This is a genomic window from Wolbachia endosymbiont (group B) of Scrobipalpa ocellatella (genome assembly GCF_964188425.1).
In the GTDB taxonomy this organism is placed as follows: Bacteria; Pseudomonadota; Alphaproteobacteria; order Rickettsiales; family Anaplasmataceae; genus Wolbachia.
Genome location: NZ_OZ077190.1, coordinates 403,700 through 461,370, shown reverse-complemented (window position 1 = coordinate 461,370; position 57,671 = coordinate 403,700). Strand labels below are relative to the sequence as shown.

At 33.8% G+C, this 57,671-nt stretch carries 53 protein-coding genes, 1 tRNA gene and 1 pseudogene (1 of these 55 cut by a window edge); 34 read left to right on the top strand and 21 right to left on the bottom strand.

Features of this window, described 5'->3' with window-relative positions:
* Positions 1 to 672: the 5' portion of a pyruvate, water dikinase regulatory protein gene (locus AB3210_RS02095; protein WP_052265033.1), read on the bottom strand. 147 nt of this gene lie to the left of the window's left edge; 672 of the gene's 819 nt are visible here — the first part of the coding sequence; the start codon lies at positions 670 to 672; its stop codon lies off the left edge, out of view.
* A gap of 142 nt (positions 673 to 814) precedes the next feature.
* Between AB3210_RS02095 and ccmC the strand changes: the two genes are divergently transcribed.
* From ccmC to guaA, 4 genes are all read left to right on the top strand, one after another.
* On the top strand, positions 815 to 1,525 hold the full coding sequence (ccmC, locus tag AB3210_RS02090) for a heme ABC transporter permease CcmC (RefSeq protein ID WP_007301928.1): 711 nt from the start codon (positions 815 to 817) through the stop codon (positions 1,523 to 1,525).
* A gap of 384 nt (positions 1,526 to 1,909) precedes the next feature.
* Positions 1,910 to 2,950 carry a hypothetical protein gene (locus tag AB3210_RS02085; RefSeq protein ID WP_052265034.1) on the top strand — a complete coding sequence of 347 codons (1,041 nt, stop codon included), beginning with the start codon at positions 1,910 to 1,912 and terminating at the stop codon, positions 2,948 to 2,950.
* A gap of 547 nt (positions 2,951 to 3,497) precedes the next feature.
* The gene (locus tag AB3210_RS02080; RefSeq protein ID WP_026097225.1) at positions 3,498 to 4,964 is read left to right on the top strand and encodes a type II secretion system protein GspD; all 1,467 of its coding nucleotides are present in this window, start codon (positions 3,498 to 3,500) and stop codon (positions 4,962 to 4,964) included.
* Positions 4,965 to 5,191: 227 nt separating this feature from the next.
* Complete coding sequence (guaA, locus tag AB3210_RS02075) at positions 5,192 to 6,754, top strand: glutamine-hydrolyzing GMP synthase (RefSeq protein WP_052265035.1); 1,563 nt, start codon at positions 5,192 to 5,194, stop codon at positions 6,752 to 6,754.
* A gap of 220 nt (positions 6,755 to 6,974) precedes the next feature.
* Here guaA and AB3210_RS02070 read toward each other — a convergent pair whose 3' ends face one another.
* A complete protein-coding gene (locus AB3210_RS02070) occupies positions 6,975 to 7,667 on the bottom strand; it encodes a TerC family protein (protein ID WP_026097226.1) in 693 nt (230 codons plus the stop codon).
* A gap of 282 nt (positions 7,668 to 7,949) precedes the next feature.
* Here AB3210_RS02070 and AB3210_RS02065 point away from each other — a divergent pair, with 282 nt between their 5' ends.
* The 3 genes from AB3210_RS02065 to lepA all read left to right on the top strand — a co-directional run bounded on the left by AB3210_RS02065 (position 7,950) and on the right by lepA (position 12,312).
* Positions 7,950 to 9,326 carry a malonyl-CoA decarboxylase gene (locus tag AB3210_RS02065; protein ID WP_052264917.1) on the top strand — a complete coding sequence of 459 codons (1,377 nt, stop codon included), beginning with the start codon at positions 7,950 to 7,952 and terminating at the stop codon, positions 9,324 to 9,326.
* Positions 9,327 to 9,411: 85 nt separating this feature from the next.
* Entirely contained in the window at positions 9,412 to 10,434 is a 1,023-nt protein-coding gene (locus tag AB3210_RS02060) for a hypothetical protein (RefSeq protein WP_264336165.1), read from the top strand.
* An 81-nt stretch (positions 10,435 to 10,515) separates the two neighbouring features.
* The gene (gene lepA / locus AB3210_RS02055) at positions 10,516 to 12,312 is read left to right on the top strand and encodes a translation elongation factor 4 (RefSeq protein WP_007301936.1); all 1,797 of its coding nucleotides are present in this window, start codon (positions 10,516 to 10,518) and stop codon (positions 12,310 to 12,312) included.
* Positions 12,313 to 12,551: 239 nt separating this feature from the next.
* On the opposite strand, the gene AB3210_RS02050 is transcribed toward lepA, so the two are convergent.
* Both AB3210_RS02050 and AB3210_RS02045 read right to left on the bottom strand, forming a co-directional pair.
* Entirely contained in the window at positions 12,552 to 13,424 is an 873-nt protein-coding gene (locus tag AB3210_RS02050) for a hypothetical protein (protein ID WP_007301937.1), read from the bottom strand.
* A gap of 95 nt (positions 13,425 to 13,519) precedes the next feature.
* A complete protein-coding gene (locus AB3210_RS02045) occupies positions 13,520 to 13,891 on the bottom strand; it encodes a glutaredoxin (RefSeq protein WP_006015443.1) in 372 nt (123 codons plus the stop codon).
* 68 nt (positions 13,892 to 13,959) lie between these two features.
* On the opposite strand from AB3210_RS02045, the gene ribF reads away from it, so the two are divergent.
* From ribF to AB3210_RS02025, 4 genes are read left to right on the top strand one after another with little or no spacing between them, the layout of a single operon-like run.
* The gene (gene ribF, locus AB3210_RS02040; protein WP_019236620.1) at positions 13,960 to 14,892 is read left to right on the top strand and encodes a riboflavin biosynthesis protein RibF; all 933 of its coding nucleotides are present in this window, start codon (positions 13,960 to 13,962) and stop codon (positions 14,890 to 14,892) included.
* Positions 14,889 to 15,365: a signal peptidase II gene (lspA, locus tag AB3210_RS02035; protein WP_007301940.1), complete on the top strand. Its 477-nt coding sequence runs from the start codon at positions 14,889 to 14,891 to the stop codon at positions 15,363 to 15,365. Before ribF ends, lspA begins: the two co-directional genes overlap by 4 nt.
* A 4-nt stretch (positions 15,366 to 15,369) precedes the next feature.
* Positions 15,370 to 16,698, top strand: coding sequence for a M16 family metallopeptidase (locus AB3210_RS02030; RefSeq protein WP_026097227.1), 1,329 nt, complete (start codon positions 15,370 to 15,372; stop codon positions 16,696 to 16,698).
* Positions 16,685 to 18,007, top strand: a complete 1,323-nt coding sequence (locus tag AB3210_RS02025) for a M16 family metallopeptidase (protein WP_052264654.1) — start codon at positions 16,685 to 16,687, stop codon at positions 18,005 to 18,007. Before AB3210_RS02030 ends, AB3210_RS02025 begins: the two co-directional genes overlap by 14 nt.
* Here the strand turns inward: AB3210_RS02025 and purN are convergent.
* Positions 18,001 to 18,567 (bottom strand): phosphoribosylglycinamide formyltransferase, encoded by a 567-nt coding sequence (gene purN / locus AB3210_RS02020; protein ID WP_007301943.1) that lies wholly within the window; start codon positions 18,565 to 18,567, stop codon positions 18,001 to 18,003. The genes AB3210_RS02025 and purN overlap by 7 nt on opposite strands.
* 266 nt (positions 18,568 to 18,833) lie before the next feature.
* Here purN and AB3210_RS02015 point away from each other — a divergent pair, with 266 nt between their 5' ends.
* The gene (locus AB3210_RS02015; protein WP_007301944.1) at positions 18,834 to 19,250 is read left to right on the top strand and encodes a hypothetical protein; all 417 of its coding nucleotides are present in this window, start codon (positions 18,834 to 18,836) and stop codon (positions 19,248 to 19,250) included.
* Here the strand turns inward: AB3210_RS02015 and AB3210_RS02010 are convergent.
* The gene (locus AB3210_RS02010; RefSeq protein ID WP_052264653.1) at positions 19,243 to 19,764 is read right to left on the bottom strand and encodes a Na+/H+ antiporter subunit E; all 522 of its coding nucleotides are present in this window, start codon (positions 19,762 to 19,764) and stop codon (positions 19,243 to 19,245) included. The two genes, AB3210_RS02015 and AB3210_RS02010, sit on opposite strands and share 8 nt — an antisense overlap.
* 103 nt (positions 19,765 to 19,867) lie before the next feature.
* On the opposite strand from AB3210_RS02010, the gene AB3210_RS02005 reads away from it, so the two are divergent.
* The 3 genes from AB3210_RS02005 (at position 19,868) to lgt (ending at position 22,115) form a co-directional block, all read left to right on the top strand.
* Positions 19,868 to 20,779 (top strand): ankyrin repeat domain-containing protein, encoded by a 912-nt coding sequence (locus tag AB3210_RS02005; RefSeq protein WP_007301945.1) that lies wholly within the window; start codon positions 19,868 to 19,870, stop codon positions 20,777 to 20,779.
* Between the two features lie 88 nt (positions 20,780 to 20,867).
* Positions 20,868 to 21,317: an SsrA-binding protein SmpB gene (smpB, locus tag AB3210_RS02000; protein WP_007301946.1), complete on the top strand. Its 450-nt coding sequence runs from the start codon at positions 20,868 to 20,870 to the stop codon at positions 21,315 to 21,317.
* A gap of 6 nt (positions 21,318 to 21,323) precedes the next feature.
* Complete coding sequence (gene lgt / locus AB3210_RS01995; protein WP_007301947.1) at positions 21,324 to 22,115, top strand: prolipoprotein diacylglyceryl transferase; 792 nt, start codon at positions 21,324 to 21,326, stop codon at positions 22,113 to 22,115.
* Positions 22,116 to 22,329: 214 nt separating this feature from the next.
* On the opposite strand, the gene AB3210_RS01990 is transcribed toward lgt, so the two are convergent.
* From AB3210_RS01990 to AB3210_RS01975, 4 genes are all read right to left on the bottom strand, one after another.
* Positions 22,330 to 22,872, bottom strand: a complete 543-nt coding sequence (locus AB3210_RS01990; protein ID WP_007301948.1) for a hypothetical protein — start codon at positions 22,870 to 22,872, stop codon at positions 22,330 to 22,332.
* An 84-nt stretch (positions 22,873 to 22,956) separates the two neighbouring features.
* Positions 22,957 to 23,484: a phospholipase D family protein gene (locus AB3210_RS01985; RefSeq protein WP_007301949.1), complete on the bottom strand. Its 528-nt coding sequence runs from the start codon at positions 23,482 to 23,484 to the stop codon at positions 22,957 to 22,959.
* Between the two features lie 40 nt (positions 23,485 to 23,524).
* Complete coding sequence (locus tag AB3210_RS01980; RefSeq protein ID WP_052264652.1) at positions 23,525 to 25,012, bottom strand: UbiD family decarboxylase; 1,488 nt, start codon at positions 25,010 to 25,012, stop codon at positions 23,525 to 23,527.
* 47 nt (positions 25,013 to 25,059) lie between these two features.
* Positions 25,060 to 26,943 (bottom strand): DUF3857 domain-containing protein, encoded by a 1,884-nt coding sequence (locus AB3210_RS01975; RefSeq protein WP_052264651.1) that lies wholly within the window; start codon positions 26,941 to 26,943, stop codon positions 25,060 to 25,062.
* Between the two features lie 339 nt (positions 26,944 to 27,282).
* Between AB3210_RS01975 and AB3210_RS01970 the strand changes: the two genes are divergently transcribed.
* The 3 genes from AB3210_RS01970 (at position 27,283) to AB3210_RS01960 (ending at position 30,463) form a co-directional block, all read left to right on the top strand.
* Positions 27,283 to 28,023: a DsbA family protein gene (locus tag AB3210_RS01970; protein WP_052264650.1), complete on the top strand. Its 741-nt coding sequence runs from the start codon at positions 27,283 to 27,285 to the stop codon at positions 28,021 to 28,023.
* Between the two features lie 191 nt (positions 28,024 to 28,214).
* Positions 28,215 to 29,816, top strand: a complete 1,602-nt coding sequence (locus tag AB3210_RS01965) for a hypothetical protein (RefSeq protein WP_230609265.1) — start codon at positions 28,215 to 28,217, stop codon at positions 29,814 to 29,816.
* A gap of 53 nt (positions 29,817 to 29,869) precedes the next feature.
* On the top strand, positions 29,870 to 30,463 hold the full coding sequence (locus AB3210_RS01960) for a TIGR02217 family protein (RefSeq protein WP_010405410.1): 594 nt from the start codon (positions 29,870 to 29,872) through the stop codon (positions 30,461 to 30,463).
* Positions 30,464 to 30,536: 73 nt separating this feature from the next.
* Here AB3210_RS01960 and AB3210_RS01955 read toward each other — a convergent pair whose 3' ends face one another.
* Positions 30,537 to 31,310 carry a hypothetical protein gene (locus tag AB3210_RS01955; RefSeq protein WP_052264649.1) on the bottom strand — a complete coding sequence of 258 codons (774 nt, stop codon included), beginning with the start codon at positions 31,308 to 31,310 and terminating at the stop codon, positions 30,537 to 30,539.
* A 194-nt stretch (positions 31,311 to 31,504) separates the two neighbouring features.
* Positions 31,505 to 34,174, bottom strand: a complete 2,670-nt coding sequence (locus AB3210_RS01950; RefSeq protein WP_007301957.1) for a 2-oxoglutarate dehydrogenase E1 component — start codon at positions 34,172 to 34,174, stop codon at positions 31,505 to 31,507.
* A 392-nt stretch (positions 34,175 to 34,566) separates the two neighbouring features.
* Here AB3210_RS01950 and AB3210_RS01945 point away from each other — a divergent pair, with 392 nt between their 5' ends.
* Positions 34,567 to 35,934: a hypothetical protein gene (locus tag AB3210_RS01945; RefSeq protein ID WP_007301958.1), complete on the top strand. Its 1,368-nt coding sequence runs from the start codon at positions 34,567 to 34,569 to the stop codon at positions 35,932 to 35,934.
* 7 nt (positions 35,935 to 35,941) lie between these two features.
* Here AB3210_RS01945 and trpS read toward each other — a convergent pair whose 3' ends face one another.
* The 5 genes from trpS to AB3210_RS01920 form a co-directional block, all read right to left on the bottom strand.
* Positions 35,942 to 36,940, bottom strand: coding sequence for a tryptophan--tRNA ligase (gene trpS, locus AB3210_RS01940; RefSeq protein WP_019236630.1), 999 nt, complete (start codon positions 36,938 to 36,940; stop codon positions 35,942 to 35,944).
* A gap of 15 nt (positions 36,941 to 36,955) precedes the next feature.
* The gene (locus AB3210_RS01935; protein WP_007301960.1) at positions 36,956 to 37,516 is read right to left on the bottom strand and encodes a nucleotide exchange factor GrpE; all 561 of its coding nucleotides are present in this window, start codon (positions 37,514 to 37,516) and stop codon (positions 36,956 to 36,958) included.
* Positions 37,517 to 37,578: 62 nt separating this feature from the next.
* A complete protein-coding gene (locus tag AB3210_RS01930) occupies positions 37,579 to 38,565 on the bottom strand; it encodes a polyprenyl synthetase family protein (RefSeq protein ID WP_052264648.1) in 987 nt (328 codons plus the stop codon).
* Positions 38,566 to 38,575: 10 nt separating this feature from the next.
* The gene (gene rpsP / locus AB3210_RS01925; protein ID WP_006015540.1) at positions 38,576 to 38,890 is read right to left on the bottom strand and encodes a 30S ribosomal protein S16; all 315 of its coding nucleotides are present in this window, start codon (positions 38,888 to 38,890) and stop codon (positions 38,576 to 38,578) included.
* 134 nt (positions 38,891 to 39,024) lie between these two features.
* A complete protein-coding gene (locus tag AB3210_RS01920; RefSeq protein ID WP_052264647.1) occupies positions 39,025 to 40,824 on the bottom strand; it encodes a peptidylprolyl isomerase in 1,800 nt (599 codons plus the stop codon).
* Positions 40,825 to 41,013: 189 nt separating this feature from the next.
* Here AB3210_RS01920 and AB3210_RS01915 point away from each other — a divergent pair.
* The 3 genes and pseudogenes from AB3210_RS01915 (at position 41,014) to rho (ending at position 44,096) form a co-directional block, all read left to right on the top strand.
* Positions 41,014 to 41,786, top strand: a pseudogene (locus tag AB3210_RS01915) (IS5 family transposase).
* Positions 41,787 to 41,889: 103 nt separating this feature from the next.
* Positions 41,890 to 42,495 carry a cell cycle transcriptional regulator TrcR gene (locus AB3210_RS01910; protein WP_007301964.1) on the top strand — a complete coding sequence of 202 codons (606 nt, stop codon included), beginning with the start codon at positions 41,890 to 41,892 and terminating at the stop codon, positions 42,493 to 42,495.
* A gap of 194 nt (positions 42,496 to 42,689) precedes the next feature.
* Positions 42,690 to 44,096, top strand: coding sequence for a transcription termination factor Rho (rho, locus tag AB3210_RS01905; RefSeq protein WP_052264646.1), 1,407 nt, complete (start codon positions 42,690 to 42,692; stop codon positions 44,094 to 44,096).
* A gap of 265 nt (positions 44,097 to 44,361) precedes the next feature.
* Here rho and guaB read toward each other — a convergent pair whose 3' ends face one another.
* Together guaB and rsmA are read right to left on the bottom strand one after the other, a co-directional pair.
* The gene (gene guaB, locus AB3210_RS01900; RefSeq protein WP_012481851.1) at positions 44,362 to 45,849 is read right to left on the bottom strand and encodes an IMP dehydrogenase; all 1,488 of its coding nucleotides are present in this window, start codon (positions 45,847 to 45,849) and stop codon (positions 44,362 to 44,364) included.
* Between the two features lie 123 nt (positions 45,850 to 45,972).
* Entirely contained in the window at positions 45,973 to 46,767 is a 795-nt protein-coding gene (rsmA, locus tag AB3210_RS01895; protein WP_019236635.1) for a 16S rRNA (adenine(1518)-N(6)/adenine(1519)-N(6))-dimethyltransferase RsmA, read from the bottom strand.
* Between the two features lie 77 nt (positions 46,768 to 46,844).
* Here rsmA and AB3210_RS01890 point away from each other — a divergent pair.
* The 4 genes from AB3210_RS01890 (at position 46,845) to AB3210_RS01875 (ending at position 49,944) form a co-directional block, all read left to right on the top strand.
* Positions 46,845 to 46,917 (top strand) — tRNA-Thr (locus AB3210_RS01890).
* Between the two features lie 24 nt (positions 46,918 to 46,941).
* Positions 46,942 to 47,652, top strand: a complete 711-nt coding sequence (locus AB3210_RS01885) for a triosephosphate isomerase (protein WP_052264645.1) — start codon at positions 46,942 to 46,944, stop codon at positions 47,650 to 47,652.
* Between the two features lie 150 nt (positions 47,653 to 47,802).
* Positions 47,803 to 49,335 carry a Mur ligase family protein gene (locus AB3210_RS01880; RefSeq protein WP_052264644.1) on the top strand — a complete coding sequence of 511 codons (1,533 nt, stop codon included), beginning with the start codon at positions 47,803 to 47,805 and terminating at the stop codon, positions 49,333 to 49,335.
* A gap of 18 nt (positions 49,336 to 49,353) precedes the next feature.
* Entirely contained in the window at positions 49,354 to 49,944 is a 591-nt protein-coding gene (locus AB3210_RS01875) for a COQ9 family protein (RefSeq protein ID WP_052264643.1), read from the top strand.
* Between the two features lie 349 nt (positions 49,945 to 50,293).
* On the opposite strand, the gene AB3210_RS01870 is transcribed toward AB3210_RS01875, so the two are convergent.
* On the bottom strand, positions 50,294 to 50,494 hold the full coding sequence (locus AB3210_RS01870) for an ankyrin repeat domain-containing protein (RefSeq protein WP_230609266.1): 201 nt from the start codon (positions 50,492 to 50,494) through the stop codon (positions 50,294 to 50,296).
* 204 nt (positions 50,495 to 50,698) lie between these two features.
* On the opposite strand from AB3210_RS01870, the gene AB3210_RS01865 reads away from it, so the two are divergent.
* Genes AB3210_RS01865 through AB3210_RS01855 form a run of 3 tightly spaced genes read left to right on the top strand, consistent with a single transcriptional unit; the run spans position 50,699 to position 51,639 of the window.
* Entirely contained in the window at positions 50,699 to 51,175 is a 477-nt protein-coding gene (locus AB3210_RS01865) for a transposase (protein ID WP_019236989.1), read from the top strand.
* Complete coding sequence (locus AB3210_RS01860) at positions 51,141 to 51,323, top strand: hypothetical protein (protein WP_038227351.1); 183 nt, start codon at positions 51,141 to 51,143, stop codon at positions 51,321 to 51,323. Before AB3210_RS01865 ends, AB3210_RS01860 begins: the two co-directional genes overlap by 35 nt.
* On the top strand, positions 51,283 to 51,639 hold the full coding sequence (locus AB3210_RS01855) for a transposase (protein ID WP_007301972.1): 357 nt from the start codon (positions 51,283 to 51,285) through the stop codon (positions 51,637 to 51,639). The genes AB3210_RS01860 and AB3210_RS01855 overlap by 41 nt, the downstream gene beginning before the upstream one ends.
* A gap of 374 nt (positions 51,640 to 52,013) precedes the next feature.
* Here AB3210_RS01855 and fabD read toward each other — a convergent pair whose 3' ends face one another.
* Complete coding sequence (fabD, locus tag AB3210_RS01850; protein WP_180708354.1) at positions 52,014 to 52,979, bottom strand: ACP S-malonyltransferase; 966 nt, start codon at positions 52,977 to 52,979, stop codon at positions 52,014 to 52,016.
* Positions 52,980 to 53,104: 125 nt separating this feature from the next.
* Here fabD and rpmE point away from each other — a divergent pair, with 125 nt between their 5' ends.
* The 5 genes from rpmE to AB3210_RS01825 all read left to right on the top strand — a co-directional run bounded on the left by rpmE (position 53,105) and on the right by AB3210_RS01825 (position 57,508).
* Positions 53,105 to 53,317 carry a 50S ribosomal protein L31 gene (gene rpmE, locus AB3210_RS01845; protein WP_052264949.1) on the top strand — a complete coding sequence of 71 codons (213 nt, stop codon included), beginning with the start codon at positions 53,105 to 53,107 and terminating at the stop codon, positions 53,315 to 53,317.
* A 21-nt stretch (positions 53,318 to 53,338) separates the two neighbouring features.
* Positions 53,339 to 54,124 (top strand): NAD kinase, encoded by a 786-nt coding sequence (locus AB3210_RS01840; protein WP_096097181.1) that lies wholly within the window; start codon positions 53,339 to 53,341, stop codon positions 54,122 to 54,124.
* A gap of 91 nt (positions 54,125 to 54,215) precedes the next feature.
* Positions 54,216 to 55,400: a hypothetical protein gene (locus tag AB3210_RS01835; RefSeq protein ID WP_096097182.1), complete on the top strand. Its 1,185-nt coding sequence runs from the start codon at positions 54,216 to 54,218 to the stop codon at positions 55,398 to 55,400.
* Between the two features lie 123 nt (positions 55,401 to 55,523).
* Positions 55,524 to 56,540 carry a Fe(3+) ABC transporter substrate-binding protein gene (locus AB3210_RS01830; protein WP_007302093.1) on the top strand — a complete coding sequence of 339 codons (1,017 nt, stop codon included), beginning with the start codon at positions 55,524 to 55,526 and terminating at the stop codon, positions 56,538 to 56,540.
* A gap of 80 nt (positions 56,541 to 56,620) precedes the next feature.
* Positions 56,621 to 57,508 carry an aspartate carbamoyltransferase catalytic subunit gene (locus tag AB3210_RS01825; protein ID WP_052264950.1) on the top strand — a complete coding sequence of 296 codons (888 nt, stop codon included), beginning with the start codon at positions 56,621 to 56,623 and terminating at the stop codon, positions 57,506 to 57,508.
* Positions 57,509 to 57,671: the final 163 nt, after the last annotated feature.

Sequence of the window (57,671 nt, the reverse complement as noted above, 5' to 3'; positions counted from 1 at the left end):
ATTATTACCTTCATTATTAATTGAAGTCAGTCTATTTTTGCGTATTTCTATTAGCCTTCTTACGTCTATTGTTACTCCTATAGTCAGTTTATTTTTTAATTTTGCTAAGTCGACGTAAAAGGGTATCTCGCTAACAAAAGGAACATTTGCAACTTTATAGCCTCGGTAAGCTAAATACATACTGGTGGGAGATTTTGATGTGCGTGAAACTCCAACCAAAATTATATCGGCTTTATCAATATCTTGAATATTTTGTCCATCATCGTGATTGATGGTATAGTTTATTGCCTCAATACGCTGAAAATACTCGTTATTTATTTCAGTATACAGGTCAAGTTTTTCATCCTTTTCAATTTCAAGATAGGATGAGATTTCTCTAATAATATGTGATAATATTGCTCGATATGGAATTTTTAACTTGATACAATTATCTTTTAGATATTTTCTGAGCCCATCATCAGTAATAGTGCATATAACAAAGTTATGCTCATCACTTTTTCTCTCAATTTCCTCCAGAATTTTATCGATCTGCTCTTCTCCTTTTACAAAAGACCAAACATATTCGATAGTTTCTACAGAACGAAAATGTTTCAGGGCTGATTTTGCAACTGATATAACAGTTTCACCACTTGAATCTGACACTAAGTGTAGGTTAAGCTTTTTAAGGGTCATCAACGTTATACTAAAAATAATAGCAAGCAATCTGCTACTGAAATTGTGCTAATTTATTATACTACGTAAATATAGAAAAACTATCTTGTTGATAAAACTCAAACTAATTGATAAATTCTTAACACAATTATTCTCAAAACAAATGTTTTTATTAAAGCCTACAAATTTCACTTCTTTTACTAAAAAAGCTCTACCTTGGCTTGGGGTTATTTGTTTCGCATGTTTTTTAATTGGAATGTTCTTAGCATTATTCTTCTCCCCAGGAGATTATAAACAAGGAGAAATCGTACGAATTATGTATCTTCATGTGCCTTCTGCATGGCTTGCTCTTGGAATATACGGACTCATTGCATCACTCAGTTTCATTTCATTGGTGTGGAACAATAGCGTTGCTAGTGTTTTGGCACATGCTGCTGCTCCTGCAGGGACAGTCTTTTCGGCAATATGCTTAATCACAGGTAGCGTCTGGGGAAAAGGAACATGGGGTACTTGGTGGGTATGGGATGCAAGGCTTACTTCAATGCTGATTTTGTTCTTTCTGTATGTTGGTTATCTTTCATTGTGGAGCGCTTTTGATAATCAAGCAAGAGCAGAGAAATCATCAGCAGTATTTGCCATTTTTAGTGCTATAAATATTCCCATAGTAAAATTTTCTGTGAATTTATGGTCTACTCTTCATCAGCCAGCAAGTATTTTTAGAAAAGGTGGAGTAGCAATAGAAGGTTCTTTACTGCTGCCACTCATTGCAATGTTTATATTTTGTACCACACTTTTTTTAGTAGTGTGGATACTTAATGCCCTTCATTTAATTAATTTGCAGAAGATAAAGAGAGAAATCAGTATGCGGTATTAGGTATGCAGTTCCAGAGTGTAATGTTGTGAACAGCGACAGAGATTAAAATGTAGAGCAATCATCCATTAGCAAGTTCCAGAACTAATTACGTACAAACCACACTTCAAGATTATAGTGATTAATCACATGAAAGTAGAAGAATCATGACTCTCTAAGGTGAACTGTATGCAAAATTAGCAAAGATACGTTAGAAATTGAAAGAAAATTTCTATTGATAGATATGCTATATTTATAATTCAAGTTATTAAATTTTTAATTACTTTAGCTTATAATAGCTCCTAAGTTACCATGAAGTTTCTTGAAATGTGGTTTCTTTTACTCACATTAAATTTGTAGTTTTTTTATTTTAATACAATTTCAATTTTGACTGTAGAGGAGGTTCCGATGTCAAAAAACACCTATAGTGACCAAATTAATAATAGTTATTTATATAACAACAAACTTTTTTATGGTGAAGAGGATATAGATGAGATCACTGAAGGTGAAACTACGACTGAGAAGGAATTTACAAATAGTTCCGTAGTAAAAGAGGATTTTGAACTAGTAGAAAAGAAGCTTACGAAATGTGAAGAGGAAGTTAAGCGAGCAAAAGCAGAGACTGAGTGGTATAAAAAAATAGCTGAAGAATGTAAAAAAGGAAGTGGTACGGGCGAACCTGTTACCGATGAAGGAGAGAATGAAAATGGAGAAATTACATCTCGAAAAGTAACCTCAGATTGTTCCAAGTATGAAAATTGTGGGCCGTATTCTCATTTTTATAAAGTTGATAATAAGATAGGTTGTCAAGGTTTTAGTTCATCTGATTTACTAAAGGAATTATATCCTGAGATGTACAGTAATCCTAAGATTGCAAAATATATAGAAGAGGGAGCAAATGGTAATTATGGTGCAGTAAATTTTAAATTTGCCTTTACAGAGGATCTTAATTCAATATCCTGGCTTGGTAATATAGAATGTGAAAAATGTGTGGATGATCAAATAGAGTTAGCGTGTCAAGAAGAAGAGATTAAGAGTTTCTGTTACCCGAACGTTTACCATAGTAATCCAGAATTCAACAAAAGCTTTTTTTCCAGAGGAGCATGTCCTAATCTCTTTAGAGAGCCCAGTGAAACAAGTGTTGTAAAAGCAAAACAAGTTGCACCATTGATACTTGTTAATACCTTAGGACAAATGATAGATAAAGAGGGTAATAACACTAAAGTATACTATGATGCATTGAAGCGTTATCTAAATGATGATAGTAAAATCAAGGATTGTGGAGATAATCAAAAGTGTAAGGATTATATTCCAATTATGGAGAAAGTTGCATGGAATAGTGATAAGGAAGTACTATTAAAAACTGCTGTTAATAATACGCAAGAAGCAAATCCTTATTATTATGAAAATGAGGATAATTCTACTTTCGTTGAATTTGGTTCTATATAAGGCTGAATTTGTCTAATTTTTTCTACACTAGACACAATTTAGTCGTATCTGAACAAATACATAATCTATATAAAGAGGACGTAGGTACCATTTGTCCTTTTAAGGCATTTATGTCAATGATATGCGTAATCCATGATTTTAAACATGATGATCCTCCTAAGTAATACAAAAAAACTCAGAAAAATGTATATAGCTATGATAGAAGTTATCTATACCAATATACTTTAACTAGAGATTATAAATTAATGAAGTTGAAAAGTCTGCAGACGAAGATAGATTTCGAGCTCTAGAATACCTTCACTATCAAAATAACAAAGCTGTCAAAATTTGTCAAGTAATTTTTATCGCAACTGTACAAACATTGCACAGGACAAATTTAAAATGCTGTCTGTTCAGACGCATGTGAAACCAGTGCTTCTTTTCATCCCACTTCCATGCGGCTAAACCCTTTTCATAATCTCCTATCTATCATTTCTTAAACCACTCCCCTGAACGGATACAATTAAATACATTTTTAACATTTTTATAGAAAACTATTAGTATAGATTTGTATGCTGCCCTCATGGCTATTTTAAAATGTTTAATACTCCTTTTCATTATTTCTTGTACACATCTACCTAACAAGCAACATTCTGTTAATATAGACAATTATAAGCACGATTATTCGTTGCAACAATATAATACTCCTTTGAAGAATAACGAACCAGCAATACCAGAAATGATACCTTTACCGGTAGAGTTTCCCGATCTTACAACCAGTAATCAGTTTCTTTCGATTAATGTTGATGAAAAAGTACCAGTAAAGGATTTACTGATTGAAATAGGAAAACTTTCTGACATTAACTTAGACATAGATCCCAAAATATCAGGTAATATTACTTTAAAGCTAAAAGATAAGAACATAAACGAAGTAATTCAGAATATAGCCAACAGCGCCAAATTGCGTTACTCAATGAATAATGGTGTAATTAGAATTGAACAAGATTTGCCATATGCACAAAATTATTACGTAGACTTCATCAATATTCAACACTCTGCTCAAAGCAATTTTGTCGTTAGTGGCAATGTTACAAGCAGCGATGCTGACAGGAATGTTAGAAAGTCTCAATATAGCAGTGACTTATGGAGTTCATTAGAAAAAGGCTTAAATGCAATAATGGATGTTAATGGAGTGGATGATGGTGAATTTCTTTCATCCAACAGAGAAGCTGGTGTCATTATTCTAAATGCTAGAAAAGATATTCACAAAGCTGTTGAAGAATATATTAATAAAGTTAAGAAATTGGCGTCTTCTCAAGTAATGATCGAGGCCAAAATAGTTGAAGTTGTATTAGACGATAAATACCTTTCTGGTATCAACTTAAATGATTTGCATAATGAAACAAAATCTATAACAAATCAAGATAGTTCCATTACTAGCCTGGTAATGAACTCTGATTTAGAAAATTTAGTAAAAACTTTAGACAAGTTTGGCACTTCAACCGTAATTTCAAGCCCTAGAGTACATGCTATAAATAATCAGCAAGCAATGATTTCATTTACTAAAAACCATATCTATTTTACTTCCGATATACAGAAAGATACCGGAAACTCCAATCATGCCTTAATTACCAAGATGAATAGCACTCCAATAGGTGTGGTGTTAATAATCCACCCAAGCATTAACATTGATACTAACGAAATATTTATGGATATACACCCAACCTTATCAAGAATTAACAATTACACTAAAGACCCAAATATAGAATATGTCGCACAACAGAATAAAATGAAATTAAATAGTGACATTCCAATTATTGAAACCAGAGAAATGCACTCTACGTTAAAAATTAAGAGCGGCGAAGTTATGGTAATTGGTGGGCTTATAGAGCATAGAAAAGATAACCAAAACTTATTGCATCAAAAGTCAAAAAAACTGGCTAAGACAGTAGAAACCGTCATCTTCCTGAAAGCAACAATCGTACCAACACTTGGTTTATTAGATATAAAAGATAGGAATTTATATATATATTAAACGTATCCGTTCAGGCAATGGCATCAACTTAAGGAAAGATGTTGGGGTTGCTATTATGATAAGAAGAGAGTATCAGAATGATAATTAAGACAGCTTAATCATAAATCTGTTGCAGTAAATTTAAGTTACTTTAGTCATATATTAAAGTTTTTAAACAGGTCTTAGTTTACTTACTTTATTGTTTTCTTTATTATCAAATATTGCTTTAAATAATATGGAGGAGCACATTGTCAGCAATTGCCGTTATTGATTTTGGTTCACAGTTTACACAGCTTATTGCAAGACAAATCAGGGAAATGGGCGTTTACTGTGAAATATTTCCAAGCAATATCGATTTCGAAACAGTATCAAAATTCAATGGATTTATTTTTTCTGGAGGACCGCAATCTGTAAATGACAATTGCTCTGAAGTAAGTGAAGTAGCACATAAAATTATAAAACTTAACGAAACAATAAACACTCCTATACTTGGAATATGTTATGGACAGCAACTCATTTGTCATTATTTCGGGGCAAAGGTAAGAAAAGAATTCAATCAGGAATTTGGCAAAACTAAAATCAAGATACTAAAAGAATCCCCAATTATAAAGGATACTTGGGACGTTAATTCCGAAGTCGATGTGCTAATGAACCATGCAGACAGTGTCGAAACTATACCGCAAGGATTTACTGCTATTGCCTCAGGTATAATAAATCAAACAATCGCAATAATTGCCAACGAACAGCGGAAGATTTACTGCACTCAGTTCCATCCTGAAGTTAAGCCTACGACAAATGGTAGTAAACTTCTCTCTAATTTCTTAGATATTGCAAATTGTGAGAGAGATTGGACAATGAAGTCATTCATTGAAAAACAGAAGGAAAAAATTCAAAACTTAGTAGGGGAGAAAAAAGTAATTGCTGCAGTAAGTGGGGGGGTTGATTCAAGTGTTGCAGCAGTTCTTACACACAAAGCTATAGGAAAACAATTAAACTGTATTTTTATCGATACTGGGTTATTGCGTAAGAGCCAGACCACTGCTATGTTAAAAGAAATTCCAATAAATTACGTTGATAAATCAAACTTGTTTTTAAGTAGGTTAAAGGGAATAACTGATCCGGAAGAAAAGCGAAAAATTATCGGCAATACTTTTATCGAAGTATTTGAAGAAGAGGCAAAAAAAATAGGTGATGTGGATTTTTTAATGCAAGGCACCATTTACTCTGATGTAGTTGAATCAGGGCACGCTTCAGGAAACACTAGTACAATTAAATCTCATCACAATGTTGGTGGGTTGCCAGAAAAAATGAATCTGAAACTAGTAGAACCTTTACGCTATCTCTTTAAAGATGAAGTAAGGCTGCTTGGCAAAGAAATTGGGCTTTCAGATGAGATAATATTTCAACATCCATTTCCTGGGCCTGGACTTGCAGTGAGGATCATAGGTGAGGTTGATGAAGAAAAGGTACGAATATTGCAAGAAGTAGATGAAATATATATCAACACAATGAAAAATTATGATCTGTATGATAAAATATGGCAGGCTTTTGCTGTACTGTTACCAGTAAAAACTGTGGGAGTTATGGGAGATAATCGTACATACGGATATGTTTGCGCTTTAAGGGCTGTGACTTCATCTGATGGCATGACAGCTGATGCATTTCCATTTGAAAATAAAGATCAACATTCGTTAGTATTTTGGAGGTTTTTGCAAGACGTCAGTAGTATAATTGTTAACAAAGTTTCCGGAGTAAATCGAGTTGTGTATGATTTAACTTCCAAGCCACCAGCAACTATTGAGTGGGAGTAGCAATAATTTCATTCCAGTTTCAGCTACTCGAATCACACCAAAGAGGCTGCTTGCATAACTCAAATTTTAAGGAAAACTATTTAATGTCATTCCAGCGCGTAACGCTGGAATCCAGAAAAAAAGAACCAGTGTCAGCTACTCGGATGACATCGAAATGTTCGTACAGATATTCGTCACACACCGGAATAAAAATTAGACTTTTGCCTTGTGCAAAATAATTTCAAGGCCGCATTGTCTTTATTTTGCTTATAGCTTCCACAAGCACTGCAAACATAAATGAAGAATACAAATATGCTTTTGGTAGTTCTATGTGAAGCCCTTCAAGTGTTAGATATACACCGACGAGTAAAATAAATAGAATGGCAATTACTTTTAAGCTTGGGTTGGATTTTATTACCTGAGCGGTATAATTTGATGAAAATAGCATCGCTAATATGGAAAATGTAAATGCTATGGCAATGATTATCATATTGTGAGTTAATGCTATGGCAGTTAATATTGAATCAACCGAAAAAACTAAGTCTATTAATATAATTTGTAGCACAACTAAAAAAAATTGTGATTTAACATTTGCCTTTGTTTTGTTCTCCTTATGTACAAAAATTTCGCTCCATAACTCTATAGAACTTTTAACAATAAGGAATAACCCTCCTGCAATCATAAGTAAATCCTTTACTGAGATATCTAGCGATACAGCGTGAAATATAGGCTTTTGCATTGATAGTATATATGATGTAAAAAATAGTATTACAAAACGCATCAATAGCGCTAAGCCAAAACCTATAAGGCGGGCTCTTTCTCTCAGCAGATTTGGCACCTTATCTATTGCTAGAGAAATAAAGATTAAATTGTCTATACCAAGTATAGTTTCAAGTAGCGTAATTATCAATAAAGTCCAAGCATCAGCTAGCATTTTCATTCCAAAGTCAGATTTTGTACTTTACAATAGATGTGTAAAAATTAAGTAACTTCGACTAGGTAATTAAAAAATCAGCCTTACCCGGAAAAGAAAGAGGCAAAAGGGCATTTTTATAATAAAAGTACTTTTGTAAGAGAAATAATGAAATTAAAAATCTAACTCTCTTTACGAAAATTTTAAATAGATTGTAAAATAGTTGTACCATGAAAATATATGCCTTCTTTATAGACTAAGATTTTTCTTTAAATTAAGATAGATACACGATAAAAGGAACATATGACAAAAGAATCATTAGCAAAAACTGATATAGTAAAAGTTGAAGATAAGAAAGCAACAAAGGGATTTTTTAAAATATTAGGTGAAGTAGCAGATGCTGTAAGGTCATGGGTTGGCAATATTGGCCCTGATTTAAGTAGTAGTCGCGATGTCGATAGTTTAGTCTTGAAGATGAACGAATGCTTAAACCCAAAGGGGGGTGAAGTCTCAGCACGTAAGAACACCGTATCTCTTGGTAATTTGTACTTGAGTTTATCAGAGGCAGGTCAAATAAAATTTTTACAAACCCTGGCAGAAAAGTTCAATCCGGATAAAACGAAAATAGATGAAGAAATGAAAGTATATAAGAAAAATCAAGATTCTGAGTCGAGCTATAAGTTTGAACAAGACTTAATAAAAGTCCTTGAATCACCACGCTCTAAAATATTGAAGCAGTTTATCTCCTTACCGGAGGGCCTTAAGTTTATTGTTGATATGCGTTCTGATGTACTCAAGCTGAAGAATCAATATAAAAGTCTAAGTCCACTAGAAAACGAATTAAAAAGTATACTTTGTACTTTGGTTGATGTTGATCTACTTGATCTTCATCAAATCACCTGGGATTCACCTGCATCATTGTTGGAAAAACTTATAAAATATGAAGCTGTACATAAAATTTCCTCTTGGGGTGACTTAAAAAACAGACTAGATTCTGATCATCTCTGTTTTGCTTTCTTTCATTACAAAATACCAAATGAACCTTTAATTTTTGTAGAGGTTGCACTGATGAATGAGATTGCAGATAGTATTCAACACGTTTTGGACGAGTCAGTTCCTTCAAGTGACCCAAGCAGTGCAAGTACTGCTATATTCTATTCAATATCAAACACTCAAACTGGTTTATCTGGAATTAGCCTCGGTAACTTTTTAATAAAGAGAGTCGTAGAAAAACTATCGCAAGAATTTAAAAGCGTAAAAGTGTATGCAACTCTTTCTCCAGTTCCTGGATTTACAAAATGGCTAAAAAATCAAGACGTAGCTTTATTAGGTAAGCTTAATATAAAACAATCAGGTACAGAAATTTTAGAAAGCATAAAAACTAACATTGAATGCGAAAAACAGTCCCTACTGAAACTTTGTACACATTATTTGCTAAAGGTTAAAAGCAGTGGTGGGGGTGCTTATGATCCAGTAGCACACTTTCATTTAAGCAATGGTGCATCAATCAAACAAATCAACTGGATGGCTGATACTTCTGAAAAAGGCATTAGTCAGTCAGCCGGAATAATGGTGAATTATCTGTATGAGCTGCCTAAAATAGATAACAATCATGAGAATTATATGATTAATAAAGTGATTTCTCATTCAAAAAAAGTGTCAGCTATGTTAAAGGAATAATAGGAAGTGCGCAAGCATATAGAAAGTGCTAACATTCCCTAATGTTTATGTATATAATATTAAATAGTTTTATGAGGTAAAATGTATGAATAGTAATGAATTAGAAGAATTAAAGAAACTAAAACAAAAGATACAAGATGCAGTAGCACATAAAAAATTGTATGGTGTATTATTTGCAGATTCTAAAGAGATAGAGTTATTCAATAATTGTATTAGCAGTATTAAAAGTAATGGAATAGGCAAAGAGGAATCAAATGAATTGATAACCATTTATAAAGGACTTAATTCAATATTTGATAACATTAGTTCTGACTGGGATGGCAATAAGGGTAGCCTAAATGCTCAAAAAATTATTGTACATTATCAAAACTTAGAGTCTATCTTAAAGATAGTAAACATAATTAAAGAATTGAAGACAAGATTGGGCCAAGCATTCGTGATCTTCGACTTTGATGAATCCGGGTTAATCCAGGATATCGAATCACTCCAAAAAAAAATGAAAGAAGTGCTAGAAAACATGCAACAACAAGAACAAAGTGCAGCAAGGAAAAAAGAGTTAGAAGAGAAAGCTAAAGCAGAGTTTAGCAAGTATATAGAAAACGGCACTATTGATGCGATGTCAATCAAAAGGGATAGTAATTCAGATCTTCTTTATACAATAATTAAGCTAAAAGAAGACAATAAAAGCACAGATATTAAAGTAAGCGAATTTTTAAATAGTGATTTTTGTAAAGAAAACAATATTGCCGGTTTTCTTCTTTCAAGTGGAGATCAAAAAGAATTTATCAGTGGTAAAATACATGAGGGGATTAGATATTATCATATAGGTACCACAGTTCAATATGGAATAAAGTTTAACTGGTATGTAGACGGAAAGGAATGTAGCATTACATTAGGTGCTAACAGTGATGATAGTATTAGAATAATAAGTGATAGACCAACTGATGCGGATTTAGAAAAAAATAAAGATGTAAAGATTAAAGTTGGTGATGCTTACCTAAGCCTTGCTGATGCAGTAAAAACGTGTAGACAGCAAGAAGATCCAAGTAGCACAGTGAAGCAAGCATCAGCTAATGAGCATTGCCGTCCATTGGCAAGGACAGCTTAATGTTTTTAGCAAAGAGAGATATAAGTAATTGCTCTTGTAATACTTAAAATGTAAAATAGATCTACTTAAATAAGTAGATCTATGAACAATATAAGAAATTTTGCAATAATAGCACATATAGATCATGGGAAGTCAACTCTTGCTGATCGTTTGATAGAAGAATGTAACGGTCTTGAGACAAGGGAAATGACCAATCAGGTACTTGACTCAATGGATATAGAGCGTGAACGCGGAATCACAATCAAAGCACAAACGGTAAGACTCAATTACACTGCAAATAATGGTAATAAATATTGCCTCAACCTCATGGACACACCAGGTCATGTTGACTTTTCATATGAAGTCAGCCGAAGCTTAGCCGCATGTGAAGGCTCACTTTTGGTAGTAGATAGCAGCCAAGGAGTTGAAGCTCAGACTCTGGCAAATGTCTACAAGGCAATTGACAATAATCATGAGATAATAGTTGTGCTTAATAAAGTCGATCTTCCTGCTGCAGATCCAGAAAGGATAAAGCTTCAGATTGAAGAGGTAATCGGAATTGATGCAACTGAGTCAATTTTGATATCGGCAAAAACTGGTCTTGGGATAAAGGATGTACTTGAAGCTATAGTGACAAAACTTCCCGCTCCTCAAGGTGATACAAATGCTCCACTGCAAGCAATTTTAGTTGATAGTTGGTATGATCCTTACCTAGGAGTAGTAATTTTAGTGCGAGTTAAAAATGGAGTACTAAAAAAAGGCATGAGAATCGTTATGATGTCTAATAATGCTACATATCAGGTCGATAATATCGGTATTTTCACTCCTAAAAAAGTTATGACTGGTGAACTTTCAGCAGGTGAAGTTGGTTTTATAACTGCTTCAATGAAAGAAGTAGCAGACTGCAAAGTAGGAGACACTATTACTGAAGAGAAAAGGCCGTGCAGCAAGGCATTACCTGGCTTTAAAGAAGTACATCCTGTAGTATTTTGCAGTATTTTTCCCAATAACACAGATGATTTTAAATATTTAAGGGAAGCACTAGAAAAATTACATTTAAATGATGCTAGTTTTACATTTGATGCTGAAACGTCAAATGCCCTAGGTTATGGATTTCGTTGCGGTTTCTTAGGAATGCTACATCTTGAAGTCATTCAAGAAAGACTCGAAAGAGAATTTGATTTAGATCTAACAGCAACTGCACCGAGTGTTATATATAAAGTTGAAACACAAAATGGTAAAGTTTTAAATATCCATAACCCAAGCGATATGCCAGACCCTACAAAAATTGAAATAGTGGAAGAACCGTGGATCACTGCAACTATAATGGTACCTGATCAATATTTAGGAGAGATTCTATCTCTGTGTGAAGAGAGGAGAGGAGAACAGCAGGATTTATCTTATGTTGGTAATACGACAACAGCACTACTGAAGTATAAATTACCGCTGTCTGAGGTTGTTTTTGATTTTTACGATAGACTAAAATCAATTTCCAAGGGATATGCAAGTTTAGATTGGGAAATATCCGATTATCAGGAAAGTCAGATAGATAAATTAAGTTTTTTAGTTAATGGAGAACCTGTGGATGCGTTAGCCTGCATTGTTCATAAAAGCAGGGCAGAAAAAAGAGGCCGTGAAATATGTGCACGTTTGAAAGACTTGATACCACGCCAGCAATATAAAATCGCGATTCAAGCGGCAGTAGGCGGAAAAATTATTGCTAGAGAAACGATTAACCCGTATAGAAAAGATGTAACAGCCAAGCTCTATGGTGGAGACGTTACACGAAGGATGAAGCTGCTTGAAAAGCAGAAGAAAGGTAAGAAAAGATTGCATTCTGTAGGAAACATAAACATCCCACAAAATGCTTTTATTGAGGCTTTGAAAATAAATGATTAATATATATTCAAAAACATAAATTTAAAGAACTAAGTGATATTTTCTCAATAAATTTACTGACATTGATATGGGTAAATTTGAAATAGCTATGTGAATTTGTAAAACACTATATAAGATACCATACAACGAAATCATCCCAGTGTTAAACGCTGGGATGACAGAGAGCAGCTCAATTGCTCCACTCAATCAGTAAAAATCAGATATATGTAGACATTGGCTAAAACCATTCCAACAACATTTTAGTGAAACTTAACAAGCTTATCTATAGTTTTAGTGATGATTCTTGGAGTATTTGGAGAGACTTCTGAGCCCAGTCTATTTAACCGCTCTATAGCAAACCCGCTGTTCTCATTTATTATGAAATCACATAAAATATTTTCTATATCTTTAATAACACTTTCATGCTTTCTCAGAGGATGGTTATTCGGATATCTATGAATGGTTTTGATGCTAGAATACTCAACGAAAGCTTGATCTTTAAAAGCAAGTTGTCTCAATTTCTCTTTGAATTTTTCTTCTTCATCTCTTGCTAAAAGGCAAGACTTTATCAGTGATTTTATAATCGAGTTTATAGCCTGATGTATTTCAGAATGCACTATAACTTTGATGATATTTTCTTCCACTATGCAATCATAAGTGCTTTTTTCGCTCTTTAATGACTCTATAAGCATTTTGCTATTTTGCGAATTCAATTCCAGATTCTCTTCACTTATAGGAGTCATTATAAAGGTATTCTTATTTACCCTGATGTAAAATTGTGGCAACCCTTTAGAACAGGCAAATGCTACATCCTTAGACTCAAGTGCGTGATTGTATGAAGAAGAAAGGGTGCTTGCTATAACGCTACTTGGTACTTTCATTCCATGATTACTTAGGTGATTTAACACATTCTCAACATCATGATATGTAAAACCTGTATCTTTTATCAATTCAACAACTTCTATGCAATTGTGTTGTTTATACTCTATTGTCACTTCTTCTGTAAAAAGAGTTTTAGCTGCTATATGCTTATCAAGCACTGTGAAAATCTTGATGAAACTCTCTAAATCTTGTTTGTTAATTAATTCAATACTAATTAAGTTTTTGCTAACAATTATAATATTTTTTATCATTTTTTCCCACTAAAAAAACTCACTAGATGAATTGTATTTTTAATTCATTAAAAATTGTTTAAAGTGGGTATGCCAGCAACAGTAAGACAAAAAAATCACATAAAATCTTCATTATGTATTATATTACATCCCTCGTGTTCATCACTGCCGCTTGTGTAAGCTGTTGCATTAATGCTATCTTCATTGTTATTTAACATATTATCCAACTTTCCTTCTTTTTCAAGATCCATCAATTTGTCACATCCAGCAATATGATGTACATAATCACCATTTTCATCAGTAATAAAAATTTGTGGAACTGTCCTGACGTTATATTTTGATTTTATACCGTCAAACAAATCCGAGTTTCTAAGTACATCAATTTCTTCGTATTTCACACCTTTTTCATCCAATAACTCTTTTGCTTTCTTGCAGAATGGGCAGTACTTCTTCACATATATTACAACTTTTCCTTTAGTGTTTTTCACGATTTATCTCCATAGTTCATAAAATACAACTATTATATATAAAAAATATATATAAAATATCAAATTGTATGAAAATTATTTACAACTGTGAGCAAGGGATAAAAGATAATGTGGCACTAACTTTCGGAAATTTCGATGGCGTTCATTTAGGACATAAGTTTGCAATTTCCAATCTAAAGAAGGTAGCACAAGAAAGAGGATTACCCTCTGCAGTTTTAACTTTTGAGCCTCACCCATCAACTGTTTTATTTAGTAGGAACAATTTTAGGTTAATAGACCAAGAACAAAAAAAGGAACTAATCAGCAGCTATGGTATAGATTACTTGTATATTATTAATTTTAATAGAGGTTTTTCTGAGGTTAGCTGCGATGACTTCATTGGTAAGATTTTGGTAAAGAAGTATGGTGCTAAACATATAACTGTTGGAGAAAGTTGTACTTTTGGTCACAAACGATTGGGTAACATATTAACTCTAGAAAAATATTCTCAGATGTATGAATATTCTTTAACTAAATTAGAGCCATTGATAATCGATAGAAAAATTTGCTCTTCTTCCTCAATCAGAGAGTGTTTACAAAAAGGCGAAATAGAAATTGCTAATAAATTGCTTGGTAGGTCTTATCAAGTTTCTGGTATTGTAACAAAAGGTGCATGTAGAGGTAGAGAAATAGGGTTTCCAACCATAAACATTCCGATAGAAGATTACATGATAAAACCTAAGCTTGGTACATATTACGCCAAAGTTGCATTTTCTGAAAATAGTTCAAGTTGGCTATATGGAGTAGTCAACATTGGTATGAGACCTACATTTAAGGACTTAAAAAAACCTATAGTAGAAATGCATATATTTGACTTCAACGAAAATGTATACAATTTTAAGGTTGACATACAACTTTTAAAATTTATTAGGGCAGAAAAAAAATTCCATAGTATTAACGAGTTAACAAAACAGATAGACCGTGATATAATGAAGGCTTACCAGTTAAAGATAAACTTATGAAAAGGATATGTTTAGTTATTATATTGATTATAGTATCATTCGATCAAACAAGTAAATTGTATATAAACTCTTTGATTGATGAGGGGGAGTCAATCGAGATTACTAGTTTTATGAAATTAGTTGAAGTTTGGAATTCAGGAATTAGCTTTGGAATGTGTAGTACTCTGCCGCATGGCAGCTTCTTTTTTTCAGCATGTTCAATATTAATAATTGGTATACTTGCATACTTGATATATAAATCTAATGATAAGTCAATTTACCTTAGTTTTTCTCTGATGATTGGTGGAGCGATCGGAAATGTAATTGATAGAATCTATTGGGGAGCTGTATATGACTTCATATATTTTCATATCAATGATTGGTATTGGCCAGCCTTTAATTTAGCAGATCTATCTATAGTTTGTGGAATGTGTACATTGTTATATAAGTGGTATATATATGATAGGTCTATCTCTAAGCAAAATGAGGAATGAAATAATGCTTCGCAAATTCTTTAGTTTTTTTATACTATCTGTGTTTTTTTTCATTTGTCCGATTTCTTTGGAAGCTGAAATCATAAAGCATGCTAAGCTCAGTAACGGATTGGATGTTTATGTAGTACATAATCACCGAATTCCAGCTGTTTTTCATGCAATAATATATAAAGTTGGGGGAATGGATGACCCAATTGGCAAAGCAGGATTGGCTCACTACTTTGAACACTTAATGTTTGAAACTACAGGAAAATTTAAAGACATAGAATCCACTTTGGGCAGCATTGGGGCCCAATTTAATGCTTTTACCACTAAAGAATACACCTGCTACTACGAATTAGTTCTCAAAAAAGATTTACCACTAGCAATGGAAATTGAAGCAGATAGAATGGGCAATTTTGATGTTACTCAAGACAAAATAGATAGAGAAAAAAATATCGTATTAGAAGAAAGAAAGATGAGATTTGATAATAATCCTGAAGCTTTACTATGGGAGGAAATGAACAGTGCATTTTATCGTAATGGTTATGGTAGGTCTGTTATTGGTTGGGAGAGCGATATTAAAACTTACAATCAAGATGACATAACAAGGTTTCATGATAACTATTATCATCCAGGTAATGCTATACTGCTCGTTGTTGGTGATGTAGAATTTGAAGAAGTAGTGGGATTAGCAAAGGAAAAATATGGTGCAATTAAAGCTGAGCCTGTAGTGAAGCATTATCCGAACCAAGATTCAATACATAATGCAGATATATCGGTAATTTTAGAAAGCACTGAAGTAAAAGAGCCAGTTTTATACTTTCGCTATAGTGTTCCTTTATTTGAGCAAATAAGTGAAACTTTTCCTGTTGATTTGGCAGTTGATGTTTTGGGGAATGGCAAGTCTAGTAAGCTATATAAAGATTTAGTTCTAGATAAGAATGTAGCAGTAGAAGTGTTTGCTTATTATAATAGCTTAGCTTTTAGTAATGGTTACATTGAGATTCGGGTAACTCCAAAAAGCGGGGTGAATTTGGATGCTGTTGCAAGAGAGTTAGAAAATTCTATTAATCACTTTAACTCTGAAGGAATAACAAGTGAAGAGTTGCAAAGTACAAAGTCTAAATACAAAGCAGCACAGCTTGATAATCTATCTGATTTAACTAATATAGCAATGTTTTATATACCACGTCTAGCACTAGGTATTCCACTTGATGAAATAGACATTTCATATAGCAAAATTAATGATGTCAATCTAGAGGATGTAAATAATAAAGTTCACGCTATCTTTTCTACTAATAAATTAGTTGGTCGTTTGCTACCAAAAGGAGGTAATAATGAAGATAAGTAAATATGTATTTCTATTTTTTTTCTGTCTAGGCTTTAATTTGCAAGCAAGCAGTCACTTAAATATAGAGGAGGTTACTACTAATAAAGGATTTAAGTTTTTATTTGTTGAAAACCATGATCTACCAAAAGTTTCACTTAATATATCATTCAAAGATGCAGGCTACGCACACGAAAACGCGAAAAAACAGGGGCTTGCTTGGTTTACTTCTCTTGTAATTCAAGAAGGAGCAGGAAAAAATGATGCCAAAGATTTTGTAAAAAAGCTTGAGGATAAAGGAATTAGTTTAAATTTTACTGCTGGTTTAGAAGCATTTAGGGTTTCATTAAACACTTTATCTGAGAATCTAGAGGATGCAATTTCACTACTGAGTGATGCTATAATGCGCCCTAAAGTTGATCCTGAGGGGTTAAATAGAGTATTCGAAAAAGCCAAAGTAAACTTTAATAATTTTGAAAAAGACCCTTATTTTATTGCTGCAAAAGAGTTAGATACATTGTTGTTCAAAAAACATCCTTACTCAAGAGATCCATATGGAACTCTAGACACTATAATGAACATTACTAGAGACGATGTTTTAACATACATAAAGCGTAGTTTTACTAAGGATAATATCGTTATTAGTATTGTTGGTTGTGCAACAAAAGAAGAAGTTAGTACGCTGCTCGATAAATATTTATCTAAGTTACCATCAAAAAGATCGAAAGTTAGGAAGGTATCTGTAAAAAATGAATTTGGGCCTGCAGAAAGTAAGAGCGTTTTTATGGATATACCACAGAGTGTAATACTTTTTGCTCAAAAAGGCATAGCATATGAAGACCCTAATTACTATAATGCTAGTGTTTTGATTAATGCGCTTGGTGGTATGAGTCTAAACTCAATACTGATGAAAGAGTTGAGACAAAATCTAGGTATTACTTATGGTGTTAGTGCACGTAATGTTCCTAATAAGCATGGAAATATTATATCTGGATTTATGAGTACTGATAGTTCCACTGCTAGCAAAGCTATATCAGCAGTAAAAGATACATTTAGCAGAATAAAAGAGGAAGGAATTGACGAACAATTATTCAAGGATGCAAAAACCAGTTTAGTAAATAACCTTATCTTCTCTTTTCTATCCAATAATGCGAATACAGCAACGTTACTGGATAGTATGCAGATAGATGATCGTGATATTAACCATATAAATAATTATGCAAATATCATTAATGATGTTCAATTGGAAAAAGTAAACAAGCTGGCAAGTTCTTTACTGAATCCTGAAAATTTATTTTTTGTTGAAGTTGGAAGAAACGCTCAAGGTCAATAGTTAATACCTTCTACTATTGATCTTACTGCTTTTACATAACACTTATGCTCTTCAGCTAGAATGCGCTCTGAGAGACTGTGAACATCATCATTTGGTAACACTGGAACAGTAGCTTGAGCGATTATGGCTCCAGCATCAATTTCAGGAGTAACATAATGCACAGTACATCCTGTAATTTTTACACCCGCTTTCAGAGCTTGCTCCTGAGCATTTAGGCCCTTAAATGACGGAAGTAAAGAGGGATGAATATTTATAACTTTGTTATGCCATTTATTCAGGAAATTGGCCTTTATAATTCTCATAAACCCTGCAAGGCAAATTAAATCAACCTTATGTTGAACAAGTATTTCATGAATTTTATCAGTATCAAGTGGCTTATCTTCAACAACAAACGCTGAAACTCCTGCTTGCTTTGCTATTTTAAGGCCTCCAGCTTCACTATTATTTGTGATAACACACACAGTTTCAGCAGGGAAATTCTGATCTTGACATGCTTCTATTAAAGCCTGCATGTTTGATCCTCTACCTGAAATTAGTATTCCGAGTTTTATCTTTTTCATTTTAGTGCAGCCGTAAGAATGGATATTAATAAAATAGCTCAAAAGGAAAGTTTATTTTAGAATAAATACTATTGTGTAGCAATATTTTACACTGCTGAATAACATGGAATTAAAGAAATCATTCAGTTTGAAGTAACTTTAACATTTCATTTTAGGAATATTATACAATTTATGGTAAATAAATGCATATTTTTATGGCTGCGTTATTATTTATTTAACAAAGTATTAGTATAATTTACTACACTGAATTAAATGGAGAAAATTCAATGAATAAATTACCAAGCAATGCAAAAACAAGCAAGTCTCAGGTTACTCAGTGGGAGGTAATAAAAAATTGTGAATATTCTGATAATTGTTTATCAAAAGTAGTAACTTTATACGTCATTAAAATGGCAGAATTATCAGATATTTATACGAGTAATGAACCTGAAATTAATACTATACTTACAAGAATAAGCATAACAAGTGAAAATGCATTTTTAAATAAGGTTGTTGATATTGAAATTATGGAGGGCATTTTTCCGTACAAATTCAACAGCAAGAAGAAAAATAACATATCAAGGCTAGAAGATTTGTACAATTATTTATGTTCTACTGTTATTGATAGCCTTCCAAAAGAAATGCTTGAAAGCCTAAGAAGAGAATACAGAGACGCTGTTAACTTATTTAAAGCAATTACTTAACTAGGTGTAACATTTTTAAGACTTTACCTTCTATTTCAGAAATGCCACTTTCAAGATCTTTATCTATCAAACATATGGTAGATAAATATGTTTTCTGCTTCTTTTCAACATTGATAGTTAAAGTTCCAGGAGTAATCGTAACCGAGTTAGCAAATAATGCAATGGTCTTATCATTATGTCCTATGCATTCTCTTACAATAACAATTGGCTCAACTGTAGATTTGAATCGTAGCACCTTTTTTGTTACATAAATACTTGAAAAAATAATTTGGTAAATTAGCCAAGGTATATAACTTATAAGCTGATAAAGTAACAGCCTACCACTATCATTTAGAATTTGACTAAGGGCACTTTCAGCATCAATTAACCTTTTAAAGATAATCAATGTGAACACAGAAGAAAATACTCCACAGAGAATAAAAAAAGGCTCAAAATAACCAGACAATGTAATCCATAGAGAAGACAAAATCACAAATGATAGAGAAAAAAACTTAATATTTTGCCTGACTTTCATGATTTGGAGTATAACTTAAATGATTTTTTAGAAAAATAAAAAGTTCTTGATTTTTGTGTCAAAGAACATAATAACCAAGTTATTTTAATAAGTAGTGGAGATTATGACGCTTGATGATTTTCTAAAAATGCTTGAAGAAATAAATGATACTTCAGGTTTAAGCAAGAACAACATAGTTGAACGAATAAAAATAAAATTAGAAAGAATTGATTTACGGAGGTGGGAAGATAGTGGATTTAATATCAATCATATATTCACTACACATAGTGATCTAGATCCTGTAGAAACTACATTGTTGCATTTTGCTGCTAAGAGTGGCTATGAGAACATAGTAATAGCTCTAATTGAATATGGAGCATATGTTGATGCATGGGACAGCGATGGATGCACTCCTTTACATTTTGCTGCTGAATGGAACCACAAAGGCATATTAGATATTTTAATTGAAAGTGGAGCAAATGTTAATGCGTGGGACAATGATGTATGTACACCTTTACATCTTGCTGCCGAAGGTGGGAATGAAAGTGTAGTAAGAGCTCTAATTGCATGTGGAGCAGATGTTAACGCGCAGAACAATGATGGACACACTCCTCTACATTTTGCTACTAAGAGTGGCTATGAGAACATAGTAATAGCTCTAATTGAACACGGAGCATACGTCGATGCGTGGGATAATTATAGAAGCACTCCCTTGCATTTTGCTGCTGAAAGTGATAATGAAAACATAGTAAGAACTCTGATTGAACATGGAGCATGTGTTAATGTGTGGGATAGTTGTGGACGCACTCCTTTACATTTTGCTAGCGATCATGAAAGTATAAGAGATATTTTAATTGAAAGTGGGGCATATGTTAGTAAACAGAACAATAATAGATATGCTCCTTTACACTTTGCTATTGAATGGGGCTGCAAAGATGTGATAAGTTCTTTGTCAGGTAATGCTAGTCCTAGGGCTGAAATGGCAGTAGGAAGAGTGGAACAAATTACACTTGCAGGAAGATTGGAGCTTTTTTAACCAAACTTGCATTTACTGAGATAATTGTTTTGTTATGAATTAAACCAAAAGTTCTGTAATATATTGAAGCTTAAAGATATCTTTAGATATGGAAGTTATTGCAGAAAATAGAAAAGCAAGGTTTGAATACTTTATCTTAGAAGAATTTGAAGCAGGTATGATCCTCTTAAGTAGTGAAGTGAAATCACTAAGGGAAAGAAAAGCAAACATTTCTGATGCTTACGTTACTGAAAAAAAAGGTGAAATATGGCTAAACAATATGCATATCGCAGAGTATAAAGCTGCAAACCAAAAGAATCACAAGCCAAAAAGAGAACGAAAATTGCTTTTGCATAAAAAAGAGATAAATAAGCTAATTGGTCAAATCAAAACCTCTGGAATAACTGTTGTGCCACTTTCTATCTATTTTAATGATAAAGGGTTGGCAAAAACTAAAATTGCCATTGTGAAAGGAAAAAAACTCTATGATAAGAGAGCAACCATAAAGCAGAGAGAGTGGGAACGTGAGAAAAGTAGATTGTCTAAGAATAATTTGTAGTAAAATATGTCTTTAAGTCCAGTTATTTTTAGCATCGGTCCTGTTTCTATATATTGGTACTCTTTAGCATATGTTTTGGGTATAGTTTTTGCATATTGGTATTTACATAAGCTAGACAATCAAAAAATATTTACTAAGAATTTTTACGATTCGTTATTAACAGCCGTTATTATAGGCATTATCCTTGGAGGTAGGCTTGGGTACGTATTGATATATGATCCAGTTCTCTATATAAGCAATCCTATCGAAATACTAAAGACCTGGGAAGGAGGTATGTCATTTCATGGCGGTGCTATAGGAGTTTTGCTTGCAGTAATAATCTCCTGTAGAAGACATAACATTCCTATATTTTACACACTGGATCTAATTTCTTGTGGAGTTCCGATAGGTTTACTTCTAGGCCGCATAGGTAATTTTATAAATGGAGAGTTATTTGGCAGGGTTACAACTATGCCGTGGGGTATGGTATTTCCAGAAAGTGGTGATAATTTATTGCGCCATCCAAGCCAACTTTATGAGGCATTTTTTGAAGGAGCGCTACTTTTCGTAGTTGTAAATTCACTATTTTACTTGAACAAAATGAGATTGTATTATGGTGCAACAACTGGAGTTGCAGTTATGTTGTATGGAGTAGCACGTTTTATGGTTGAATTTTTCCGCGAGCCAGACTATCAAATTGGCTATTTATGGTTCAATTTAACTATGGGACAGTTGCTTTCTATACCTATGATTTTGTTGGGAATGCTTATATATTTAGGTGCGTTGAATTTTAGGTTTAATACAAAATCTATTCAATAGACAAGAGGTAAGTTGAATAAAAAAATATAGTAGAAGTTTATCTACTACATAGCATGTACAACTGTACGAACTTTTCGTGTTGCAGAGAATAAACGTGAGGGCACAAACCTTTTGTTGCATAGCTATGAAACAAACTTAGTAGCTACTGACCAAATTCATTATTAAGTAGATATTCATTTTTCAACAAAATCCCCTTGATTTAGAAGCTACTCTATTAAAACATATTTTTAAACTTTTGCCAAAACCCTGGTTTATTATCATTAACCTTTGTGAAGGCTATGTTTAAACTGTATCTTGGATCGTTTGGCACATCATATCTAATATTCAGTATTGAAACTTCGTTTTTATTATGAACAGAAACATCGTCATATGATAACTTTGTCGTGTAGCACTTTATATGCTTTTGCTTATCATATACTATATCACCTGATTCCCCTTCTAGTTCTACAAATTTAGTTTTTTTCTGACATTCTTTTATTTTTATTAGATCCTTGTCTAGTGATATTGAAACCGGTAGTGTATTACCAGCATACTCTTTAGCTAAAAGCTCACTTTGAGGATACATTTTTATTTCCCTTCCAAAATGTGAGTCTATAAAATTATTGCTCCAAAATTTGTCTCCAGAATGTACATATTTGTCAGTAGCATACGGTACACCACCATAATTGCATTGAACTTTGTAATCTCCAACACCATTATTTTGAAAAAAATCATGAATGGCAGCGTAACTATCAGCAGCATCATTTATGTAGTCCATTACCTACCCCTTAAAACCTTTTAATTTATTATATCACAAGAAATTAAATCTATCAATAAAAAGACTTTTTTTGATATCAAGTATCTAGGGAGCATATTGATAGGATTGTGACATTCGTATTTCCCAGTTCTTCACATACTGCTGGACTAATTCAGGATAATTTTCAATAATTAATAAATTTTCAGCGTTTCCCTTTTCAGCTGTCTTACTGAGGTTAAACGATCCTGTGATGACTTTTTGATTATCAACAATTATTACCTTATTATGAGCAATTTTTGGCTTATTATCGATCCAAATCGGTATTCCATTTGAAAACAATTCGCTTATGACACTATATTTTGAATGGAGTTGTGATTTATCTAAGACGACTTTAACATCAACACCACGCTCTTTGGCGTTAATCAAAGATTTTGCAACTGTTCCAAGAGTAAATGTATATTCTTGAACTAAGATAGATTCTTTAGATTGGTCTATCTCGCTGATTATCGGTACAGCACAGTCTTCTTCAGGTGAGAAGCAAACTGTTGCTTTTGGGCAAGGCGAGAATGTAGGACCCACATAGTAATACAGAGAAAAACATGCTGACAAAAATAAAAGATATAAAAGCCTCACAAACCACACCTAAATACACGGCGGTAGTCTACATCATAGTTTAATCATCTGTCAACCCATATTCCTTCCACTTCTCTGTAACTTTCTTTATTATTTCCTCGCTCATTTCAATTTTTCTTCCCCATTCTCGTTTGGTTTCAGGTGGAAGTTTGTTTGTTGCATCAAACCCTATTTTACCTCCGAGACCACTTTCAGGGGAAGCAAAATCTAAATAATCAATTGGGGCATTCTCTATCGTAATTGTATCACGCACAGGGTCCATTCTTGTTGACATTGCCCACATCACCTCTTTCCAATCACGTATATTTATATCATAATCAACAACTATAATAAATTTCGTGTATAAGAACTGTTTGAGAAAAGATAGTGTGCCCATAACAATTCTTTTTGCATGCCCTGGATAAGCCTTTTTTATCGACACTACCGCTATTCTATATGAACAACCTTCTGGGGGCAGATAAAAATCTACTATTTCCGGAAACTGATTGATAAGAATCGGCACAAAGATTTCGTTGAGTGCTTCACCAAGAATTGATGGTTCATCAGGTGGTTTGCCAGTAAAAGTGCTGAGATAAATTGGATCTTTGCGCATTGTAATTGCAGTGATGTTAAACTCAGGAAACTGTTCAACAGCATTATAGTAACCGGTATGGTCTCCATATGGCCCTTCATCTTGGTAATTATCCAAACTTACATATCCTTCCAAAACAATTTCTGCATGAGCTGGAACCTGAAGAGGAATAGTTTTACAATTTACAAGCTCAAGTGGTTTTTTTCGCAGCAGCCCGGCAAATTGGTATTCTGATAAAGTCTCCGGCACCGGAGTTACCGCAGCAATAATTGTTGCAGGATCGCTACCAATCACAGCAGCCGCAGGAAACTTCATATTTTGTCCCCTCTCCTTCCACCGTTTATGGTGACCTGCACCACCACGATGTGCAAGCCAGCGCATGAGAGTCGTTTTTTTATTCACAACCTGCATACGATATATTCCAAGATTGAAATTATCTTGCTTGTCTGCTGTTGGTCCTTTTGTTACCACAAGTGGCCAAGTGATAAGCGGTGCAGGCTCGTTTGGCCAGCATGTCTGAATAGGTAGCAAACTAAGATCCACCTCATCCCCAGTTAGCACCACCTCTTGACATGGGGCTTTGCTCACAACTTTGCTCCGCATCGACAATACAACTTTTAGTAGAGGAAACATTTTCACAGCATCTTTGAAGGTTTTTGGTGGCTCAGGTGATCGCAAAAATGCTAGAAGTTTACCCAGATCCCTTAATTCATCAGAATTTATACCAAGTCCGAATGCAATTCTCTCAATAGTACCAAATAAATTCACTAAAACGGGAATTGAATTTTTGCCATTTTCTGTGACAACATTTTCAAAGATGATAGCTGGTCCCTTGTTTGACAAAACCCTACGATGAATTTCTGTCATTTCAAGAATAGTTGAAACTTCTTTTTTAATTCTAATTAGATCTTTTTTTTCTTCTAATGCTCTGATGAAGTCGCGTAAGTTATTGTACATATTTTAAAAATTTTAAGCCTTTTAAGAAGTGCTTTTCCCAGCACAACTCATTCACTTATTATTATAGAGGCTCTAGAAAAATTATTCTCCAATTCGCTTTTTAAGTTTTTATATTCAGCAGTCTTTAATTCTTCATTGGTAATAAAGCTTTTCTTTATGGTTATTAAATTGCTAAATTCGGTTCCATCATTTTGATATTTACAGAACCTATTTACATATAACCAAGGAGAATTTATTTCAAAATTCAAATTTTCACAATTTTTAATTTTGATATCTTTTATTATCATATGGCTTTCCTTAGTTTTAGGAACACCAATAAAAAGATCTGACACTTGGTCAGAAGCTGTATTGACAACATCATTAAGCCAATTATCTCCTAAATTCAAAGCAGGTCCTAGATTTGTCTTAAAAATCTTATTTTTTTGCTGAAACTCATATTTGATTGTAAGATCTTCTACATTACGTAAAGTAAGGTCAGGCAATTCTAAGAACTTCTTTTCTTCTTCATCAAGATATACTCCACTAATCATACGAAAAACAGAATCCCTTAATTGCTCATTTGAATAATACAATCCAACCCCTGTTAAGCCTAAGGCTGCTTCCCCTTGCACGGTAAGCTGGCCATATTCATTTACAACATTATCTTCTATAGTTAATTCACTATGGGATATCACTTTTGAATTTTCACCTTGTACAGCAGGAATTTTTATGTAATCCGCTTCCTCAGAATCGAGTACTAAAGCGTTTCTATCAGCAATGTCTGGAAAAATACCCTGTGCCATACTGACGGTATTAGTTGGATCGATCCAATATATTTTTCCATCTCTATTTGTTACTTTGAGCATCACATGATTAAAATTACCCATATTAGGTAATGCTTCAGGATTAGAAGTGCTAGTAGTTCCTCTCATAACTAAAATAGGTTGAACTTTATAACCAAGTTTTTGCAGAATAGCAGCCGTGCTAGCAGAAAAGTCTTTGCAATCCCCGACTTGAGAATCAGCAATTTTCTCCAAATCTCTCGGAAAAAATTTTCCTGACACTGTACGCCAGTCTCCCATGTACTGAACTTTTTCATTCAATAAAGAAGTAACTGCATTAATTTTCTCCTCATCGGTACTCTCATTGGCAGCAAATTCTGCTATAGCTTCAAAAGTTGCAGGAAGCGGCTGATTGATGACGCTATGATATCCAGGAGCTAATTTTTTAGCTAAATCCTCCCATTCAGATAAGCTTGAAAGTGATACCCAAGTGTTGTGTTTTATGTTCAATATTCCATTATGTGGTTCATTTGTTGTGTTTTCATAAACTGCTCTCTTTAAAGCAATGCTTATAGAATGTACATCATCCTTTTTTTCCTCAGCAATTTCTAATACGCTTCTTGGATCATTAACTTTAATCTCTAGAGGCAATTCAGAATTGATTTTAGTATTTTCTGCTTGTAAATAATCCCCATAATACGAAAAGCTCAAGCCATAAAAATTATCAACGGGAACCTTTTTGTTAACTTGCTTATATCTTAAATATACTTCCGTACCAATTTCTATTTTAGGGAATGAGATGGTTACTTGCCTTAACTGATCGAAACCTTTGCTAGGGCTAGCCAGCGGTTTATCCTCCATCATGTCTTCAGTTACTATATATTCTTCTCCGTTGTAAGTTGTTTTAGCCTCTAAAACAGTAAAATCTGCACTATCATCATTGTAAACAAGACTGTATAGAGAAAATCTATCACGCCCAGACTCCTTGAGTATTTTTGCTTGTAGTTCTACTTCCGTTTCGTAGGTACCATCTCTATTAACATTAATGTTAACATTAGAAAACTTAACCTCGACAGAAGCATCTTCGTACTTACTCCACCTTGCTTCAGCTGTCGAAGCTACAAAAAATGCTAACATTGCTAAGTTAAAGACAGCTTTTAAAAACCTCATTTTTTACTTACATTTATTGAAAAATCATTCTATTATATCCGAACAACACTATCGGAAATGTAAGACTTAGTGTGTTCATATTACTTAGCGACGCGCTTACCGATATTATATGCAGCGATTACAAGATAATCAACTTTTTTGCTTACAATTTGCTAGAAATAGCGGTAAAGACTATCTAAATCTTTATAAATGCCTTACTCTGCAAAATTTTTCATCACCAAATCTTATGATGAACTTTACAAAAATATCTTAAATTTCATTTTATAAAGTTTGCATTTCTTGATAAAAATGTTTTAACATTAAGCATTTCTTTAATATTTGTATTCTTTAACTAAGTATATGTCTAAGATACCATTTTTATTGATTTTTATACTTGCAGTAGCAAGTTTACCAGTAATAAACAATTGGCTTTCACACCGCAGTCAGAACTTAAATGATGATTATATAGGTGAGAGATTGGATAATTACATCAGTAAAAATTTTGATAGAGTTCTAAAAGCTCTCCAGGAAGAGTCAGCTAAAAATAGTTATGCTAATGCAACCAAAAATAAAATTTCTCAGCATAAAAATGAAATATTCGACTCCACTTATCCTTACTCGGGAAATGAAAATAGCAATATCATAGCTGTAGGTTTTTTTGACTATTCTTGTGGATATTGCAAAGCTATAAAGAACGATGTAAAACAATTGATCAATGATGGCAAAATTAAGTATATCTTTAGAGATGCTCCAATACTTGGTAACAATTCTTTAAAGGCAGCAAAAGGTGCTTTAGCAACTTATTTTATCGATAAAGAAAAGTACTTAGATTTTCACTATGCTGCACTAGATCACAGAGGAGAATTTTCAGATAAAACTATATTAGGTATAGTGAAAAATATAGGGATTAACGAGAACGATTTTAATAACTCTATGAAAAATAATGCAGACAAAATTGAGCAAATGATAAACAACAGCAAACTTTTAGTAAGGAATTTAGGAGTAGGCGGTACACCTTTTTTGATAATTGGAGATAGTCTTTTTGTAGGAGCAACTGATTTAAATGTGCTACGCAAAAAAGTGGATGAGTTAAAAGATTAATAAATTCCCTGCTTGACAGCATAAGAGAGTTTAAGTATAGTTAAGATATACTAAGTAACAATATGTATAGGCTACATATTAGTTCAAGAAAAGTAGGTGATGTTTGCTTGCAACACAGCACGACCTTAAGTAATTAGCCTTCCTAGGCTGATTAATCTATTAAAATACAATCATTATTTTGGAGTTATAACATGAAAAATTTCAACAGAAAACCAATTGCTCTTTTTCGGCAAGTCGAAAAAAGCACAAAATTAAGTCAATTTTTATTTAAGAATCTAGACTCTTTTTATTCTCAAAGGCTAGAAAGACTAGTTGATAAATTTCGGGCACAAAAAACAAAAAGAAGTAGTTTATTGAATGAGCTAAAGAGAGCTTATCCTGAAAAGCTAAAAATAGGAGCTTCTATATCAGAAGGAGATTGCTTTTTTGACTCCGTGGCTCAAGGATTGAATGAGCTAAATATAAAACCTGGTCATCGTTTTACCGCAAAATCATTAAGAGAAGATTGTGAAAATTATGCTAGAGCAAATGCAAATTCGTGGGTTTATAAAAAAATAACAGGAGATGCTGAAGAAGGAGGATATTTTGTAGGTGAAGGAAATTTGGATAGCAAAGTAATAGCGAAGGAAAGAAATAGTGAAGATGAAAAAGGCATATCTGCACAAACAGACTGGTGTAAAGGTGAAGAAATAATAACCAAATATACAGAAGAGGAGTTTTTCAGCTGGTTACTAGAGGAATATCGTGAAGATAGAGAAGGGAAGATTTTAGAGATTTTGAAAAGTAGATATGGCACAGATAATGATTTGTTACTAGAAGACTATAACGAATATGAAACAAGTAAAGATAAAGAAGAAGAAATAAGCGAAGATGAAGAAGAAATAAGCGAAGATGGAAAAGAAAAAGGAGAAAAAGTTACTATTAAGCCAGATAATTCCAAGTCTTTTTCTAAATATCTAAACAACATTAAAAATATGTCTACAGAAACTAATTCTCTAGCTATATGGGGTCGTCCAGAGATTGAAGGGAGAATGATATGCGACAAGTACAAAGTGGAACTTTATATTTATTCAATAGAGGAAGATAGTCAAAAAGTTACGGTAACTAAAATTACAGGACATGATGATGATCCAGAAGTTTTTATACAAGATATAAATCTCAATCAACTAGAGATAGATAGTAGCAAAAAAACTGTAGGAGTAGTGAATTACATGAGGCATTTTGTGCCACTTCTTAGCAAAATCCCTTCTGATATAACAGAAAATCAATCAGTTTCTAATGAAGAAATCTTTGGTGAGGTTACAGAAGCTTCTGCTTCTGATCAATCAGAGCAAGAAGAACAATATAATATCAGAACTAGCAAATCAGCAATTGTGCAAGATCATGAAACACAAAAAGAGAGAATTAATACCAGCGCTAGTGAGCCAATTCATACAGATACAGTAATTACTATTTCTCATCAACAAGGGCAAGAAACACAACAAGAGGAAATAGAAAAGAAATTAATCAATAGTTACAGAAGAGAAGCTATTTATAGCATAGCTGCTGTAATAACAGCTATAGCATTCACAGCATCTGCTATAGCTGCTGTTTTTACTCAACCAATGCCTTTAGCATGTCTTGCTGGAGTTGCTTTAGCCATTGCATGTGTTTGTGTATATCAGTTAACGCAGAGTCATCAAGACATTAACGAACTGAAAGGTAAGGTAGGAGAAAACAACACCTTTACTTTTCTAGAAGAAACGGGATTTAAAATTTATAGCCTGATTGATAAAGCAGCTTCAAAAATTTAAGATCTTTCCTACTTCATCTATATCAACTCAACTTTATTTTTACAGGAGGGCATATGTCATTTACAGAAATTAGATTTCCAGAAAATATATCTTATGGCTCTACTGGAGGACCTGAATTTTCCACTGACGTTGTAACAACTCATAATGGTTGTGAGCAGCGCAATATCAATTGGTCTCGTGCACGTGCCAGGTATAACATAGCTTATGGAGTTAGGTCAAACGAGCAGCTAACAGAACTCATAACATTTTTTCAGGCACGAAAAGGTAAAGCAATAGGATTTCGTTTTAAGGATTGGTCAGACTTTACCGTTATCAATCAAGAAATTGGCATAGGAGACGATAAAAAAACGATCTTTCAACTGATGAAAACTTACATAAGTGGAAAAGACAAGCATACACGAACTATTAAAAAGCCAGTGCATGATACAATAAAAATTTACCTAGATGGTGAAAAGACAGAAAAATATTCAGTGAATTATTCAACTGGAGAAATAGCATTTATGAAACCACCAGCAAAAGGCACAATAATCACCGCAAGCTTCGAATTTGATGTACCAGTACGATTTGATACAGATTACCTAAACGCTTCTATTGATAACTATGGCAGCAATAGCTGGAACAATATTCCCTTGGTGGAAGTGAAATAAAGTTAAAGTATGCTCCATAAAAGTTAAGCGATACTGAGGCTCATATTTAAATGAGCCTTGCACATTTTAAAGTCTATCGCCCATTACAATGTTCCACACTCGAAATTTGAGGAAATTCTAATGTAGTGTTTTCTCTTTCTTGTAAAATAGAAAGTTTTAATAATTCTTTTAGAACTAACTTTACAAGTGTTGTACCATTTTCCTTAAAGAGGTAGTCCATCCTATTGGTTTTCTGTATGTGATTGACAAAATTTCTAGCTTCCTCATTAAAAGCCTCGATTGTGTTGATACAAGATAATACTAAATTCGAGCTATTTATTGCTAAAATTCCATTTACGAAAATATCTAATTTTGTTTTATCTTCAGTCAAATCTTCAGCTAACCTATTTCTAATATCATCATTCTCAAACAAAATGTACTCTAGGTACGAAGCAGACTCAATAAGTATAAAGTCTTCTAAAGGTACTGATTCTAAACATTCGTCAATATAAGTAAGTATTCCAAACTCAGTAATACACCCTTCTTTTCTCACAACATAGCACTTAGGAAGACCACGATACATTGATAGCAAAGAAAAAAGACGTATTATACTTGTACCTCTATCTTTCATTTCCTCGAGAAGCTTTCTATCATTTATTAGTTTGTGCAAAATGTAATCCGTAGCAGAACCTGGTTTACGAAAACGAAACATATTATTTTCTGCAAAAATAGCCTCAGCTAATTCGATAGACTTTTTATCCTCATCTATAAAAGCCTTTTTGTCTCTATTTAACCGTATGATTTTAGCCTTGCTATCGCTGCGTAGTCTAGTTTGCCCTATTAGCCTCTCAAATATTTCTGTCTTCATATATATCTTAATATAGTTAATATTAATATTAACTATATTAACTATATTAAGAAAAATAAATGAAAATGTTAATAAATATTATACTTTTATAAAAAAATAAAAGTCTTTTTATATTTGTATAAGTATATAAAAGGTTTGATTGTTGTAAGTTATCTAAGTGCTAGAGTCTAATTAATAAGTCTGCTTGAAGCCGCTCAGTGTTTGTACAGTTGTACCTGCGCAACTTGCTTCAAAATTTCTGCTTGTTGCTGAGCATGGATATTAGCATAACCACATGCAGGAGATGCAGCAGCAGGTCTTGCAATGCACTTAGGTCTTTTTGCTTGAGCATTGAGGCCAGACAATACCTCTTCTATCAATGGGTTGACAAAGAACCATCCTCCCATATTTTTTGGTTCCTCTTGACACCATATAATTTCAGCGTTCTTATATTTTTCGAGTTCATTGTTTAGTTTATCGGCCGGGAATGGATAAAATTGTTCTAAACGCACTACTGCTATATCGTTTATTTTTTGTGCTTCAAGCATTTCAATTATGTCGTAATAAACTTTACCACTACATATTACAACTTTACGTATTTTATCACTTGCAACTAAACCTGTTCTACACTCTGGAATTACCGTAAGAAATTTTCCTTCAAAGTCAGAAAGGTTAGAAACTGCGCTTTTATGACGCAATAGTGATTTAGGTGTAAACACCACTAAAGGCTTACGAAAATCTCGATTAATTTGTCGGCGTAAAGCATGAAAATAATTCGCAGGAGTAGAGCAATTAACCACCTGCATATTATCCTCTGCACAGAGCTGCAAAAACCTCTCTATACGAGCAGAACTATGCTCAGGCCCCTGCCCTTCATAACCATGAGGCAAAAGTAGAACTAGACCACTTGACCGCAACCACTTTGTTTCTGCAGATGAGATAAATTGGTCGATCATAATTTGCGCGCCATTTGCAAAATCACCAAACTGCCCTTCCCAGAGCACAAGTGAATAAGGAGAATCAAGGCTATATCCATATTCAAAACCCATCACAGCATACTCAGATAGTGCGCTATCTATAACTTCAAAGCGAGCTTGCTTCTCACTTATGTTGTTCAGTGGAATAAACGTTTCTTCTGTTACTTGATCAACAAGTCTTGAATGACGGTGCGAGAAGGTACCGCGACCAGAATCTTGTCCTGACAAGCGCACTCCTATTCCTTCTTTAAGCAATGACGCGAATGCAAGACTTTCACCAGTTGCCCAGTCTATGTTGCTACCGGAATTTATACTGTCTATTCTGCCATCAAGTATTCTTCTGACTTTATTATTGAGATTAAAACTACTTGGAATATTGCTATTTATGTGTACACCCAATTTTTTTAGCTCATCTGGTGAAACACCAGAGTCCGTATAATATTCACTCAAATCGTTCAACTTTGCTCTCCTGAGTTTTAACCACACTCCATCAAACCAGTCAGCTTTCTTCGGAGTATAAGTCGTTGACTCAGTAAGGCTTTTATCCAATCTTGTTCTAAATTCGCTGCGTAATTTACTTACTTCATCGCTACCTAGCACTTTCTCTGCAGTCAGCTTCTCTTCGTACAGCGTGCCTGGAGTTTTATGCTTTGATATTGCTTTATACATAAGTGGCTGAGTAAAATTTGGCTCATCGCCTTCATTATGGCCATATTTGCGGTAGCATATTATGTCAATCACCACATCCTTTTTAAATTTCTGCACATACTCCATTGCCAAATTCGCAACAAAACTCACAGCTTCTGGATTATCTCCATTAACATGAAATATTGGAGCTTCTATTGATTTTGCTACATCAGTGCAATAAAAAGATGAGCGTGCACAATTAGGATTTGCAGTAAAACCAACTTGGTTATTAATGACAATATGCACGATACCACCAACTTTATAACCTTCAATGTTGCTCAAAGTCAGGGTTTCAGCAACCACTCCCTGCCCGATAAAAGCTGCATCACCATGAATTGATATGCCAAGCACAGATCTCGTATTTTGTTTTGCTCTTACTCTTCCAGCTAGAACCGGATTTACCGCCTCAAGGTGAGATGGGTTAGGACATAAACTTAAGTGTATTTTTTTACCACCAGCAAGTGCTCGATCAGAAGAGTAACCAAGGTGATATTTGACATCACCAGACACCTCAAGACCACTTGGATATGCAAGGTTGCCTTGAAATTCAGACAGCATTGCCGCATAATCTTTTCCCATCACTTTGGTTAGAACATTGAGCCGTCCTCGGTGGGCCATACCAAGAACTATTTCTTCAATACCAAAAGCTGCAGAATCACTAATAACTCTTTCAATTGCAACAATGGCTGACTCCCCACCTTCGATAGAAAAACGCTTATATCCAGGAAATTTCATATGGAGAAATTGCTCGAACATCTCAGATTCAATCAAGTGCCTTAGTATTTCTTTTTTATCCTGAGGGCTTAGCGTATAGACCTGATTTTCAATTTTCTCCTGCAGCCAAACTCTTTCCTCATAAGAGGAAATATGCATAAATTCAAAACCGATATTCTTGCAGTAAATATCTCTGTAGATTCTAGTGTCACTTGTAGGAGAAAGATTCAAGTATTTTTGATAATCTATTTCCTTATTTACATGCGGTGATAATGGATTTAAGTCTGCAAAAAAGTGACCATAAAATCTGAAAAAATTTGCTAAATCATCAACATCTACCTTAGCTTCATTCTGTGCCCTGCAGGGTTCTGCTTTATTAACTTCTAAATTGCTCGAAAAAATTCTGTGCCAATCTTCTCCAATTGATTTATCGCCTTGCAAGTAACGGCTATAAATTTCTTCCACAAATTCGACATTATCGCCATAAAGGCAGCTTAAATTCGACATAATCACTACAAAAGATATCAAATACTTATAAGTATAACTTAAGTTTTTTAAAAAAGAACTCCTTTAGTTTCTAATTATTAAGTTATACAAACACTGTAATCCGAGTTTTCCAGAAAGGGTGTCATTCTAGACTGACATCTAATCTTTCCATAAATGCTGTATTTCAACATAAAACAACTATACTCATCAACTTGTGCCCAATCATAATTCCTAGATTCCAGTGTTAGCTACTTGTTTTTTGGATTTCTATACTATTGCTGATTGAAGATTATTGAAATTTTTTGCACATTAAGGAACGCAAGCGTTTATGAGTCAGAGGATAAGTCATATAACATTTACTCGGTCTTAATACTTTGAATTTATATTTAAGTAAACGATAAACAGTAATTGGTATGAGTGATCTATTTAAAAGTGACAATTATGATAAAAATCTCAATTCTTTGATAAGAGTCATAAAGCTGAAGGATACAAAAAAAATTAATGAACAATATGATGAAACACTGAAAGATTTATCTCAAGCTCTGAAGAATTTTACAAACAACGCAAAAGATGTAGCCAAATTTGTTATATATAGCGACTTGAATAATTATGTAGAACCTTTGAGCACAAAGCCACTCGGTTTTATTGGAACATTAAAAGGGATATTAGATAGAGTCTTGGGAAAAGATATTCCAACTAATGATAATGACATAAAAAATTTTGTTGGTGATGAATTATCAGGTTTCACTATAGAAAAAGCAGCCGAATACACAAATATTTTAAGTACAATTAATCTATTCAAGAAAGGACTTAAAGAAATTTTAGATTCGAAACAGAGTGGAAAAGGCAATAAAGAACATAAATCATACGAAGTAAGCACGGAAAATAAAACGACATCAAAGCAGAAGGAAGATACTCCTAAGCTGCAAAAAGGAAAACAGCCGGCAGGAAAATCAGGTATGAAGAAAATAAAACGGCCAACAACGGCACCTCCGCCACCTCCTACTGCCTCAAAAAAGGTACACTTTAAACCAGAAATAGAGAATGTATCTCCTGAAGATTCAGGCTATGAAAGTTCATTAAGTGAAGAGTCTGGAAATGAGGAAATATCAAATTATCAAGAGAAAAGTAGTAAATCTTCAACAAAAGATTCGGAAGACTCAAAGTTAGCTAAAAAGGAGCCAACTCACAAAACGAAACCTAAGAAAAATGCAGGAACAAGAAGAGGATATAAAAAGAGACAGGCTCCAGAGCCACCAGCGCTAAACGCTACCAATCAAGAAATTAAGCAAGAAACTAAAGAAGATAAATCTGAAATACTGTCAAATCCTAAAAGGCTAGATATTGTTGATCAACAAGTGAGCACGAAACCAATAATAGTAGAAGTGACTTCGCAAAAATCAGCTGAAAGTAAACCAATCCTGAAAAAATCTGCTGATAAAGCATCATCAGAAGTAAAAGCGGTTATTATAAAAGAAAAAGTAAATAGCAAGAAGGACGGTAGAGTAAAGTCAATAGTAGGAAAGTTTGAGCAAAATCAAGTTGCTAAGAGCAAAGCCACCCCTGCAACACAAGCAGATATCGGTATGAAGAAAGATCCTGCACCATCGCAAGAAACTGCCTCCCAATCTCACTCATTTCCGGTAGGAAATAAAAGATCTAAAATGAACCCCATAACAGCAAAGTCCGATTCTAAACTTCCGGTTAGTAAAAAACCTCTTCTCACTCATGTTAGTGTAAAGAAAATAGCTGCACGATTTGAAAGCCATGGGAAGAAATAGTTGTAACCTATTGAACAAACCCTATAATATCCTTGATCTTTTTTATATTGTTATTTGCAATCTCTGCTGCTTTTTCTGTACCTTCTTTTAATATTTTATGTAAATGGAGCTGATCCCTCAAAAGACCGTTCAACTTCTCACGTATGGGTGATATAACACTGATGATTAAGTCAGCTAACTCTTTTTTAAAGTGTTTCATATCATGTTTATTCACTTCTTCACACACTTTTTCCACATTTAAATCACTAAGCACTGAATAAATGTTTACCAAATTGTTTACTTCTGGACGGCACTTTAAAGTAGCAAAATCAAAGCCTAGAATTGAATCTGTTTTTGCTTTTTCTATTTTCTTGACAATCAAGTCATCTGTATCGTCAAGGTTAATGCATGAGTATTCTGAAGAATCAGATTTGCTCATCTTGCTTGCTCCATCTCTTAAGCTCATTATTCTTGATGTGCAATCCAAAGTTAAGATTTCAGGTATGATGAAATGACTACATTTATAATGATTGTTAAAAGCTGATGCAATATCACGTGCAAGTTCTAAATGCTGTTTTTGATCATCGCCAACAGGAACATATTTAGTTTGATACAGCAATATATCCGCAGCCATAAGTACTGGGTAGCTATATAACCCAAGAGAAGCTTTTTGTCTATCGCTTCCAGCCTTATCTTTAAATTGAGTCATACGATTAAGCCAACCAATTGGTGTATAGCACCCTAGCAGCCAGCCCAATTCTGCATGACCACTAACTGCGGATTGATTGAAAATAATCGACTTTTCCGGATCTATTCCACATGCAATATAAGTTGCTGCTGCTTTAAAAATATTATTTTTTAATTCATTTGCGGGAAGCTTATTTGCTGTGATTGCATGCAGATCAACAACACAAAAAAGAGATTTATATTTATCCTGCAAGCCTATCCACTGCTTAATTGCACCAAGATAATTGCCCAAGTGTAATACTCCACTTGGCTGAATACCTGAGAAGACAACTTCTTCCATACCTTGAGTGTTTTATTAGTTACTTTCGCAATCAGCAGATTTTTTAGAAAGAATAACCATTGCAGGACGAAGCAACCTATTTTTAATGGTATAACCAGTTTGTAGTACTTCTACAATAGTGCCAGGCTCTTTTTCATTATCTTCTCTTTCCACAACAGCTTGATGTAAATTGCTGTCAAAAGAGTTACCTATTGGATCTATTTCTTCTATTCCATGTTTTTTTAGATCACTCACAATCTTTTGGTGCGCCACTTTTATTCCTTCATGAATAGGATCACCATCTTTCAAGTTTTCCATTGCTTTTTTTAAATTGTCACAAGAGTCGATCATATCACGTGCAAATTTTGTGACTGCATAATCACTTGCATCACTAATTTGCTTTTGCATTATACGTTTAACGTTTTCATTATCCGCAACAGCGCGACGTAAATGATCTTCAAGCTGAACTGCACGTTCTTTTAATATATTAAGCTCTTCACTTAAATCACCTGTTTGCTGATCTTCTTGATCATCCCCTTTTCGTTTACTGACCATATCTGCAAATTTCTTTTTTTTCTCTTTATTACTATCTGACATATCATTCACCCTTACAAACTTAATAAATATATAACAATCAATCTAAAAATATCAAGCGTTAGCTATCCTTGTCTTTCTATGCTTGCATTTAAAAAGTCAATCAAAGCAGTTTTATAAAGAGAATCAGAAAAAGTATCAATATTACTTTGCGCCATATTAATATAGTGTTTAGCTTCTTCCATAGAAACATGAATGGCATTATGATGATTAATATATTGTAATGCTTGGTCAAAATTGTGTCTAGCTGAAGAAAAAGATTTCTCCCAGAATTTTTGTTCTGATGAGCTGCCTTTTTCATATGCTATAATAGAAGGTAAAGTGACTTTACCTTCAAAGAAATCTTTTCCAAGTTGCTTTCCTAAAGTGCATTGATTAGCAGTATAATCTAGCACGTCATCAATTATTTGGAATGCCATGCCAAAATTAAACCCGAAATTCCTTAGCCTCTCTGTTTCGTCACTTGTGGCTCCAGATACTACTGATGCAGCCTCGGAGCATGCAGAAAATAAAGATGCTGTCTTTTCTCCAATGATATTAAAATAATTTTTCCTAATTGTGTTAGGGTCAAAACGCGTTGTCATCTGCTTTATCTCACCCTTGACAAGCAAATTAGATGCCTTAGATAAAATAGAGAGAACACTTAAATTCCCACATTCTATAAGCCATCTAAATGCTAAGGTCAATAATAGATCACCAACTAAAATGCTTGATTTATTCCCCCAAATTTTATTTGCTGTTGCAACTCCATGGCGTGCCTTACTTTCATCAAGCACATCATCATGAAGTAAAGTAGCGTTGTGTATAAATTCTACCGATGCAGCAATGTTGACCCTACTCTCTCCAGAGTAATTCAGCATTTTACATATAATAAAAATGAGCTTAGGCCTTATCTTTTTTCCTCCTGAATTAATAAGATGAGATGTAATATCGGTAGCAAGCTTAGTACCTTCATCATTGACATTTTTGAAGATAAAGTCATTCATAGCCAATAAATCAGAAGATACAATATCATCTAATTTACTACTTTTTGTTAAATCAGTGTTTAGCATTTAAGAGGACTTATGCTTCTTGCCCTTGTACTTTCTCAACTTTTTTCTTTTCTATTTTTTTCGATTCTGTTTCTAAATCTACTATGCCTTTTTTAATGAACCACATTACCCTTTCAGTTGCTTGCGCTCCTACACTTAGCCAATGTTTTAATCTATCAGCTTTTACCACAACACGATTTTTATTGTCTTTTGGCAACATTGGATCATATTGTCCTATTCTCTCAATAAAGCGCCCATCTCTTGGTGCTCGTGAGTCGGCTACAACTATCCTATAAAAAGGACGTTTCTTTGCCCCAAACCTTGCTAACCTTATTTTAACTGCCATGTCAACCTTTATTCATATATTAATTACAATTTAAATACAATAAACAGCTCAAGTCAAACTAATTGTACCTCTTTTACCTAAAAATACAATATAGCCCCCTCTAATCACTCATAAAAGGAAGATAATAAACTTTTTTATATATCATCAATCATAGCATGATTAACTTCTACTCTATACTTTGATTTTAGATAGCTAATTAACTGTTCCTTTAGCGATATCATCACACGTTTTCCGGTGTCAAGCATGTTTAATTTACCATTTGATGAATGCATTTGTTTTAGAACGCCTATTATAATTTCATTATTGTATTGAATAGGATCTGTTACCGAATTAGTTGTTTTCATATTGAAAATCTCTTCTATGAAAGAAAAAGGGTAGTTTTGTTCATTGCGTTGTATTTGCCGGCCTTTAACCAATTTTATACCTTGCATTTCTTCCAAATCTGTCTTTTCTCTTAGTTGAACTGCTACTTCTTGTCCCATTTTAAACATTCTTTCTTTTATAAATTCACTACGCCAAAGCTTTATGGCTGATTCCCTACTTTCTTCAAAATTTTGTAATTTAGGAGGAACGATATCACTGATTTTTACACCAACAACAGTATCTCCAACACCCTTAAAATAACTCTTCTGATCTTTCTCGCGTGAAAAAATGAAAGAAATGAAATCACTGGAATTTCCTACTTCATTACCACTTTGGTCTTTTCCACTAGCATCTACTGGACCAATGGTTTGTATAGGTAAATTGTAATTATTGGAGATTTCTTCAATCGTTGCACCATTGTATATCTTATAATTCACTTGATTTATGAAATCATTGACTTTTTCAAAAGACTTTTGATTGGTTAAAACTGACCTTATGTCTTTTTTTAAATCAACCAAGTCTTCATCAGAGATTTGATGTATGCTTTCTACCTTTATTACGTGCCATCCAAAATTGCTTGTTAAAACTTCACTTACTTCACCTGTTTTGAGAGCAAATACCTTTTCTCTCATATTTTCAGGTAAGAAATCCTTAGTTATATTATTTACTCTGGTTTCATCGAGTTTCACTTTATTAAACTCTTCTATTATTTGTTCAAAGCTTGCTTTACTTTCTTCAAGTGCTCTTCTTGCTATTTCAGCTTTTTCTTTGGTAGGAAATATCACATTGAATATGTCTCTTTGATTTTTAAGTTCCTGATGTTCTATTATACTATCAACCTCTTCATCTGAAATTCTGATTTGATCTTCAAAATATTTTTGATCCAGAGAAATGTATTGCGCAGTTCGATACTCAGGGTAATAAAAATTGGACTTATTTCTTTCATACAAATCAAGTAAGGCTTGATCATCTGGTTCAGGAACGTCTGTAATTGCATTCTCAGTTATTTTAACAATATCAACTACTCTAGTTTGGTAGCGATTTTTGTATATCTGCTCATCAACACTCTCACCAAAAGTTACCGGATAATTATCTTTAAATAACGAAGTCATGAACATCATTGCAGGCAGGATTTTCTCTAGTTTTTCTATATATTCCTTTTCTGTTATATGCAGGCTATTTAGAGTTTGATGGAATTTATTATGGTCAAATTCTCCTTTATCGTCCTGAAAGTACTTGGTATTTTTTATGTGGCTTTTGATAGATTCTTCTCCAACTTTTAATCCAAGTTCGCTAATTAGGTTAAACAATAGTTTTTGCTCTATAAGTGCGTTAAGTAAATCATATTTCAGCTTTTTTACTTGTTCTTTACTTACATCAGATCCAGAAATTTGCTTTTTATAATTTTGATATAGTAATTTATATTCATCTGATGTTATAACTTCCTTTCCTACTTTAGCTAATTCTTTCCTTTCATCATCATTTGATAAAAGATTGCCAATCCCCATAAAGATTAATAAGCAAACTAAAAGGAGAACGATTGCCTTGGTAAAAAAATTTCTAATACTCATTGTAAACTTAGTTAACTAACACTTAAATTTAGAATAGCAATAATTTAATATTTGTAAATCTATTAACAAATTAGCTAATATATGTAATATTGTAGTGTATTAAATTGAATGGAAGCTTATATTAACCTAAGAGCCTGTAAGTGATCTCTGAATATGGTAAGATGAGGTATAGTTGACATGAGGTAAAGTATGAGGAATACATATCCAAGTGACATAAGTTGTGAAAAATTCGAAAAGATTAGACTAATTTTAGAAAGCGTGCGAAAGAAAACAAAGCCAAGAAGATTAGGTTTATATGAGTTATTTTGTGGTGTGCTTTATGTACTAAAAAGTGGCTGTCAATGGCGAATGCTTCCAAAAGAGTTTCCAAGATGGCGAAATTTTTACGATTACTTCAAGAAATGGAGTAAAAAAACGAATGAAGATAGAGAAAATGTTCTAGAAATTGTCTTTAAAAAAATTGGTTGGAGAGAACAGTGGTCGAAATACCAAAACAAGCTTCTGCATCATTGATGCCCAAAGTGTAAAAAATACCGATACTGCTGAAGAAAAAGGTTATGATGCTGGCAAGAAAATTTCAGTAATAAAGCGTCATATCGCAGTTGATACACAAGGTTTGACACACGCAATTCATATAACAACGGCAGAAATAACTGATCGTAGCAGTGCTTTGACAATGGTTAAAAATGCTAAAGAAAGTCTCTCTGAAGTTAAAAACATACTGGTTGATGCAGGCTACACTGGAGAAAATTTTGCAACACAGATGAAAGTAACTATTGGTGCAACTGTTGAGGTGAAGCACCTTTGCTGTATTGCCAAAAAGATGGGTTGTTGAGAGATCTTCTTTTGCCTGGTTGGAAAAATGTAGGCGACTTTGGAAAAATTGCGAGCGTAAATTTAATACTAGCCTACAAATTTGCTTTTGCTTCTTTCCTCTTCAAAAGATTATGAACAGGTTCTAAGAGATAAGAAATATAAACCAAAAAGCCATTGGATGACAAAGTTAATGCTTTTTTAGTTTTAATGGTTTATATTTTATTTCTATAACAGCAAAGGAATATTAAAATGGGAGATGTTTTTTCGATGTCAATGGAATCTTCTAAAGACAATAAAGATAGAAATGAACAATTTCTCATGCAAGTAGCTGCTTGGTTGGTTGATAACACTAGCTTAACTTTTGATCAAATAGCACAATGTTGCAAGTTATCCCTTGAAAAAGTACAAGACATAGCTGATGAGGAAATAGAAGTTGAAAAGTATGACCCTATTATTTCTGAAATAATTACTGAAAAAGAAATCGATAATTGCAAAAAAAATCCAAATCGTGTACCAAATTTGATTATAAAAAATATGAAAAAAAGGGCAAAGACGATTAGCTTTCTTGCCTTTGCTTCCACAGCAAGGCGTAGAGATAAACCTAATGCGATTTATTATTTGGTAAAAAAATTTCCTATCTTGAACAATAATGTAATAGCTAAGCTAGTTGGTACAACAAATTACACAGTTGAGCAGGTAAGAGATAGATCTCATCATAACATACTCAATATCAAACCTCAAGATCCTGTACTACTTGGTTTATGTAGCCAGGAAAATTTAGAAGCGGAAGTAGAAAAAGCGAAAGTAGAAGAAGAGAAGAAACAAAGATTAAAAAATATAAATAATAGCTATTGATGATTCTCAAATTCTTGTACTTTGTTAATATTAAATTAACTTGACTTGTTAGTTTTTATCAGTATAATGCAAGTAAAGTATCTAGTTTAATAATAATTAAGTCTAAATACGCACTGAAAACTAGCTCAGCCTAATTTATTGTTTTATATTCACATTTTAGGTTAGTAAGCATCAATTAAAATTTTTGGAGGATTATGACAACAATCAATGAAGATGTCTTAGCAAAAGGAGGGGTTGTAGGTCAACCTGAAAAAAGCGAACAAATTCATAATGCTGACGCAGTAAAACAAATGACCAGTGAAGGTGATGAAAAAAACAAGAAAACATTGGACCTGAGCGAATTGAAAGAGAAAACAGCAGAAGAATTGTTAGAGCTAGCTGAAGAAAGAAAAATTTCAACTAGTGGTAAAGGCAATGGCAGGATGCTAAAACAGGAAATGATATTCAGTTTAATGAAGAAAATGAGTGAAGAAGGAGGCATAACCACAGGAAGTGGAGTAGTGGAAATATTGCCTGATGGTTTTGGTTTCTTACGTTCATCAAGTGCAAATTATGCTCCAAGTACCGATGATGTTTATATTTCCAATGGCCAAATAAAGAAGTTTAATTTACGTACAGGAGATATGGCATGTGGAGAAATAAGGCCACCTGGTGATAAGGAAAGATATTTTACTTTAACTAAGGTTCACAGTATAAACTCTACTGAAATCAGTGAATTAAGAAAGTACGTACATTTTGATAATTTGCTTCCGCTTTATCCTGAAAAAAGCCTCATCCTTGAAAACAACAGTAGCGGAGATAATAAAAAAGATATAAACATGCGTGCTGTAGATATAGTTACACCTCTTGGAAAAGGACAAAGAGCATTGATAGTTGCTCCACCTCGTACAGGAAAAACGATATTGCTTCAGCAAATGGCTCACTCTATAGCTACAAATCATCCTGAAATAGAACTAATAGTATTACTTATAGATGAAAGACCCGAAGAGGTGACAGATATGATACGCTCTGTAAAGGGTGAAGTGGTAAGCTCTACATTTGATGAACCTGCCTACCGTCATGTCCAACTTGCTGAAATAGTAATAGAAAAAGCTAAAAGAATGGTTGAACACAAAAAAGATGTAGTGATTTTGCTTGATTCTATAACTCGTCTTGCACGTGCTTATAATGCAGTCATTCCTTCGTCTGGAAAGGTTCTAACCGGCGGTGTAGATTCAAATGCGCTGCAAAGACCAAAACGCTTTTTTGGAGCAGCTCGTAATATTGAAAATGGTGGTTCTTTGACAATCATCGCTACAGCCCTTATAGAAACTGGTTCAAAAATGGATGATGTTATTTTTGAAGAGTTTAAAGGCACAGGTAATGCTGAAATTATACTAGATAGAAAACTTGCTGATAAACGTATATTCCCTGCTATTGATATTACAAAATCCGGAACAAGGAAGGAAGAGCTATTAGTTGATAAGGCCATACTAAATAAAATATGGGTATTGCGTAGGATACTTAACCCTATGGGATCTGTTGAAGCAATGGAGTTTTTACGTGACAAATTACTTTTAACAAAGAGCAATGCTGACTTTTTTAACTCCATGAATCACTAAAAGTAAGCCAATTCTGATGGAGCAAAAAAGCAAAGCTCTCTTATAGCTAAAATAATTTGGATTTATCAAAATATATTAAGCTGGCAATCTACCTTAAGTTGCTATTCCAACTTATAGCACTGATTTTGATCAAAAATTTTATGTAGTCAGTTTATTTACAATCGATTTTCCAGTGTCAGCCACTTAGATGACATCTTTTTGACTCTTAATATTAATATCAATTGTGTACCAGTGTTGAAATGACCCACTCAAAAGGGGATTGTATTTACTCTGAATCAGATGATAAATTAGATGCTTGGTAAGCGTAATTTGGAGCTTCCTGTGTAATGATTATATCATGAGCATGACTTTCTCTTAACCCTGATGAAGTAATAGTGACAAATTTGCAGTTTTTTTTCATCTCTTCTATATTACGGTTGCCAGTGTAACCCATTGCAGCTTGCAACCCACCAATTAACTGACAGATCACTCCTGAAGCTGGACCTTTAAAAGGAACTCTTGCTTCTACTCCTTGTGGGACTAAATCAAGTTTTGAATCTTGAAAATAACGGCTAGCTGACCCTCGTTTCATTGCACTAATAGATCCCATTCCTCGATATTCCTTATATGCTCTACCCTTATACATGATAATCTCACCTGGGCTTTCCTCAGTACCAGCAAAGATTGAACCTATCATCACAGTATCAGCACCAGCTGCAATAGCTTTTGCAACATCTCCCGAATATTTTATTCCACCATCAGCAATTAGTCTGACGTTTTTTGTTTTACAAACCTCTGCAATATTCTTGATCGCAGAGAATTGTGGCATACCAACGCCTGTAACTATTCTGGTAGTACAAATTGATCCTGGCCCTATTCCAACTTTCACTGCATCAACACCAGCATCAATCAACGCTTCAGCAGCCTCCTTTGTTGTAATATTTCCGCCGATTAATTGCGTATTCGGATACATCTTTTTTATTTCCTTAATAGTGCTGATAACGTTCTCGGAATGACCGTGAGCGGTATCTACAATAACCACATCAACTTCTTCTTCGACCAAAGCTTCACATCTTTCTATACCGTCTTTTTTACCAGTACCAATTGCAGCGGCAACTCTGAGTCGACCTTTACTGTCTTTACATGAATTTGGATATCTATTGTATTTTTCGATGTCTTTAACTGTGATTAGACCTATGCAACAAGAATTTTCATCAACAACCAAAAGCTTCTCTATTCTATTTGCATGCAACAATTTCATTGCTGAGGCGCTATTTACTGCCTGCTCTCGAACTGTTACTAACTTATCTTTTGTCATTACCTCGGAAACTTTTATATTCATGTTCTGGTCTTCAATAAACCTCACATCTCGATTAGTTAAAATTCCCACTAACTTGCGTTGATCAACTACAGGAATGCCGGAATAATTATACTCTCTCATTAATGAAACTGCTTCTGCAACTGTTTTATCTGGGGAAATTGTAATTGGGTTATACACGATCCAGCTTTCATATTTTTTCACCCTTCTTACTTCTAACACTTGTTCATCTATTGATAAATTCTTATGTATGCAACCTATTCCACCATGTTGGGCAATAGCTATTGCAAAGCCTGATTCAGTGACAGTGTCCATTGCAGAGGATATGAGAGGGATATTTAGTTCTATATTATTTGTTAGATAAGTTCTTGTGTCTGCATCACGAGGCAATACATCAGAATAGGCCGGTAAGAGAAGTACATCGTCAAACGAATAACAAGCTTCCATTTTTTTCATATGCTTTATTTAAAGCTTATACGCCAATTAATGAAATTGCAATAGAGCTTTTGCAAAATTAGCCTGGCTCCAGCTATTTTTAGATCAAAATAGGATAGAAGAGGTATGTAGCTCCTAATATATTTATCGCATAATTATATTATTTGCTAGCAAACAGAACTGCTCAATAGTTAAGCTTTCTGGACGTTCGTCTCCACTCAGTTTAGCATTCTCAAGAGTAGTTGAGACATCACTAGTTATACTTTGCAAGCTATTTCTCAGCATCTTTCTTCTTTGAGCGAACACAGCACGTGTTAGCTTTGTTAAGGTTTCTAAATTTACTGCAAATCTTGGAGTGGGTAAAGGTTTTACTGTAATTACTGAAGAATATACTTTTGGTCTTGGAAAAAATTCCTTAGGTTCAATATCAAATTCCTTTTTTATGTCGCATAGTAACTGGCTTAGCACTGATAGGGAACCATAATCTTTAGAATTAGGTTCTGCTGTAATACGCTCTGCTACCTCCTTTTGGAACATTAACGTCAAATTCGTAAAAAATTTTATATTATTTAACCACTTTAAAAATAACGCTACTGAGATATTGTAAGGCAAGTTAGCAATGACTTTGACTGGACATTCTACCAGCTCTTTTTCTACAACATTAAGTGCATCTGCTTCTATAATTCTATATTTTCCCTGATGCTCATTTAGCAATTGTTCGTGATGTTTCACTAAACTACTATCTTTTTCTATAGAAAGTAGAAACTTTGGATTATATGCCAATATTTCTCTTGTTAACGCACCATACCCAGGACCAATTTCAATAACATTAAAATCTTTCAGGCTACCAGCTAAGGCAACTATTCTTTTTATTATCTCATTCGATAAAATAAAATTTTGCCCTAGACTCTTTTTTGGCTTCAGTAAAAATTTTTTCATATGATCTTAGTATGCAGTATTTTAAAAATTAGTTGACGAAAATTCATCAATAATTGTATATTGTCAGTGTATTTAATGCCGGCTTAGCTCAATTGGTAGAGCAACTGACTTGTAATCAGTAGGTTGTCAGTTCAAGTCCGACAGCCGGCACTCTCATTCATATAAGAAAAATTGATGTCTTTTTTAATAGTAGCAAATTGGAAAATGAATGGAACACGTTCTTCATTTGTTAACTTTATAGGCAAACTTAACAACAAGAGCAACGAAATTACCTCTAAATTAGTAATTTGCCCTCCTTTTACATCATTTCCAAGCAATATAGAGTTGAACAACAATATTAAAATAGGAGGACAGAATTGCCATCATAAAGAGTTCGGTTCTTACACAGGTGAAATTAGTGCAGGAATGTTGAAGGAACTAGGATGTAGTTACGTAATACTTGGACATTCTGAAAGGGCTCATGAAAAAGATAGTGAAATAAAACTTAAATCGAAAACAGCAATAGAATCAGGATTACACCCAATCATCTGTGTAGGTGAAAACTCAGAAGATTATAAAAATAAAAAAACAAAAGAAGTAATAGAATATCAATGCAAAAACCGTTTGCCAACACAAGGTGAATATACCATAGCATACGAACCGATATGGGCAATAGGAACAGGAAATGTGCCAAATAATGACGCAATTGCTGAGGTGATAGAGATAATAAAATTGTGTACTGGTAAAAAACACATTATATATGGTGGCTCAGTCAGCTCAGAAAATATAGGAAACTTGCTCAGTATTCCAAATCTATTGGGAGTTTTAATTGGTAGTGCAAGCTTAGATTTTGATCACTTTTATCAAATTATACAACAAGTCGAGAAAAAACTTTCTCTTAATTAATTCTAAAGGATAAATACTCTTATTGTCATGGCAAGGGAGCTGGCAAAATGTGTCAAGGAGTTTTCTATTGGCTAAGGTTATGACAATAAAGTTAAGCACTGCCAAAAACTATGGAAGAAGTCATTATAATTTGTATTATATCTTTATAAAATGGTTCGCATAAGTTATCTAGAAGTGCAACTAAACAAATACAAAAATCAAAGTGTTGCGGTTTTCGGCCTTGGTAAAACTGGTTTGTCCGTTATTAATGCTCTAACAAAAAGCAGTGCAAAAATATATGCATGGGATGATAATAAAGAGCAAATAGCAAATGCAAAAAAGATATATAAAGAGTGTAACTTTACTCATCCCAATGAGTATAATTGGCATGAGATAAGCACACTAATTTTGAGCCCTGGAGTGCCAATACCAACGCATTGGGTAGTAAAACTTGCAAGAAGCTTTGACTGCAAAATAAAATCAGACATTGAGCTATTTCTTGAAACTAAAACTACAAATCAGAAGGTTATAGGCATTACAGGAACAAATGGCAAATCAACCACCACGTCACTAATAGGGCACATATTAAAATCCACAGGGAAAAAAGTAGCTATTGGCGGGAATTTAGGTGTGCCTATTTTGGATTTAGAAAGAGATGCAGAAATTTATGTAATTGAATTCTCCTCTTTTCAATTGGAGCTAATAAATAAAATTAATGTAGACATTTCTGTATTGCTAAACATCACACCAGACCACATAGATAGACATGGAAGTATGAATAACTACATAGCAACTAAATTAAAACTGATAAACAGTAGCAAGATTGCCGTGATAGGATGTGATAACAAAATTACCGCTGATGTATTCAATAAATTCACTGGGAACAAAATTCCAATTTCAGTAACATATTCCCTGGTGTCATTCCAGCGCGTGACCAGAAAAGAAAAACCATTGCCAACTACCCAGATGACAGAGGGTAGTGCAAGAGATCTAATATCATTGGCAGATAACAATTTGCTTGATTATAGTGAACAGATTACTGGTATAGATCGAAATTATCTGGATCCCAGTGTCAGCTACTTGGATGACAAAAGGAGTGCTGAGATTCAGGAGATCTCGCTAAAACTAGAGAATCACAACTTATCAATGAGTGATATGAAAGTAAACCTAGTATCCAATGTAGAAAATATAGTAGCTGCACACGCTGTGTGCAAGTTACTTGGAGTAGATAGCAGCACTATTGTCAATGAAATCAAATCCTTTCCAGGGCTAAGACACAGAAATGAATTTCTTGGCAAAATACATAATGTACTTTTTATCAACGATAGCAAAGCAACCAATGCAGAATCGACCGAAAAGGCAATTTTATCTTATAAAAACATATACTGGATTGTTGGCGGAAAAAGCAAAAAAGGCGGAATAGAATCATTAAGCAAGCATTTCACCAAGATTAGAAAAGCTTTTCTTATTGGAGAATCAACTGAAGTTTTTGCAAACATTATGGAGAACAAAATAGATTATATGAAGTGCTATAATCTAGAAAACGCATTTAAACTGGCTTTTGAAGAGGCCATAAATAGCAAAGAAGAAGTAGCGATATTACTTTCTCCTGCATGTTCTTCTTTTGATCAGTGGAAAAATTTTGAAGAGCGCGGTGAAGCATTTTGCAGAATGTTTGAAAATCTCAGGTACAATTATATGTGATGTTTAGTATAATATTGTATGGAACAAAAGTTAATAGTAGATGAGCTGATTAAGGTTGTTCCATTTGAAGGAATAAGTGATGCAACCTTATTGAAAGTGTGCACGAACCTTAACCTAGCCAATAGTTTTTGTAAATTTCAAAATGGAATATATAGTGCTTTGGAGTACATAGCAGAGGACTTAAATAGCTCAATGGAAACTGAACTTTGGAATTCCAATTTAGAAGATATGAAGGTAAGAGAGCGGATAAAGTTAGCTGTCCAAATACGCCTTTCAAACTATGCTAAGTTACAAAATTACAGAGAGTTTTTAAAAAATGTTTTATCATTCTCTATATTACCCCAAAATACATATTTTTCTAGTAAACTCTTGTACAGAACTGTTAGCGCGATTTGGTATGGCATTCATGATCAATCAACAGATTTTAACTACTATACAAAAAGAGCAATATTAGCTGGAGTGTACTTAAGTACGATACTTTTTTTTATCAATGATTATTCAGAAGATTTTGCAGATACCCTGTCGTTTCTTGACAAACGTATCAACAATGTCATGACATTTCAAAAGTTTAAAACCCGTTTGAATAGAATGGTAAGAAACTTCTTATAGCCTCTTTACTTATACGAGTTACTCGTATTTATACCTAAAGCTGCCTTGATTTTTATGTTAAGATAATTGACATCCACTAACAGTGAGCTTAACAAAGAACTTGATTGAAAGCAATACATTAGAAAGTAGTTTTGCTGGAAACTTGAAGTAGACAGAATTGATACACATAAAGCTGATCCATGTACAAAAGTATCTGTTCAGATACACGACTAATGCTGTGTGATCCATAGAGGTTATTACAATAAGAATGTAAGATCAAATAGAAATTTGGATTTGCAGTAGTTTATAGACCTTATTACAATTGCAAAGGATAAATTCTAGGGTTAAACTACGTCTGAGTTGGATAAAACTATACAAAATGACTACTTTTAGCAGCAAACATTAGAGCAGTTTTTCCAAGAGAAGTTTTTTCATAGTCAAAATGAGGTAGACTAAGAGTACTAACTACATAATTAACACCTGCGTTTGCTATTTCTACTAAGTATTTTACTACATCCAAGTGACCTGCTTGAGCAGCATCAAGTAAAAAGAGTGGAGCAACTATCTCCATGAGGCTTCTTTTGCCTTTTTTTGCTTGCTTAATATTTATAGCTAAAGCTTCAGGGTGTCATTTCAGTGCGTGACGCAGAGATGTAGGGAGATTGAAGATCAGTGCTTGACACTGGAATGGCTTTGTTGCACCACTCAAGGAAAGAACAGGCAGTTACTGATGGAATTTGTTATAAAATAGATATTTAGCCGACAAAGGAAAAATATGCCAATAAGAATGAAAGTCAGTAACTGCAATGAATATAACAAATTTCTTCAAGAAAGGGGAAATGTTTTTCATTATATCAACGATGCCATTGAAAATTGGTACGAAAATAGTCCAAAAGTAGCAGGTGGCAACAATGTCTACAGCGACAAAGTAGTGATTCTAATTCACATAATAACCTATCTATTCAGGATTGGTCTTAGGCAAACAGTGGGATTTATAGAGAAATATCTTGAGCAAATAGGGAAAATTTTGCAAATTATCAGCTATTCGCAGGCTTCAAGAAGGTTTAAAAAGCTTAATATCAAAATCAACGACTGCAGAGTTGATAAGAACGATATGGAAGATATTGAAATTGCTATAGATAGTACAGGTATCAGCATCTACAATAATATTCCAGGCCATAGTAAGGCAAATGGTACAGATAGAAAGTATCGCCGCTATGAGCAAACAAGATGTAATGCTAGAGATAGGTAGTAAAAAAGTTATAGCTGCAAAATACAGTAGTGGAGTTTATTCCGACCACTATGGAGCCTGTGATCTTATTGAAAGAGTGGATACCAAGTATAACATAAGCACGATATATGCAGATAGATCGAAAGAAGTTATACAAACTGTGCGATGAGCTTGACATAAAGACAAGGATTCCTCCGCAAAATAATGCAGTAGAGCATCCAAAGTTGGATTATATGAATGAGAGAAATTCTACAATCAAGCTCATAAAGTCATATGATGAAGATGGTATGAAGAGGTGGAAAAAAGAGATAAATTATTGGAAGAGATCTTATATAGAAAGTTTTTTCTCGCGACTGAAGCAAATATTTGGATTTAGTTTTAGGAATAAATCTGAGATTAATCGTGAGAAGGAACTGCTACTCAAGTGTTATTTGCTTAACAAATTTACTGAAATAGGCATGGCTAAGTTTGATATAGCTTCATGAATTTATTATACATTACCCACTATCCGAAGAGCTGTGCAACAAAGCCATTCCAGCGTCACGAGAAAGTAGCAGATTTATGACGGCAGTGCCCAGAGGTGTCATTCAGTAGCACCTTGTCGTTCCAGTAGCTCTTTCGGTATTATTCAAGTAGCCTATTCGGTGTCATCCCAGTTCTTGACACTGGGATCCAGTTAAATTTACGAGTATAAAAGTAGCTGCTTTATGTTAAATACAACGTTTTGATGATTATGAAAAACCAGTGTCAAGCACTGGAATGACATCTTCCTACAGATAATGTTCGTACAGTTGTAACTGGAATAACACCATCATAAAGGAGCCAGTGTCAGCTACTTGAATGACACCAATCAGATATGCTAACTTAACCCAATTTTTAAATTTTTTGCTGTCAACATTAATGATTCATCAAAGAAGCTATTAATATCACCAATACTATCTATATTTTTCACACTGATAGATTGGTCAATTCTTTTAACTAGATTAGATAAAACTTTGTTAGGGCCAACTTCAACAAACTTATTAGTGCCATGGCTTATCATATATAAAACCATCTCTCTCCATCTTACTCTACTTACAACTTGCTTAGCGAGCAAAGCTCTTATGATCTCTGGATCACTTTCTTCCTTAGCTGTAACGTTTGATACAAAAGGAATCGAAGGGCGAGTTATGTTGATGCTTTTTAAAAATTCCAGAAGTTTTTCATCAGCAGGTTTCATAAAAGATGAGTGAAAAGGCCCACTAACTTGTAATTTTATCATTTTCTTGACACTTGAGTTTTTGAATAAATCAGGTAAGACCTCAAGAGCCTCTGCAGTACCACTCACCACTACCTGCCCACCACCATTATCGTTTGCAATTTCACAATCAATTTGAGCTGATTTTAATATACCTTCTACTTCACTTATTTCTGCTCCAAGTAGAGCAAACATTCCACCTTTGCATTTTAGTGAAGCTTCATGCATTGCTTCGCTACGAACTTTTAGCAATTTGACTGCAGACTCAAGCGTCAATGCCCCTGCAGCACACAGCGCTGTATACTCGCCAACTGAATGCCCACAAACATACTGAACGCTGTAAAGAGATTCACCAAATACGTGCTTCATAACACGTAGCGTTGCAATTGACACTGCCATTATAGCTGGCTGAGCGTTTTCCGTGATGGTTAATTTCTCAATAGGGCCATTGAAAATCAAATGAGACAGCTTTCTACCCAATATGTCATCTACTTCATCAAATACGTTCCTTGCAACTGAAAATTCATCATATAAACTCTTTCCCATTCCTACAAATTGGGAGCCCTGACCAGGAAAAGCAAAAATCATAAAAAGTTTTTCATTCTTCATTGATAATACTACTTTATTTATTTTTTGTCAATATTTCACAATAATGATTGACCAAATGAACCAGATTCACTAAAATCTTAGCTGGTAAGAAATTTGTAAGAACAATGGCAGAAATCGATTATCACAAAGTTACTATAGTTATGACAGATGGTCAAGAGTTTGAAACTTATTCCACTTATGGAAAAGAAGGTCAAAGAATAAAGCTTGATAGAGATCCTCTTACTCATCCTGCATGGACTGGAAGTTTGACAAGCGGTTCAGGGGAGAAGGATAGTAAAATAGCTAAGTTTAATGATAAATACGGGAGTTTTTTTTAGTTCCTCCCCTCTTTATTTAACATGTATAAATATAAAAATGTAGGCTATATTGCTTCTTCGCTACCCAAGTCTCAGGAAGTATCTAAACTAATACAGAAACTCAATTTTATCAATATAGCAGAAGCAGGTAAGCATGAAGTTGATCTGCTGATAGTTGTTGGTGGCGATGGTTTTATGCTACGCACCCTACACAACTACGTCATAGGAAATAAAGATATACATGTGTATGGAATAAATACCGGTAACGTCGGATTTTTGATGAATAAATGCTTTGAAGATCTAATTGATCATATAGAACATGCAGTTCCTACTCAGCTAACTTTACTAAAAATGGAAGCCACAGACATAAGTGGCAAAAAACACCGTTACATCGCAGTAAATGAAGTGTATGTCTTTAGAAATGCAAATCAAATAGTAGAGATGAATATTACCATTAATGATAAGCTAAAAGTAGAAAAATTCAGAGGAGATGGAATTATATTGTCTACCCCAACAGGTAGCACTGCATATAACTTCTCTGCCGGTGGGCCAATCTTACCACTTAATTCAAATTTACTTGCACTGACTTCCATCAATAGCTACTACCCAAGGCGTTGGAATGGAGCGTTAATCTCAAATGATACAATAGTGCAAATTGATATCAACGACGTGGAAAATCGTCCAGCACTTGTAGTATCAGATTACAAGGAATTTCCTGATATATCGCAGATAAAAATGCAGAAAGATCACGAAAACACAGTCACTCTGCTTTTTGATAAAGATTGCTCATTAGACGAGAGGATTTTTGATAAGCAATTTTTATACTAAATTCTTCATATTTATCTTTAAATTAGTATTTACCATATCTTAATAATTATAACGTAATCAACATAACATTGTAATTAATTTTGGAGCGAATATGCCTGGATCAGCAAACGTAGGAAACGTCAGAATAACTGAAAAAGATGGAATAGAAAAAACAAGTCTACCAAAACCAGCACGCAGAAGCACAGTGCCAAAAACAAATGGTGAAAATGAAACTTTACAACATACAAGTTCGGCTAGCGAATCAAGTTCTGATGAAGAAAGGCAAAAAGAATCGAATGTGAACAGTTCAGAACCTATTTATGCATCCATAGAGCAAAATACAGAATCTCCAAAAAAGAGTTCAGATAGTGTATCAGTTAGCAGATCACCTTCTCCTCCACCATCATATCACACAAATGGCTCCGAAGAATCTTTCCTTGGAGATAATAAAAAGACAAACAGATTTTTACAGAAAGTAAAATATACGATGCAAAAGAAGAAAGTTACAATGCCTTTTGTAGGCCTTGTTACGGCGTGTTGTATTACAGCAATCGTTTTAGCTGTGAAGCAAAGAGAATTCATTGGATTCATCGGCAGCATAAATCCTGTTACTATATTTGTCGGAGTATTAGCGTCTTGTTTAGCCTTGGGAATTATGTGGGAATTTATGCAAGCAGTACGTACTAAGGAGCACAAGATCACAAAAAGAGATACTCAAGAAGTTTTAGATGAGATATCAAATACACTTTCAAAAGACGAGGAATGCATCAAATCTTTGGTATTAAAATATAGCAACGGTAATCGTGTTTACTTTACGTTTCACTCTCTTCCAGAAAAAGCAAAAAGTAATCCGAACATCGTAGAACTTACAGGCCAGCCAATCTATTACAAGAGTAAAGTAAATTCATTAATCAATGATAGAATATGGCTTCCTATCTTAGGAACAGTTCTTATTACTGGAAACATAACCTTCCCTTTAGCACTTTATTCAACAGGTGGTTTGAGCAACATAGTAAGTTCATACACAAATCCTACTATTTACTGGCCAATCGTTGCAATTTCAGGCACTCTACTGCTTTTCACTTTAGCTTGCACAATTCATCATTGGAGCAAAACTGATTTTAAAGATTACTTGTTATTAGATACAAAAGATGCTAATAGTGAAAATCCTAATGAAACAGCTAATAAAACAGCTATTAAAACTGTAAAAAGCAGTCAAGAAAAGATTAGTTCAAAATTGTTACAAGTAGTTGCTGAACGATGTGGCCATCCAGATATTACTTATATTATTAATTAAATCTGGCTCGTACTTCTTTTTATCGCTATTCCAGTACTGTAACTGCAACGTTTTGAAGATTTACACTTGCTAAGACCTTGCTATTTTGATAGCTTGAGATGATGACAAGGAAGGGGTTTGTTTATGAAAAAAGGTTTAATATTTATATCTTTAGTAGCGGCTTTATTGATAGTCGTTAATTTTTTATATAAAAATAGCGGAATTGATGATTCACAAGTAGTAAACGTTTATTCATCACGTAAAGAAGAATTAGTACATAGTTTGTTTGATGATTTTACAAAAACCACTGGCATTAAGGTACGTTATATCATTGACGATTATTCCCAATTGCTTTCACGCATGGAAAATGGTGGTGAAGCTGATTTGTTTTTAACTGCAGATGCAGTGAATTTGATTTTAGCCAAAAAAAGAGGGCTCTTATCTCAAGTGGATTCAGAGACTCTAAAAAATGCCATACCTGCAAAATTTAGAGATAATGAAGATTATTGGTTTGGTCTCACAAAAAGAGCTAGAATATTGGTTTACAATAAAGAATCAGTAGATCCTAAGGAATTAAGTACCTATGAAGATTTAGCGAATGAAAAATGGAAAGGGAAAATATTAGTACGCTCTTCCACAAGTCCATATAACCGATCATTGATCGCTTTTATGATTGCAAAAAATGGTTTTGAAAAAACAAAAGAATGGGTGAGTGGAATTGTAAGCAACATGGCAAGAAAACCAAGCGGTGGTGACACAGATCAAATTTATGCTGTAGCCGCTGGTGAAGGCAATGTTGCAATAGTAAATAGCTACTACTTTGCAAGAATCCTTTCATCAGAAAATAAAAAGAATATCACAGAAAAGTTAGGAGCTTTCTTTCCGAGTGATGGTGTAATGGTGAATATTAGTGGTGCAGCAGTAACAAAAAACGCAAAACACAGAGAAAATGCCATAGCTTTATTGGAGTTTTTTGTAAGCAAACAGGCTCAAGAGCTATATGCTAAAAAAAATCAAGAATATCCTATTGTTGAAGGTATTGAAACTTCTGATGTGTTAAAATCTTGGGGAAATTACCTACAAAGTACTCTGCCTATAAGTGAGCTTGAGAAGCATCTCTTTGAGGCTGTTATGATAGCAGATGAATGTAAGTGGAAATAAAATTTTATAGCTTCCTTCTACTTTACTTTACAGTTGTGTAATTGAAATTAAGAAAGTAGAATAAGCTCAAAAAAGGAGCTATGGACAAGAGAAGGAATTTATTAAATATCTCAGACCTCACAATCGGTGATGTAGAAAATATAACTAAATTAGCCAACCAATACCTTGAAGAAAAAGTTGAAAATAGTCATGTTCTGAAAAATAAAATAGTCATAAACCTATTCTTTGAAGATTCAACACGTACGCTCGCATCTTTTGAAATAGCAGCAAAGAGCCTTGGAGCAAATGTTATAACTTTACCAATAAAATCTTCTTCTATTAACAAAGGGGAAGATCTAAAAGATATGATAAAAACACTAAATGCAATGAATCCTGACTATATGATAATCAGGCATAAAAGTAGTGGTATTATTAATACATTGGCAAAGCATGTCAATTGCTCGCTAATCAACGCAGGCGATGGAAGCAGTGAACACCCAACTCAAGCTCTTGCAGATTATCTCGTAATTATCAGTCATAAAAAGCAAATAAAAAACCTCAAAATTGTGATATGTGGAGATATTTTGCACAGTAGAGTTGCAAGATCAAATATAAGATTGCTAAAAATGTTTGGAGCAAAAATAAGCTTAGTTGCACCACCAGCTTTGATGTGTAAACATTTTTCTGAAGTAGATTCACTTCATTATTCATTAACTGAAGGTATAAAGGATGCTGATGTAATTATGCTCTTGAGGTTGCAGAAAGAGCGCATGAATAATAATTCTTCAGAAAAAGAATATTTTCATTTGTATGGACTTGATGCACAAAAACTATCGCATGCAAAACCCGATGCAATTGTTATGCACCCAGGACCAATAAATAGAGGCATTGAGATTAGCAATGATATAGAAGATTGTGTTATTTTACAGCAAGTAAAGTTTGGATTAGCAACGCGTAAGGCAGTACTGCACTATTTAATAAATGTTTAACTTTAATTAATTTTAAGGAATTTTAGACATAATGATCCTCCTATAAAAAACGATTTAGAAAAATATAACACACCTCATGACAGAAATTAAGTATGCACTGAAGTAGACTGTGCTATATTTTTTTATTGAGAGATTAGTTGAAAAGTCTGCAGACTTGAATAAG

Bases quoted from the DNA above. Each gene is read 5' to 3' on its own strand.
- trpS (WP_019236630.1), bottom strand. From the start codon at position 36,940: ATGGAAGAAGTTGTCTTCTCAGGTATTCAGCCAAGTGGAGTATTACAC.
- AB3210_RS02050 (WP_007301937.1), bottom strand. From the start codon at position 13,424: ATGATAAAAAATATTATAATTGTTAGCAAAAACTTAATTAGTATTGAA.
- AB3210_RS02085 (WP_052265034.1), top strand. From the start codon at position 1,910: ATGTCAAAAAACACCTATAGTGACCAAATTAATAATAGTTATTTATAT.
- AB3210_RS02025 (WP_052264654.1), top strand. From the start codon at position 16,685: ATGAAGATAAGTAAATATGTATTTCTATTTTTTTTCTGTCTAGGCTTT.
- AB3210_RS01955 (WP_052264649.1), bottom strand. From the start codon at position 31,310: ATGAAGACAGAAATATTTGAGAGGCTAATAGGGCAAACTAGACTACGC.
- AB3210_RS01945 (WP_007301958.1), top strand. From the start codon at position 34,567: ATGAGTGATCTATTTAAAAGTGACAATTATGATAAAAATCTCAATTCT.
- rsmA (WP_019236635.1), bottom strand. From the start codon at position 46,767: ATGAAAAAATTTTTACTGAAGCCAAAAAAGAGTCTAGGGCAAAATTTT.
- AB3210_RS02015 (WP_007301944.1), top strand. From the start codon at position 18,834: ATGAATAAATTACCAAGCAATGCAAAAACAAGCAAGTCTCAGGTTACT.
- rpmE (WP_052264949.1), top strand. From the start codon at position 53,105: ATGGCAGAAATCGATTATCACAAAGTTACTATAGTTATGACAGATGGT.
- rho (WP_052264646.1), top strand. From the start codon at position 42,690: ATGACAACAATCAATGAAGATGTCTTAGCAAAAGGAGGGGTTGTAGGT.
- AB3210_RS01860 (WP_038227351.1), top strand. From the start codon at position 51,141: ATGAGCAAACAAGATGTAATGCTAGAGATAGGTAGTAAAAAAGTTATA.
- AB3210_RS01825 (WP_052264950.1), top strand. From the start codon at position 56,621: ATGGACAAGAGAAGGAATTTATTAAATATCTCAGACCTCACAATCGGT.
- ribF (WP_019236620.1), top strand. From the start codon at position 13,960: ATGAAAATTATTTACAACTGTGAGCAAGGGATAAAAGATAATGTGGCA.
- AB3210_RS01930 (WP_052264648.1), bottom strand. From the start codon at position 38,565: ATGCTAAACACTGATTTAACAAAAAGTAGTAAATTAGATGATATTGTA.
- AB3210_RS01960 (WP_010405410.1), top strand. From the start codon at position 29,870: ATGTCATTTACAGAAATTAGATTTCCAGAAAATATATCTTATGGCTCT.
- fabD (WP_180708354.1), bottom strand. From the start codon at position 52,979: ATGATTTTTGCTTTTCCTGGTCAGGGCTCCCAATTTGTAGGAATGGGA.
- AB3210_RS01950 (WP_007301957.1), bottom strand. From the start codon at position 34,174: ATGTCGAATTTAAGCTGCCTTTATGGCGATAATGTCGAATTTGTGGAA.
- AB3210_RS01875 (WP_052264643.1), top strand. From the start codon at position 49,354: ATGGAACAAAAGTTAATAGTAGATGAGCTGATTAAGGTTGTTCCATTT.
- AB3210_RS01980 (WP_052264652.1), bottom strand. From the start codon at position 25,012: ATGTACAATAACTTACGCGACTTCATCAGAGCATTAGAAGAAAAAAAA.
- AB3210_RS02070 (WP_026097226.1), bottom strand. From the start codon at position 7,667: ATGCTAGCTGATGCTTGGACTTTATTGATAATTACGCTACTTGAAACT.
- AB3210_RS01975 (WP_052264651.1), bottom strand. From the start codon at position 26,943: ATGAGGTTTTTAAAAGCTGTCTTTAACTTAGCAATGTTAGCATTTTTT.
- AB3210_RS02060 (WP_264336165.1), top strand. From the start codon at position 9,412: ATGAATAGTAATGAATTAGAAGAATTAAAGAAACTAAAACAAAAGATA.
- lepA (WP_007301936.1), top strand. From the start codon at position 10,516: ATGAACAATATAAGAAATTTTGCAATAATAGCACATATAGATCATGGG.
- rpsP (WP_006015540.1), bottom strand. From the start codon at position 38,890: ATGGCAGTTAAAATAAGGTTAGCAAGGTTTGGGGCAAAGAAACGTCCT.
- AB3210_RS01965 (WP_230609265.1), top strand. From the start codon at position 28,215: ATGAAAAATTTCAACAGAAAACCAATTGCTCTTTTTCGGCAAGTCGAA.
- AB3210_RS01880 (WP_052264644.1), top strand. From the start codon at position 47,803: ATGGTTCGCATAAGTTATCTAGAAGTGCAACTAAACAAATACAAAAAT.
- AB3210_RS01935 (WP_007301960.1), bottom strand. From the start codon at position 37,516: ATGTCAGATAGTAATAAAGAGAAAAAAAAGAAATTTGCAGATATGGTC.
- purN (WP_007301943.1), bottom strand. From the start codon at position 18,567: ATGAAAAAGATAAAACTCGGAATACTAATTTCAGGTAGAGGATCAAAC.
- AB3210_RS01990 (WP_007301948.1), bottom strand. From the start codon at position 22,872: ATGGACTACATAAATGATGCTGCTGATAGTTACGCTGCCATTCATGAT.
- guaB (WP_012481851.1), bottom strand. From the start codon at position 45,849: ATGAAAAAAATGGAAGCTTGTTATTCGTTTGACGATGTACTTCTCTTA.
- AB3210_RS01865 (WP_019236989.1), top strand. From the start codon at position 50,699: ATGCCAATAAGAATGAAAGTCAGTAACTGCAATGAATATAACAAATTT.
- smpB (WP_007301946.1), top strand. From the start codon at position 20,868: ATGGAAGTTATTGCAGAAAATAGAAAAGCAAGGTTTGAATACTTTATC.
- AB3210_RS02010 (WP_052264653.1), bottom strand. From the start codon at position 19,764: ATGAAAGTCAGGCAAAATATTAAGTTTTTTTCTCTATCATTTGTGATT.
- AB3210_RS01835 (WP_096097182.1), top strand. From the start codon at position 54,216: ATGCCTGGATCAGCAAACGTAGGAAACGTCAGAATAACTGAAAAAGAT.
- AB3210_RS02065 (WP_052264917.1), top strand. From the start codon at position 7,950: ATGACAAAAGAATCATTAGCAAAAACTGATATAGTAAAAGTTGAAGAT.
- AB3210_RS01870 (WP_230609266.1), bottom strand. From the start codon at position 50,494: ATGGAGATAGTTGCTCCACTCTTTTTACTTGATGCTGCTCAAGCAGGT.
- AB3210_RS01855 (WP_007301972.1), top strand. From the start codon at position 51,283: ATGCAGATAGATCGAAAGAAGTTATACAAACTGTGCGATGAGCTTGAC.
- AB3210_RS01830 (WP_007302093.1), top strand. From the start codon at position 55,524: ATGAAAAAAGGTTTAATATTTATATCTTTAGTAGCGGCTTTATTGATA.
- ccmC (WP_007301928.1), top strand. From the start codon at position 815: ATGTTTTTATTAAAGCCTACAAATTTCACTTCTTTTACTAAAAAAGCT.
- AB3210_RS02030 (WP_026097227.1), top strand. From the start codon at position 15,370: ATGCTTCGCAAATTCTTTAGTTTTTTTATACTATCTGTGTTTTTTTTC.
- AB3210_RS01920 (WP_052264647.1), bottom strand. From the start codon at position 40,824: ATGAGTATTAGAAATTTTTTTACCAAGGCAATCGTTCTCCTTTTAGTT.
- lgt (WP_007301947.1), top strand. From the start codon at position 21,324: ATGTCTTTAAGTCCAGTTATTTTTAGCATCGGTCCTGTTTCTATATAT.
- AB3210_RS01840 (WP_096097181.1), top strand. From the start codon at position 53,339: ATGTATAAATATAAAAATGTAGGCTATATTGCTTCTTCGCTACCCAAG.
- AB3210_RS01885 (WP_052264645.1), top strand. From the start codon at position 46,942: ATGTCTTTTTTAATAGTAGCAAATTGGAAAATGAATGGAACACGTTCT.
- AB3210_RS02005 (WP_007301945.1), top strand. From the start codon at position 19,868: ATGACGCTTGATGATTTTCTAAAAATGCTTGAAGAAATAAATGATACT.
- AB3210_RS01970 (WP_052264650.1), top strand. From the start codon at position 27,283: ATGTCTAAGATACCATTTTTATTGATTTTTATACTTGCAGTAGCAAGT.
- AB3210_RS01910 (WP_007301964.1), top strand. From the start codon at position 41,890: ATGGGAGATGTTTTTTCGATGTCAATGGAATCTTCTAAAGACAATAAA.
- lspA (WP_007301940.1), top strand. From the start codon at position 14,889: ATGAAAAGGATATGTTTAGTTATTATATTGATTATAGTATCATTCGAT.